General features: G+C 67.4%; 46 protein-coding genes and 1 pseudogene (1 of these 47 running past the window's edge). 27 read left to right on the top strand and 20 right to left on the bottom strand.

Translation table 11 applies throughout. The features are described 5' to 3' along the window. From HLH29_RS11570 to HLH29_RS11550, 5 genes are all read right to left on the bottom strand, one after another. On the bottom strand, positions 1-597 hold the beginning of the coding sequence (locus tag HLH29_RS11570; RefSeq protein WP_182966928.1) for a xanthine dehydrogenase family protein molybdopterin-binding subunit. It extends 1,731 nt beyond the left edge of the window; 597 of the gene's 2,328 nt are visible here — the first part of the coding sequence; the start codon lies at positions 595-597; its stop codon lies beyond the left edge, outside the window. Then, complete coding sequence (locus HLH29_RS11565) at positions 590-1,063, bottom strand: (2Fe-2S)-binding protein (protein WP_182966926.1); 474 nt, start codon at positions 1,061-1,063, stop codon at positions 590-592. The genes HLH29_RS11570 and HLH29_RS11565 overlap by 8 nt, the downstream gene beginning before the upstream one ends. A gap of 28 nt (positions 1,064-1,091) precedes the next feature. Continuing rightward, the gene (locus tag HLH29_RS11560; RefSeq protein WP_182966924.1) at positions 1,092-2,438 is read right to left on the bottom strand and encodes a c-type cytochrome; all 1,347 of its coding nucleotides are present in this window, start codon (positions 2,436-2,438) and stop codon (positions 1,092-1,094) included. Between the two features lie 259 nt (positions 2,439-2,697). Next, entirely contained in the window at positions 2,698-5,085 is a 2,388-nt protein-coding gene (locus HLH29_RS11555; RefSeq protein WP_182966922.1) for a glucose/quinate/shikimate family membrane-bound PQQ-dependent dehydrogenase, read from the bottom strand. Between the two features lie 140 nt (positions 5,086-5,225). Beyond that, complete coding sequence (locus tag HLH29_RS11550; protein WP_182966920.1) at positions 5,226-6,716, bottom strand: mannitol dehydrogenase family protein; 1,491 nt, start codon at positions 6,714-6,716, stop codon at positions 5,226-5,228. Between the two features lie 236 nt (positions 6,717-6,952). On the opposite strand from HLH29_RS11550, the gene rpmI reads away from it, so the two are divergent. The 5 genes from rpmI to lpxB all read left to right on the top strand — a co-directional run bounded on the left by rpmI (position 6,953) and on the right by lpxB (position 12,570). Beyond that, entirely contained in the window at positions 6,953-7,156 is a 204-nt protein-coding gene (gene rpmI / locus HLH29_RS11545) for a 50S ribosomal protein L35 (RefSeq protein ID WP_114729229.1), read from the top strand. Between the two features lie 14 nt (positions 7,157-7,170). After that, complete coding sequence (gene rplT / locus HLH29_RS11540) at positions 7,171-7,530, top strand: 50S ribosomal protein L20 (RefSeq protein ID WP_182966918.1); 360 nt, start codon at positions 7,171-7,173, stop codon at positions 7,528-7,530. Between the two features lie 319 nt (positions 7,531-7,849). Next, positions 7,850-8,920: a phenylalanine--tRNA ligase subunit alpha gene (pheS, locus tag HLH29_RS11535; protein ID WP_182966916.1), complete on the top strand. Its 1,071-nt coding sequence runs from the start codon at positions 7,850-7,852 to the stop codon at positions 8,918-8,920. Between the two features lie 3 nt (positions 8,921-8,923). Beyond that, positions 8,924-11,392, top strand: coding sequence for a phenylalanine--tRNA ligase subunit beta (pheT, locus tag HLH29_RS11530; RefSeq protein WP_182966914.1), 2,469 nt, complete (start codon positions 8,924-8,926; stop codon positions 11,390-11,392). A gap of 5 nt (positions 11,393-11,397) precedes the next feature. Next, on the top strand, positions 11,398-12,570 hold the full coding sequence (gene lpxB / locus HLH29_RS11525) for a lipid-A-disaccharide synthase (RefSeq protein WP_182966912.1): 1,173 nt from the start codon (positions 11,398-11,400) through the stop codon (positions 12,568-12,570). Positions 12,571-12,594: 24 nt separating this feature from the next. Here lpxB and HLH29_RS11520 read toward each other — a convergent pair whose 3' ends face one another. From HLH29_RS11520 to ygfZ, 4 genes are all read right to left on the bottom strand, one after another. Then, positions 12,595-12,912: a helix-turn-helix transcriptional regulator gene (locus HLH29_RS11520; protein WP_246374164.1), complete on the bottom strand. Its 318-nt coding sequence runs from the start codon at positions 12,910-12,912 to the stop codon at positions 12,595-12,597. 174 nt (positions 12,913-13,086) lie between these two features. Continuing rightward, a complete protein-coding gene (locus HLH29_RS11515; protein ID WP_182966911.1) occupies positions 13,087-13,263 on the bottom strand; it encodes a hypothetical protein in 177 nt (58 codons plus the stop codon). Between the two features lie 36 nt (positions 13,264-13,299). Then, positions 13,300-13,716, bottom strand: a complete 417-nt coding sequence (gene hisI, locus HLH29_RS11510) for a phosphoribosyl-AMP cyclohydrolase (protein WP_408871968.1) — start codon at positions 13,714-13,716, stop codon at positions 13,300-13,302. A 67-nt stretch (positions 13,717-13,783) separates the two neighbouring features. After that, entirely contained in the window at positions 13,784-14,626 is an 843-nt protein-coding gene (gene ygfZ, locus HLH29_RS11505; protein WP_182966907.1) for a CAF17-like 4Fe-4S cluster assembly/insertion protein YgfZ, read from the bottom strand. A gap of 297 nt (positions 14,627-14,923) precedes the next feature. Between ygfZ and HLH29_RS11500 the strand changes: the two genes are divergently transcribed. Both HLH29_RS11500 and HLH29_RS11495 read left to right on the top strand, forming a co-directional pair. Next, entirely contained in the window at positions 14,924-15,847 is a 924-nt protein-coding gene (locus HLH29_RS11500) for a glycosyltransferase family 9 protein (RefSeq protein ID WP_182966905.1), read from the top strand. After that, entirely contained in the window at positions 15,844-16,938 is a 1,095-nt protein-coding gene (locus HLH29_RS11495; RefSeq protein WP_182966903.1) for a glycosyltransferase, read from the top strand. Before HLH29_RS11500 ends, HLH29_RS11495 begins: the two co-directional genes overlap by 4 nt. A gap of 64 nt (positions 16,939-17,002) precedes the next feature. Here HLH29_RS11495 and HLH29_RS11490 read toward each other — a convergent pair whose 3' ends face one another. Then, positions 17,003-17,932: an MBL fold metallo-hydrolase gene (locus HLH29_RS11490; protein ID WP_246374162.1), complete on the bottom strand. Its 930-nt coding sequence runs from the start codon at positions 17,930-17,932 to the stop codon at positions 17,003-17,005. A gap of 467 nt (positions 17,933-18,399) precedes the next feature. On the opposite strand from HLH29_RS11490, the gene HLH29_RS11485 reads away from it, so the two are divergent. From HLH29_RS11485 to HLH29_RS11470, 4 genes are all read left to right on the top strand, one after another. Then, positions 18,400-19,782, top strand: a complete 1,383-nt coding sequence (locus HLH29_RS11485; protein WP_338030229.1) for an FAD-binding oxidoreductase — start codon at positions 18,400-18,402, stop codon at positions 19,780-19,782. 500 nt (positions 19,783-20,282) lie between these two features. After that, on the top strand, positions 20,283-22,580 hold the full coding sequence (locus HLH29_RS11480; protein ID WP_246374159.1) for a TonB-dependent receptor: 2,298 nt from the start codon (positions 20,283-20,285) through the stop codon (positions 22,578-22,580). A 10-nt stretch (positions 22,581-22,590) separates the two neighbouring features. Continuing rightward, positions 22,591-23,880 carry an MFS transporter gene (locus HLH29_RS11475; RefSeq protein WP_182966895.1) on the top strand — a complete coding sequence of 430 codons (1,290 nt, stop codon included), beginning with the start codon at positions 22,591-22,593 and terminating at the stop codon, positions 23,878-23,880. After that, on the top strand, positions 23,877-25,649 hold the full coding sequence (locus HLH29_RS11470) for a gamma-glutamyltransferase family protein (RefSeq protein ID WP_182966893.1): 1,773 nt from the start codon (positions 23,877-23,879) through the stop codon (positions 25,647-25,649). The genes HLH29_RS11475 and HLH29_RS11470 overlap by 4 nt, the downstream gene beginning before the upstream one ends. Here the strand turns inward: HLH29_RS11470 and HLH29_RS11465 are convergent. Further along, entirely contained in the window at positions 25,631-26,524 is an 894-nt protein-coding gene (locus tag HLH29_RS11465) for a LysR family transcriptional regulator (protein WP_182966891.1), read from the bottom strand. The two genes, HLH29_RS11470 and HLH29_RS11465, sit on opposite strands and share 19 nt — an antisense overlap. A 205-nt stretch (positions 26,525-26,729) precedes the next feature. Between HLH29_RS11465 and HLH29_RS11460 the strand changes: the two genes are divergently transcribed. The 5 genes from HLH29_RS11460 to der all read left to right on the top strand — a co-directional run bounded on the left by HLH29_RS11460 (position 26,730) and on the right by der (position 32,346). Further along, positions 26,730-28,049 (top strand): dihydroorotase, encoded by a 1,320-nt coding sequence (locus HLH29_RS11460; RefSeq protein WP_182966889.1) that lies wholly within the window; start codon positions 26,730-26,732, stop codon positions 28,047-28,049. A gap of 92 nt (positions 28,050-28,141) precedes the next feature. Continuing rightward, positions 28,142-28,522: a hypothetical protein gene (locus HLH29_RS11455; RefSeq protein WP_182967010.1), complete on the top strand. Its 381-nt coding sequence runs from the start codon at positions 28,142-28,144 to the stop codon at positions 28,520-28,522. Between the two features lie 140 nt (positions 28,523-28,662). After that, on the top strand, positions 28,663-29,352 hold the full coding sequence (locus HLH29_RS11450; RefSeq protein WP_182966887.1) for a tetratricopeptide repeat protein: 690 nt from the start codon (positions 28,663-28,665) through the stop codon (positions 29,350-29,352). 87 nt (positions 29,353-29,439) lie between these two features. Then, the gene (locus tag HLH29_RS11445; protein ID WP_182966885.1) at positions 29,440-30,810 is read left to right on the top strand and encodes an outer membrane protein assembly factor BamB family protein; all 1,371 of its coding nucleotides are present in this window, start codon (positions 29,440-29,442) and stop codon (positions 30,808-30,810) included. Positions 30,811-30,927: 117 nt separating this feature from the next. Next, positions 30,928-32,346: a ribosome biogenesis GTPase Der gene (gene der / locus HLH29_RS11440; RefSeq protein WP_182966883.1), complete on the top strand. Its 1,419-nt coding sequence runs from the start codon at positions 30,928-30,930 to the stop codon at positions 32,344-32,346. A 75-nt stretch (positions 32,347-32,421) separates the two neighbouring features. Here the strand turns inward: der and HLH29_RS11435 are convergent, their stop codons facing one another. The 4 genes from HLH29_RS11435 to HLH29_RS11420 form a co-directional block, all read right to left on the bottom strand. After that, positions 32,422-33,408, bottom strand: coding sequence for an aromatic ring-hydroxylating dioxygenase subunit alpha (locus HLH29_RS11435; RefSeq protein ID WP_182966881.1), 987 nt, complete (start codon positions 33,406-33,408; stop codon positions 32,422-32,424). Further along, positions 33,405-33,998, bottom strand: a complete 594-nt coding sequence (locus HLH29_RS11430; RefSeq protein ID WP_182966879.1) for a DUF3159 domain-containing protein — start codon at positions 33,996-33,998, stop codon at positions 33,405-33,407. The genes HLH29_RS11435 and HLH29_RS11430 overlap by 4 nt, the downstream gene beginning before the upstream one ends. Before the next feature lie 14 nt (positions 33,999-34,012). Further along, positions 34,013-34,771, bottom strand: a complete 759-nt coding sequence (locus tag HLH29_RS11425) for a MerR family transcriptional regulator (protein WP_182966877.1) — start codon at positions 34,769-34,771, stop codon at positions 34,013-34,015. A gap of 100 nt (positions 34,772-34,871) precedes the next feature. Then, entirely contained in the window at positions 34,872-36,215 is a 1,344-nt protein-coding gene (locus HLH29_RS11420) for a GntT/GntP/DsdX family permease (RefSeq protein WP_182966875.1), read from the bottom strand. Positions 36,216-36,524: 309 nt separating this feature from the next. On the opposite strand from HLH29_RS11420, the gene HLH29_RS11415 reads away from it, so the two are divergent. From HLH29_RS11415 to HLH29_RS19895, 4 genes are all read left to right on the top strand, one after another. Next, positions 36,525-37,952 (top strand): sugar porter family MFS transporter, encoded by a 1,428-nt coding sequence (locus HLH29_RS11415; protein ID WP_182966873.1) that lies wholly within the window; start codon positions 36,525-36,527, stop codon positions 37,950-37,952. Between the two features lie 9 nt (positions 37,953-37,961). Further along, positions 37,962-38,708 (top strand): dienelactone hydrolase family protein, encoded by a 747-nt coding sequence (locus HLH29_RS11410; RefSeq protein WP_182966871.1) that lies wholly within the window; start codon positions 37,962-37,964, stop codon positions 38,706-38,708. A 15-nt stretch (positions 38,709-38,723) separates the two neighbouring features. Beyond that, positions 38,724-40,088: an MFS transporter gene (locus tag HLH29_RS11405; protein ID WP_182967008.1), complete on the top strand. Its 1,365-nt coding sequence runs from the start codon at positions 38,724-38,726 to the stop codon at positions 40,086-40,088. A gap of 306 nt (positions 40,089-40,394) precedes the next feature. Continuing rightward, on the top strand, positions 40,395-44,402 hold the full coding sequence (locus HLH29_RS19895) for a GAF domain-containing protein (protein ID WP_275944173.1): 4,008 nt from the start codon (positions 40,395-40,397) through the stop codon (positions 44,400-44,402). Between the two features lie 218 nt (positions 44,403-44,620). Here HLH29_RS19895 and HLH29_RS11395 read toward each other — a convergent pair whose 3' ends face one another. Next, on the bottom strand, positions 44,621-45,271 hold the full coding sequence (locus HLH29_RS11395; protein WP_182966868.1) for a class I SAM-dependent methyltransferase: 651 nt from the start codon (positions 45,269-45,271) through the stop codon (positions 44,621-44,623). Continuing rightward, positions 45,268-46,182, bottom strand: a complete 915-nt coding sequence (gene ubiA, locus HLH29_RS11390; protein ID WP_182966866.1) for a 4-hydroxybenzoate octaprenyltransferase — start codon at positions 46,180-46,182, stop codon at positions 45,268-45,270. Before ubiA ends, HLH29_RS11395 begins: the two co-directional genes overlap by 4 nt. Positions 46,183-46,490: 308 nt before the next feature. Between ubiA and HLH29_RS11385 the strand changes: the two genes are divergently transcribed. The 3 genes from HLH29_RS11385 (at position 46,491) to mbfA (ending at position 50,050) form a co-directional block, all read left to right on the top strand. Beyond that, on the top strand, positions 46,491-47,243 hold the full coding sequence (locus HLH29_RS11385) for a 16S rRNA (uracil(1498)-N(3))-methyltransferase (protein WP_182966864.1): 753 nt from the start codon (positions 46,491-46,493) through the stop codon (positions 47,241-47,243). A 75-nt stretch (positions 47,244-47,318) separates the two neighbouring features. Further along, positions 47,319-48,731, top strand: coding sequence for a glutamate--cysteine ligase (locus tag HLH29_RS11380; RefSeq protein ID WP_182966862.1), 1,413 nt, complete (start codon positions 47,319-47,321; stop codon positions 48,729-48,731). Positions 48,732-49,090: 359 nt separating this feature from the next. After that, positions 49,091-50,050 carry an iron exporter MbfA gene (gene mbfA / locus HLH29_RS11375; RefSeq protein WP_182966861.1) on the top strand — a complete coding sequence of 320 codons (960 nt, stop codon included), beginning with the start codon at positions 49,091-49,093 and terminating at the stop codon, positions 50,048-50,050. A 126-nt stretch (positions 50,051-50,176) separates the two neighbouring features. On the opposite strand, the gene pdxR is transcribed toward mbfA, so the two are convergent. After that, the gene (gene pdxR / locus HLH29_RS11370; protein ID WP_220791492.1) at positions 50,177-51,592 is read right to left on the bottom strand and encodes a MocR-like pyridoxine biosynthesis transcription factor PdxR; all 1,416 of its coding nucleotides are present in this window, start codon (positions 51,590-51,592) and stop codon (positions 50,177-50,179) included. Positions 51,593-51,701: 109 nt separating this feature from the next. Between pdxR and HLH29_RS11365 the strand changes: the two genes are divergently transcribed. Beyond that, positions 51,702-52,364 carry a pyridoxamine 5'-phosphate oxidase family protein gene (locus HLH29_RS11365; RefSeq protein WP_220791491.1) on the top strand — a complete coding sequence of 221 codons (663 nt, stop codon included), beginning with the start codon at positions 51,702-51,704 and terminating at the stop codon, positions 52,362-52,364. A gap of 120 nt (positions 52,365-52,484) precedes the next feature. Then, on the top strand, positions 52,485-53,147 hold the full coding sequence (locus HLH29_RS11360; RefSeq protein WP_182966857.1) for a LolA family protein: 663 nt from the start codon (positions 52,485-52,487) through the stop codon (positions 53,145-53,147). Between the two features lie 40 nt (positions 53,148-53,187). Here HLH29_RS11360 and rsmI read toward each other — a convergent pair whose 3' ends face one another. Then, on the bottom strand, positions 53,188-54,234 hold the full coding sequence (rsmI, locus tag HLH29_RS11355; protein ID WP_338030228.1) for a 16S rRNA (cytidine(1402)-2'-O)-methyltransferase: 1,047 nt from the start codon (positions 54,232-54,234) through the stop codon (positions 53,188-53,190). Between rsmI and HLH29_RS11350 the strand changes: the two genes are divergently transcribed. Next, positions 54,222-55,637, top strand: a complete 1,416-nt coding sequence (locus tag HLH29_RS11350) for a penicillin-binding protein activator (protein ID WP_246374155.1) — start codon at positions 54,222-54,224, stop codon at positions 55,635-55,637. The genes rsmI and HLH29_RS11350 overlap by 13 nt on opposite strands. Before the next feature lie 45 nt (positions 55,638-55,682). On the opposite strand, the gene HLH29_RS11345 is transcribed toward HLH29_RS11350, so the two are convergent. Beyond that, positions 55,683-56,042 (bottom strand): hypothetical protein, encoded by a 360-nt coding sequence (locus HLH29_RS11345; RefSeq protein ID WP_246374153.1) that lies wholly within the window; start codon positions 56,040-56,042, stop codon positions 55,683-55,685. A gap of 509 nt (positions 56,043-56,551) precedes the next feature. Between HLH29_RS11345 and HLH29_RS11340 the strand changes: the two are divergent. Next, positions 56,552-57,546 (top strand): annotated as a pseudogene (locus tag HLH29_RS11340) (IS3 family transposase); the annotation flags it as partial. Positions 57,547-57,671: the final 125 nt, after the last annotated feature.

Genomic DNA, 57,671 nt, shown 5'->3' with positions numbered 1-57,671 from the left:
CAGCGGCAGCTTGGCCAGCTCGTCGGGCGTGAAGCTGCGTGTGGGGTGGGCGCGGGCCACGATGTCGCCGTAGCTGATGCTTTTCGCGCCGGCGATCACCATGCCGTCGCGGGTGGTGCACTGGGCGGCGGGGACGCCGAGCAGCCCGGCACCGGCATCGGTCAGGGCGAGGCGGGCGGCGGCGCCGGCCTGGCGGAAGACGTCCCACGTCATCCACACCGACCAGCTTCCGCCGGTGACCATCAGGCCCCATTTCGGGTCGCTGTCCACGTAATTGATCTTCACGCGGTCCCAGTCCGCGTTCATCTCGTCGGCGATGATGCGGGCCAGGGCGGTGCCGACATGCTGGCCCATCTCGGCGCGGATGATGTTGACGGTGATGGTGCCGTCGGGCGCGATGGCGCACCAGATGGTGGGTTCGAACGCGCCGTCGCCGGGCAGGCCGGGTGCCACGAATTGCTGGGCGGCGCGGGCGGCGGGGAAGCCGAACATGACGCCCGCGCCCACGGCCGCCATCAGGAAGCCGCGCCTCGAGAGGCCGTTCGCGGCCTCGTTGCCGGCCCGCTGGCCGAGTCCCATCCGACCGAGCTTACCCATTGGACGGTTCTCCCCGCGTGGCCGCAGCGGCCTTCTTGATGGCGTCGCGAATGCGGATATAGGTCATGCAGCGGCACAGCGAGCCGCCCATGACGGCATCGATGTCCTCGTCGGTCGGCTGCGGGTAGTCGTGCAGCAGGCTGGCGGCCTGCATGATCTGGCCGGACTGGCAGTAGCCGCATTGCGGGACCTGGAGATCCTTCCAGGCTTCCTGCACCGGGTGGTTGCCCGCCGGGTCCAGACCCTCGATGGTCGTGATCTCCGCGCCCTGGACCGCCGAGACCGGGGTGATGCAGGAGCGGGTGGCGCGGCCGCCCACATGCACGGTGCAGGCGCCGCACATGCCGATGCCGCAGCCGAACTTGGTGCCGGTGAGGCCGATTTCGTCACGGATCACCCACAGGAGCGGGGTGTCGTCGGGAACGTCGACCGATATGTCATGGCCATTGAGCCGAAAACTCGTCATGTCGGGACTCCGTTTCTCAATGGGGTTCTCAATGGGACGCGGCGACCGGTGGGGCGGGAAGCGTCGCGCGGACGGCGGCGGCTTTCTTCTCCAGGTCGGTCCAGGGCGGCAAGGTGGTGCGGGTGCGGCGCAGATAGGCGGCCAGGCGTGCCAGGTCGGCATCGGTCAGCGCATGGTAGAAGCTGGGCATGGTGATGCCCGGCTGTCCTTCCTCGGTGCCGATGCCGCGCAGGATGACCTGATAGAGGTTGGTCGGCTCGGACAGCCACAGCGCGTTGTTCAGGGCCAGTTCGGGGCGGCCCAGCACCGGCCTGACGCCGGTATTGGCGTGACAGGCCGAGCAGGCGGCCTGATAGAGCCGTGCGTCGGGATCGGCCGTCTGCGGCGTCGTCAGGTCGCGGGTGGAGGTGGCCATCGCCGCCGTCAGGTGCCGGGCGTCGCCGGGTTGGCGGGCGTCGGCGTGGTCGATATTGGCCAGGTAGTGGGCGATGGCGTGCACGTCGGCTTCCGGCATCTCGCTCAGCCCGCCATGCACCACGGGGGACATCGGGCCGGCGGCGCTGCCATGCAGCGGGGCGACGCCGTAGCGCAGATACTGGAAGAACTCGTCTTCCGTCCAGGTGACGGGGGTGGGGTTGGTGGCGTTGAGCGGCGGGGCTATCCAGTTATCGACCGGGGCGCCGTCATAAGGGGCGCTCGCCTTTTCCGCACCCATCGCGTTGCGCGGGGTGTGGCAGGCGCTGCAATGGCTCAGCCCCTCTGCGAGGTAGGCGCCGCGATTCCACTGCGCGTCATGCGCCGGGTCGTTCTGGTAGGCGCCCGGATGGAGGAACATCAGCTTCCAGCCGGCCTGGAGGATGCGCATGCTGAACGGGAAGGGGAGCGTGTTCTCGCGCTTGACCGAATGCACGGGCTTCTGCGCCATCAGATACGCATAGACGTCGGCGATGTCGCCGTCGGTCATGTGCGTGAAATGATCGAACGGGAAGGCGGGGAACAGGTTGGCGCCGTCACGCGACACGCCGTAGCGCATGGCGCGGGTGAAGGCTTCCAGCGACCAGCGCCCGATGCCGGTCTGGGCGTCGGGGGTGATGTTGCTGGAATAGATGGTGCCGAACGGCGTGGCCATGGCGTAGTCGCCGGCCAGGGGGATGCCCGGCTGCCCGTCGCGCCTTGTGTGGCATTCCGCGCAATAGCCGCCGGCGGCGAGCACGCGCCCGCGCTCGACGCTCTCGGCGGGAAAGCTCGTGGCGGCCGGTGGCGCGATCGGGGCGATGGCGGGATGCAGCGCATAGGCCAGGAAGCCCGCGCCGGCGACGGCGCCGAGGCCGACCGCGCCGGCGGCGAGGCGCAGGATGGCGGTGCGGCCGATCATGAAGGATCTCTGGTGGACGGAAGCCGCATGGTATCACCCCTCTGTCATGCGCGGTGGCAGGTCGCCGTGTGTGCGGACCTCCGGGCATGAAAAGCGGGTTTCCATCCCTGTCCGTCTTGTGCCGGGCGGCCCCTCATTATGGAGCCGCCCGGCAGCCTGCAACCTGTCGGAAGCATTGTGACAAAACTTTAATCAATAAACCGTGAATTTTAACAATCACAAATTATTGATAATTTCGTCACGGGCAGAGGGTTGACGGTCAGTGGGCCTCCGGCAGGGCGTAGGCCACCACGTAATCGCCCAGTTTGGTGCCGAACGAGCCGTGGCCGCCATCGGCCGTGACGATGAACTGGCGCCCGTTGACCGCATAGCTCATCGGGGTCGACTGGCCGCCTGCGGGCAGGCGGTCCTGCCAGAGCTGGCGGCCGGTGGTGACGTCATAGGCGCGGATATAATAATCGGCCGTCGAGGTCAGGAAGGCGACGCCGCCCGCCGTGGTCAGCGGACCGCCCAGGCTGGGGATACCCACCTTGAAGGGCAGGGGGACCGGGGCGCTGTCGCGGATCGTGCCGTTGCGGTGCATCCACACGATCTTGTTCGTGGCGAGGTCGATGCCCGCCAGATAGCCCCAGCCCGGCTGCTTGCAGGGCAGGCCCAGCGGAGAGAGGAACGGGTTGAGCGTCACGCCGTAGGGCACGCCGAACTGCGGCTGGACGCCGGTTTCCGAGCCCGAGGGCTTGGAATTGTCCGGCGAGGCCGGGTTGTTGGGGCCGCGCGGGATCAGGCGCGAGACGAAGGGGATGGCGATCGGGTTGGCGATGGCGATCTGCCGCTGCGGATCGACCGCCAGGCCGCCCCATTCGAACATGCCCAGATTGCCCGGGAACACCAGCGTGCCCTGCAGCGACGGCGGGGTGAACGGCCCCTCATAGCGCAATTGGTGGAACATGATGCGGCACATGAGCTGGTCGAACATGGTGCCGCCCCACATGTCGGCATCCGTCAGGTCGTTCTTGGGACGGAAGGTCAGCTCCGAGAAGGGCTGGGTGGGGGAGAGATGGTCGCCCGGGGCCGGGCCCTGCGGCACCTTGGTTTCCGGCGCGGGGACGATCAGCGTGCCGGTGCGGCGGTCGAGCACGAAGATGTTGCCGGTCTTGGCCGGGGCGTACAGCGCCGGCACGATGTCACCCGACGCGGTGCGGATATCGACCAGGCTGGGCTGGGCGGGGATGTCCATGTCCCACAGATCGTGATGGACGGTCTGGTAGGACCAGGCCAGCTTGCCGGTATCGGCGTTCAGCGCCACGATCGCGCTGGCATAGCGTTCGGAGTCCGCGTTGCGGTTGCCGCCCCAGATGTCGGGGGTCTGCACGCCCATGGGGATGTAGATCAGGTTCAGTTTCGGGTCGTAGGACGACACGATCCAGGAATTGGGCGAGTTGGGGACGAAATGATGCGTCTCGGACGGCATTTCGTTCGGGTCGGGGTTGCCGGGGTCGAAGGCCCAGATCAGCTGGCCGGTATAGACGTCGAAGCCGCGGGTGACGCCCGAGGGTTCATGCGTCGAGTAATTGTCCATCACCGCGCCCGAGACGATGACGGCCTTGTCGGTCACGACCGGGGGTGACGTGGCCTCGTAGAAGCCCGGCGTCTGGACCGTCATGTGCTCCTGGAGGTCGATCACGCCGTTATCGCCGAAACGGGCGCAGCGTTCGCCGGTCTCGGCGTCCAGAGCGTAGAGATGGCCGTCATTGGTCGGCAGGAAGATGCGGCGGGGGCAGTCGTTCGGTGCCTGCGCGCCGTCGATCGTCTCGGCGCCCGGCTGGGTCTCATGGTACGAGACGCCACGGCAGGTCATGTGCTGGAAGGTGGCGTTGTAGGTGATCTTGGGATCGAACTTCCACTTCAGCTTGCCGGTCGCGGCGTCCAGCGCGAACAGGATCTGGTGCGGCGAGCACAGATAGACCGTGTCGCGGATCTTGATCGGCGTGACCTCGTCGGTGATCTCGCCCGGGTCGTCCGGCCGCTTCATGTCGCCGGTGCGGAAGGTCCAGGCGACTTTGAGGTCATGCGCGTTGGCCGGGGTGATCTGCTTCAGCGGGCTGAAACGGTCGCCGAACTGGGTGCGGCCATAGGCCCGCCAGTCTTCATCGGGCATCGCGGTGGCGTCGCCCGGCGTGGGCGCGTTGCTGGCGAGCTGGGGCAGGGCGCCTGCCTTGTCCTGCGGGTCCTGGATCAGGGCGCCGGCGACGACCGCGATCGCGGCCACCACGGAGGCGCGCAGTGGCAGGACGGTCGCCACGCCGGCAGGGGTGAGATGGCGCGTGACCGGCGGCAGCAGCAGCCAGATGCCCAGCGGCACCAGCACGTCGCCGCGTGGCGCGAGGGCCCAGAAATCGAAGCCGACTTCCTTCACCGCCCAGACCATCGTGCCGATCAGCAGCAGCGCGTAGACCCACAGGGCCTCGCGCCGTCCACGGAACAGCAGCCCTGCCGTGACCAGCATCGCCAGGCCGGCGATGACGTAATAAGGCGACCCGCCGAGCGTGGCGAGCCAGGCGCCCCCGGCCAGCAGATAGAGGCCGATCAGGATGAATATCCCGGCGGTAATGGTCAGTACGGGAGGCGTCCCGTTTCGATTTTTCATGAGCTATCCGACTAACTGTTGAAAACGGATTGTGATTGCGCGGCGCGTTGTCGAAGCGTCGCGATCGCGGCGGCCATGCGGTCCGTAACAACGTTTCGACCCTAGGTGAAACGATATCAAGTTTTCGTGTCATTGTGTGATCAGGAGGAAGGGGCGGATTCCGGGGGGCTGACGAGCTGGCGGAGGCAGGCGCGGGTGCCCCCGGTACGGAGTGCGGTACGGGTCTGCGCGAACAATTCCACGAAGGCCGGATGGTCGCGCAGACCCCAGCCGGCGAAGACCGACATGTCCAGCGCCTTCGCCGGGTCCGCGTCCGCCGCCAGGGCCAGGTCGTCGGGGCCCAGATGAGGTTCGTGGATCTCGTACGTGGCGCCGTTATCGTCGTGGCCGCGCAGATATTCGGCGAAGCAGGACAGCAGGAAGGCGATGCGCGACGCATCCGCGCCGCGTGCCAGCGTGCCCTCGGCCGTGGGGCGGACGAAGACCGGCAGTTTGGAGGCGCTGTCGGAGGCGATGCGGGGAAGCTGGTCGCTGATGGCCACGTTGCTGAAGCGGCGCAGGAGCTGTGCCGCGTATTCGTGCAGTTCCATGCCCGGCGGGGCCTGGAGCAGTGGCTCGGCATCCTGGTCGAGATACTGTTCCAGCAGCGCCACCATTTCGGGATTGTGCATGATGTCGCTGACGATGCGGTAGCCCATCAGCATGCCCGGCAGGCCCAGCATGGAATGCGAGGCGTTGAGCATGCGCAGCTTGACCTGCTCGTAGGGTGTGACGTCGCCGGTGAACAGCACGCCGACCTCTTCCAGTGGCGGGCGGCCGGCGCAGAAATTATCCTCGATCACCCACTGGATGAAATCCTCGCAGAAGACGGGCACGCGGTCCTCGACCCCGCTGCCGGCATCGAGCCGTGTGATGTCCAGCGGGCCCACCGCCGGCGTGATGCGGTCGACCATGGTGTTGGGGAAGGTGATTTGGGCTTCGATCCAGTCGGCCAGTTCGGCGTCGCGGGCGCGGGCCCAGGCCAGGAAGGCGGTGCGGGCGACGCGGCCGTTATGCGGCAGGTTGTCGCAGGACAGGACGGTGAACGGGCCGGTGCCGGCATCGCGGCGCAGGCGCAGGGCCTCGGTCACCAGGCCGAAGACGGTGTGCGGCACCTTGCGGGCCAGGTCCTCGGCGATGCTGGGGTGGTCGAGCTGGAAATGGCCGGCGGCGTCCACATAATAGCCGCCTTCGGTGACGGTGAGGCTGACGATGCGGATCGCCGGGTCGGCCAGGCGGCGGATGGCGGCCGCCCGGTCGTCGGGCGCGTGCAGATACTCCACGATCGAGCCCACGAAGCGCACACTGTCGGGTGCGTCGGCCGGGCATTCGGTCAGGGTATAGAGGCCGTTCTGCGCCAGCAGGGCCTCGGCCTTGGCGCGTTCGTGCGTGTCGTCCATCACGCCGATGCCCAGGATGCCCCAGTGTGCGTTGCCCGGCCGCGCCAGCACGCGGTCGAGATAGACCGCCTGGTGCGCGCGGTGGAAATTGCCCACGCTGAGATGCGCGATGCCGGGGCGGACCGCCGCCCGGTCGTAGGGCGGGATCAGCACGGAAGGGGGCACCGGGCCGAAGGGGGGAAGGATGGGCATGGGATGATCCCTGGTTGAGGGCGGGCCGGCAGGCTGGATGCGTGTCGGCCGGCGGCTTCGAGGGGAATCCCGTCATTGCGGGTCGAAAGAGGGAAGGCAAGGCTTGATTGCGGGGGCGGGTTTGTCTATAGCCAGCGGCCTGTTCGCGCGTCCGGGCCTGAAATGGGCATGCCCGGCCGTGATCGCTGCCTGATCGCTTGATGTGGTCACAGTCCGCAGAATTGAAGGAGATGAAAATGCCCAAGATGAAGACCAAGTCGTCGGTCAAGAAGCGGTTCAAGATCACCGCGACCGGCAAGGTGCTGGCTGGGCCGGGCAACAAGCGCCACGGCCTGATCAACCGCTCGCAGAAGATGAAGCGCACCAACCGCGGCTCGCAGACCCTGACCGAAATGGACGGGAAGACTGTGAAGCAGTGGGCGCCCTACGGGCTGGCATAAGGAGCACCTGAAACATGGCACGTGTTAAGCGGGGCGTCACGACGCACGCCCGTCACAAGAAGGTCCTTGCGCAGTCCAAGGGCTTCCGCGGCCGGTCTTCGACCAACTACCGCATCGCGCTCGAGCGCCTCGAGAAGTCGCTGCAGTATGCGTATCGCGACCGCCGGAACAAGAAGCGCGATTTCCGCGCCCTGTGGATCCAGCGCATCAATGCCGCCGTGCGCGAGCATGGCCTGACCTACAGCAAGTTCATCTTCGCGCTGGACAAGGCCGGGATCGAGATCGACCGCAAGGTGCTGGCCGCCATCGCGTATGACGATGCCGCGTCCTTTGCCGAGATCGTGAAGAAGGCCCAGGCTGCTCTGGCCGCCTGATTGCTCCTTTACGGTTAGTGGTCTGGAACGGGCCGCCCCGCAAGGGGCGGCCCGTTCTGCATTTGGGGGGTTTATTCCCGTCGTCGGAGCCTGTATCCGCGCAGGTCTCGGGTTCTTCAGAGGCTGTTTCAAAACCCCGCTGGTGGCGGCCTGACGGCGATTCTCTGCGCTTCGCGGCGGGCGGCCGATAAGGCCGCTCCGCTCCGATGCTCGAAAATCACCGCCAGCCGCGCGGCTGACGCCGCGCTTCCCCTCACCATCGGGGCTTTGAAACAGCCTCTGTCCCCTATTATTGCGTGTCTGTTTCCAGCGAGGTGCCATGAGCGACGATCTCGAAATCCTGCGGCGGGAGACGCTGGCCGCGCTGGCTGGGGCCGGCGACCGGCGGGAATGGGATGCCGTGCGTGTGGGCACGCTGGGCAAGTCGGGCCGGCTGACCGGCCTGCTGAAGGAACTGGGGCGGATGTCGCCCGAGGAGCGCAAGCTGCGCGGCGGGGCCCTGAACCGGCTGCGCGACGATCTGTCGCGCGCCATCGAGGCGCGCGGGGCGGAGATCGAGGCGGCGATCCTGAATGCGCGCCTGGCCTCGGAACGGGTGGACGTGACGCTGCCCGTACGGCCCGAATCGCAGGGCATGATCCATCCGATCAGCCGGACGATGGAAGAGATGGCCGCCATTTTCGGCGCGATGGGCTTCAAGGTGGCCGAGGGGCCGGATATCGAGACCGACTGGCATAATTTCTCGGCGCTCAACACGCCCGACCATCATCCGGCGCGCACCGACCAGGATACGTTCTACCTGCCGGCCGAGCAGGGCAGCCAGCGCGAGCGCGTGCTGCGCACCCAGACGTCGGGCGTGCAGATCCGCACCATGCTGGGCGAGGCGCCGCCGATCCGCATCATCGCGCCGGGGCGGACATACCGCGCCGACCATGATGCCACCCATTCGCCGATGTTCCATCAGTGCGAGGGGCTGGTGATCGACCGGGGGATCACACTGGCGCACCTGAAGGGCTGCCTGACCGATTTCCTGCGCGCCTATTTCGGCCAGCCGAGCCTGCCGGTGCGGTTCCGGGCCTCGTATTTCCCGTTCACCGAGCCGTCGATGGAGGTCGATATCGGCTGGTCGCGCAAGACCGGCGAGATCGGCGGCGGCGGCGACTGGCTGGAGGTTCTGGGCTCGGGCATGGTGCATCCGCGCGTGCTGGCCAATTGCGGGCTGGACCCGCGCGAATGGCAGGGCTTCGCCTTCGGGATGGGGATCGAGCGCCTGACCATGCTGCGCCACGGAATCCCGGACCTGCGTTCGTTCTATGAGAGCGACGTGCGCTGGCTGCGCCATTACGGCACCAGCCCGCTGTCGCCGGCCCTGCTGCATGAAGGTCTGTGATCGATGAAGTTCACCCTGTCCTGGCTGCGCGACCATCTGGACACGACGGCCTCGGTCGATGAGATCTGCGCCAAGCTGAACACGATCGGGCTGGAGGTCGAGGGCGTCGAAGACCCCGGCGCCCGGCTGGCCGCCTTCCGCACCGCCCGCATCGTCGAGGCCGTGCAGCACCCGAATGCCGACCGGCTGCGCGTGTGCCGCGTCGATGCCGGGCCGGGCTTCGAGGAAGTGCAGGTGGTCTGCGGCGCGCCGAATGCGCGCACCGGCCTGTCGGTGATCTTCGCGCCGCCGGGTACCTGGGTTCCGGGCCTGGACATCACCATCAAGGCCGGGTCGATCCGTGGCGAGGCCAGTGGCGGCATGCTGTGCTCGCTGCGCGAGCTGGGGCTGGGCGAGGACCATGACGGCATCGCCGAACTGCCCGAGGGCACGGTGACCGGCCTCTCCTATGCCGATTTCGCCGGGCTGAACGATCCGGTGATCGAGATTGCGGTGACGCCGAACCGGGGCGATGCGCTGGCGGTGCGCGGCATTGCCCGCGACCTGGCGGCGGCGGGGCTGGGGCATCTGCGCCCCTGGCTGGCCGAGACCGTCGAGGGGACCTTCGACTCGCCGATTGGCTGGGCCAACGACTTCCCCGAAGCCTGTCCGTGGGTGCTGGGGCGGACCGTGCGCGGCGTGCGCAATGGGCCGAGCCCGGATTGGCTGCAGAAGCGGCTGCGGGCGATCGGGCTGCGCCCGATCTCGGCACTGGTGGATATCACCAATTTCTTTGCCTTCGATCTGGGCCGGCCGCTGCATGTGTTCGATGCCGACCGGGTGACCGGCGGGCGGCTGACGATCTGCCGGGGTGCGGGCGAGAGCTTCCGCGCGCTGGATGGGCGCGATGTGGTGGTGTCGCCCGAGGATTGCGTGATTGCCGATACGGCCGGGGTGCAGTCCCTGGCCGGGATCATGGGCGGCGAGGCGACCGGGGCGACGGACGAGACCACGAGCGTGTTCGTGGAATGCGCGCTGTTCGACCCGGTGCGGATTGCGCTGAGTGGCCGGCGGCTGGGGCTGCATTCCGATGCGCGGCACCGGTTCGAGCGTGGCGTGGACCAGGCGTTGCCGGTGGCGGCGCTGGAAGCGGCGACGCGGATGATCATCGACCTGTGCGGCGGCGAGGCCAGTGAGGTGGTCTCGGCCGGCGAAGCGCCGGCGTGGCAGCGGGAGGCGCATCTGCGCTTCGCGCGGATCGCGGGGCTGGGCGGGCTGGACGTGCCGGCGGACGAGGCCGTGGCCTCGCTGGAGGCGCTGGGCTTTGAGGTGCGCGAGCGCGACGAGGCGCGCGTGGTGGTGGATGTGCCGTCCTGGCGCAACGACATCGCCATGAAGATGGTGCTGGACCAGGCGCCCGATCTTTCGGCGGAGCGGGCCTTTGCCGCTGCCGAGGGGGCTGTGGCGGTCGATTCCGAGTGCGATCTGATCGAGGAGATCCTGCGTCTGCGCGGGCTGGATTCGATCCCGCCGGTCTCATTGCCCGCGCTTTCGGCCGTGCCGTTGCCGGCCCTGACGCCGCGCCAGACGCGGACCGCCACGGCGCGGCGCGTGCTGGCGGCGCGGGGGCTGATGGAGACGGTGGCGTATTCCTTCGCGGCGCAGGAAGCGTGTGCGCGCTTTGGCGCGGTGCCGGAGAGCCTGCGTCTGCTGAACCCGATTGCTGCCGATCTGGACCAGATGCGGCCGACGCCGCTGGTGAACCTGCTGGGGGCCATCGAGCGTAATACCGCGCGGGGTTATCCGGATCTGGGCCTGTTCGAGGTCGGGCCGGGCTTCTCGGAAGCCGGGCAGAGCCAGATTGCGGCGGCGCTGCGCAGTGGCCATGCGCCGCGCTTCCCCGGCCGGGCGGCCGAGCCGGTCGAGCTGTGGGATGCCAAGGCGGACGCGCTGGCGGTGCTGGCGGCGCTGGGTGCGCCCATCGAGGGGATCAGCGTCACGGCGGATGCGCCGGGTCATTATCATCCCGGTCGTTCGGGCGTGCTGCGTCAGGGGCCGAAGATCGTGCTGGGCGTGTTCGGCCAGTTGCATCCGGCGCTGCTGGCCGGGCGTGGGCTGGATCGGCCGGTGGTGGGGTTCGAGCTGTTCCTCGATGCGATCCCCGACCCCAAGCGGCGGCGTCGGGCGGCGCCCGAGCTTTCGGCGTTCCAGCCGGTGCATCGCGATTTCGCGTTTGTCGTCGGGCGGGATGTGGCGGCCGAAACGGTGCTGCGCGCGGCGCGGGGGGCCGAGCGGACGCTGATTTCCGGCGTGCGGCTGTTCGATGTCTATGAGGGCGACAAGGTGCCCGAAGGCAGCAAGTCGCTGGGTGTCGAGGTGACGTTGCAGCCGGTCAAGGCCAGCCTGACCGATGCCGAGATCGAAACCGTGTGCGGCGCGGTCGTGGCGGCGGTGCAGAAGGCCTGCGGAGCGACGCTGCGCGGGGAAGGCTGACCCGTATGGCGGAGGCCGCGCCCGGCCGGACGGTCTGGATTCTGGCCGGCGAGGCCAGCGGCGATGTGCTGGGGGCGCGCCTGATGGCGGCGTTGCGCCGGCGCGACCCGACGCTGCGTTTCGCCGGGGTCGGCGGCACGCGGATGGAGGAGGCGGGGTTGCGCAGCCTGTTTCCGCTGCGCGACCTGGCGGTGATGGGGCTGGTGGAAGTGCTGCCCCGGCTGCGGCACCTGTCGCGCCGGCTGGACCAGGCGGTGGCGGATATCGCGGCGACGCGGCCCGATCTGGTGGTGACGATCGACAGTCCCGGCTTTGCCCTGCGGCTGCTGCGCCGCATCGCGGAGCTGGGGATTCCGCGCGTGCATTATGTCGCGCCGCAGGTCTGGGCGTGGCGGGAGCATCGGGTGCGGGAGTTTCCCGGCCTGTGGGACCGGCTGCTGTGCCTGCTGCCGTTCGAGCCGGATTTTTTCGGTCGGCATGGGCTCGATGCGCGGTTCGTCGGGCATCCGGTGCTGCAATCGGGGGTCGATCGGGGGGATGGGGCGGCGTTTCGGGCGCGGCATGGCATTGCGCCGACGACGCCGGTCCTGATCCTGATGCCGGGCAGCCGCCGGTCGGAGGCGCCGCGCCTGCTGCCGGTGCTGGGGCGGACCCTGCGCATCCTGATGGCGACCTGTCCCGGCATCGTGCCGGTGGTGCCGGTTTCGCCCGTGGTGGCGGATGTGGTGCGGCGTGGGGTGGCCGACTGGCCGGTGCGGCCGATCGTGGTGACCGATCTGGTGGAAAAGCATGATGCCTTTGCCGCGGCGGGGGCGGCGTTGACCAAATCGGGGACCTCGACGCTGGAACTGGCGCTGGCCGGGGTGCCGATGGCGGTGACCTATCGGGTCAATCCGATCACGGCGGCGCTGGCGCGGCGGCTGATCCGGGTGCCGTATGTCGCGATGGTCAATCTGCTGGCCGGGCATCGGCTGGTGCCCGAACTGTTGCAGGAACGCTGCCGGCCGGGCCTGCTGGCGGAGACGGTGCATCGGCTGCTGACCGACGGGCACAGCGCCGTGCTGCAACGCGCGGGCTTCCGCGCCGTCATGGCGAAGCTGGCCGCGCCGGAGGGCGATCCGGACGATGCGGCGGCGGCGGAGCTGATGGCGGTGCTGGACGGACATTCCGCCGCGTAGAAGAGGGCTCTTCCGTCATAGCCTCTACTTGGGCCTCTGCCTGGCATGCAGCATGGTGGCGATGTTTTCGAACGGTTCGAGAGAGAAGATGATTTCGATCGGGACGTCGAAGACCCGGGCGATCTTCATCGCCAGCTCAAGGCTGGGCGTGTGGTCGCCCCGTTCCAGAAAACCGATCGTCTGGGGATTGACGTCCACCCGTTCCGCGAGGGCCTTGCGCGTCCATCCCCGTTCGGCCCTGAACATGCCGATGCGGTTGAACATGCCCATGCATGGGGTGGGCGTTGGGCGTGGGCGATGACGGCGCGCGGCGGGGGCGGGCGACGAAATCGGTCGGTTCATGATCTGCTGTCCCTGTTCTGCTTTTCTGCGCAGACAAGTCTAAACCATGCGGACCTGGTGTTACATTGTTGTAAAATAATGGTTTTTATGGGGTGTCGGTTTTGCCTGTCCGGTTGCGGACGGACTGTCCGGAACCGGACGGCCGGGCGGGCGCGTCAAGCCGAGGCGCGGGCGTTACTGTTTTGCCGAATCGGCCGGTGCGGGGGGCGGGGTGGCGGTGCCGCCCTGGACCGTGCTGTTCAGGGCCGTGAAGGCCGAGTGGATCGTGTAGACGCCGAGTCCGATGGTCGTGGCGAGCAGGATGGCAAGGAAGGCGAGCTTGCCGGCGGGCGAGGGGTCGGGCTTGGTCATCGGGTAAACCTGCGTGAGAGGGGCGGGCGGAGGCGATCAGCCGCGCCCGTACAGCGTGTCGGCCGCGATCAGCGGCGTGCTGGTTTCGACCAGCCCTTCGGGGCGCATGGCGTTGAAGAAGCAGCTTCGCCGGCCGGTGTGGCAGGCCACGCCGGTCTGGTCGACCAGCAGCAGCACCGCGTCGCGGTCGCAATCCAGGCGGGCATCGACCAGATGCTGCACCTGGCCCGAGGTCTCGCCCTTGCGCCACAGGCCGCCACGGCTGCGCGAATAGTAGCAGACGCGGCCGGTGCGGAGCGTTTCGTCCAGTGCCTCGCGGTTCATCCACGCCAGCATCAGGATTTCGCCGGTGTCGTGCTGCTGGGCGATGGCGGCGATCAGGCCCGCGCCGTCGAAGCGCACGGTGTCGAGCATGGAGGCGCGGGCGGCTTCGTCGGGGGCGGTGTAGGGGATGGTGTCGGTCATGGCGGCACAACACTCCATGGCGCGGCACCTGTCCAGCAGGTGCTGCGCGATAGGCTCAGTCCTTCGGCGCGTCGGCTTCCGGCAGGGTCAGCCAGTCGGGGATGTGGACCTGCACCGAATGGCCGGCTTCGGTCGTCAGTTCGCCGCTGCGATGGGCGAGGCGGACCATTGCCAGCCCGTGGCCGTCGCGGGAGGAGGCCATGTGCCCGGCCTCCTTTCCCGCCTGGAGAAGGGGCGTGCCGGGGGGCGGCAGGGCCGCGCCGGAGACCGGCAGCAGCTTGCGCTTGACCAGGCCGCGATAGCGGGTGCGGGCGGTGAGTTCCTGGCCCATATAGCAGCCCTTGGTCCAGGAGATGCCGTTCAGGGATTCGAAATTGGCTTCCAGCAGCAGGGTCTTGCCGTCCTCGCAGTCGCGCGAGCCGTCGGGCAGGCCCAGTGCCAGGCGGTGGGCGTCGTAGGCGGCGTGGTCGGCCGCGTCTTCCGCCGGACGCGGCAGCAGCAGCCGCCAGCCGGCCTCGGCCAGGCGCGGGTCGGGGGCGCCGATGGCGGAATCGATCATCGGCGGCACCGCGCCCCAGGCGGCGTGGACGGCAAAGCCGGTCTGGTCGATCGAGACGTCGGAGCGCAGGCGGTAGCGCAGCAGGCGCTGGCGCAGCATGTCGGCCTGTGCGGCCTCGCAATCCAGCAGCAGGCGCGCGCCGTCCGGATCGGCGAAGAGGAAGAAATCGGCCACCCAGCGGCCCTGTGCCGTCAGCAGCGCGGCCCAGACCGCGTGGCCGGGGGCGACTTCGGTGACGTCGTTGGAGACCAGCCCCTGGAGGAAACTGTGCCGGTCGAGGCCGGAGAGGGCCAGCACGGACCGGTCCGGAAGATGGGCGAGATGCGTCGGGTCAACCATGGTGCCGATCCTACAAGCTGAGAGGCTGCTTCAAAAGCCCCGCTGGCGGCGGCCTGACGGCGGTTTTCTGCGCGTCGGTGCTCTCGGCCATCAAGGCCGCTCCGCTCCGATGCTCGAAAATCACCGCCAGACGCGCGGCTGACGCCGCGCTTCCGCTCACCATCGAGGCTTTTGAGGCAGCCTTTGAGACCTTCGAAGGAGATATCGCGTTCGATCGGGCTGATGTGGGGTCTGTCATGCGGTTGCGGGAGAGGCGGCGATTTCGCCGGGGCGTGCGATGGGGTAGGCTCGGCCCGTATGCGTATCCTGTTCATTACCTCCACCCGCCTGGGCGATGCGGTGCTGTCCACCGGATTGCTGGATGTCCTGCTCGCCCGCTATCCGCAGGCGCGCTTTACCATTGCCTGCGGGCCGGTGGCGGCGGGGCTGTTCGAAGCGATGCCCCGGCGCGAGCGCACCATCGTGGTGACGAAGCGGAAATACGATCTGCACTGGCTGGCATTGTGGCGCGCGTGCGTCGGGATTCGGTGGGATCTGTGCGTGGACCTGCGGGGCTCGGCGGTGACGCTGTTTCTGGCCGCGCGGCGGCGGGCGATCATGCGGGGCGGGCGGCGGCCGGGGGCACGCATCGCGCATCTGGGCAAGGTGCTGGGCCTGTCGCCGCCGCCTTTGCCGGTGATGTGGACGGCGGCGGCCGATCGGGCGCGGGCGGCGGCGATGCTGCCGGACGGGCCGTTCTGGCTGGCGCTGGCGCCGACGGCGAACTGGGCGGGCAAGGTCTGGCCGGCCGAGCGTTTCGTCGCGCTGGCCCGCGCCTTGAAGGCGCACCGGCCGGGGATGCGCCCTGTCATCCTGTACGGACCCGGCGAGGGGGAGCGCCTGATGGCCGCGCCGGTGCTGGAAGCGCTGCCCGATGCCGTCGATGCGGGTGGCGGCTTAGCCCTGCCGCAGGTGGCGGCGCTGCTGGCGCGGTGCGGGGGATTTGTCGGCAATGATTCGGGGCTGATGCATCTGTCGGCGGCGGTCGGCACGCCGACTCTGGGGCTGTTCGGGCCCAGCCGCATGTCGGAATACGGGCCGGTGGGGCGCTGTGCGCTTGGCATCGCGGCGCCGGGGCCGGAAGGCAGTGCCCCGATCGCGGGGCTGGAGGTGGCGCCGGTGGTGGAGGCGGCGGTCGCTCTGCTGGAACGGGGGGCTGCCGTGCGCGGGGTGCCCGCGTGAAGACCGTACTGGTCTATCGCGACCGGCTGCTGCCGGCTTCGGAACAGGCCTTCATGCGGCGGCAATATATCGGGTTCCAGACCCTGCGCCCCTGCTGGGTGGGGTGCCGGCGGGATGGGCCGGTGCCGGATCTGCCGGGCGATCTGCGGTTTCTGGGCGGAAACGGGCCGTTGCGGCCGTTGCGTCAGGCGGCGTTCAAGCAGTTCGGCTGGGGGGCGGCGCGGGATGTCGCGGACTTGGCGCCGGTGCTGGTGCATGCGCAGTTCGGGCGGGGCGGGGCGCTGGCGCTGCCGATGGCGCGCGCGCTGGGCGTACCGCTGGTGGTGACGTTTCATGGCGGCGATGCCTTCAAGGACCGGCATTATCGCTGGGGTGTGCCGCCTGCCATCTTTCGCCGGCGGTGGCGGGCGTTGCAGGACTATGCGTCGCTGTTCGTCTGTGTCTCGGAAGGTGTGCGGGACAGGCTGCTGGAGCGGGGGGTGGCGCCCGGCCTGCTGGAGGTGATCCCGATCGGGGTGGAGTCGGCGGCCCCTGCCGCCGGGCCGGCGGAGCAGTTCGTGTTCGCCGGGCGGTTTGTTGAGAAGAAGGGGGTGGCGACCCTGATCGATGCGCTGCGGGTGCTGGCGGGGCGGGGGCTGGTGCCGCCGGTGGTGCTGGCGGGGGACGGGCCGCTGCTGCCCGCCATGCGGGATTATGCGGCGGGGCTGGACAATCTGCGCTTCACCGGGTGGCTGGCGGCGTCGGAGCTGGCGGCGCGGATGGATCGGGCGATCGCGCTGCTGGTGCCCAGCGTGGTGTCGGCGGGCGGCGACCGGGAAGGCCTGCCCAGCGTGGCGGTGGAGGCGCTGGCGCGCGGGGTGCCGGTGATCGGCTCCGACCAGTCGGGGCTGGACGGGGTGCTGGGGCGCTCGGGGGCGGGAATGGTGGTGCCGGCCGCCGACCCGGTGGCGCTGGCGGATGCCATGCAGGCGATGCTGGCCCCCGGCGCGCGGAACGGGATGGCCGATGCCGCGCTGAAGGTCGTGCGGGAGTCGCTCCGCGCGCCCGCACAGTCTGCCCGGCTGGAGGCGCGGCTGCTGTCGCTGTTGTAGGGGCCGCTGAACATCAGCCGCGTTTGGGGCTGTGATGATCCGGCGCGTGTTTCCAGGGAGGTTCTCAGTCCAGGTTCAGGCGCAGTCCTTGTTCGGCGATGACGAAGCGGACGTCCTGCAGTCCGTCGCGCGCTGCGTCCCGGACCAGGTCCCGCCGGATGGCCTCCTGCGGCGCGGGGCCCTCGGCCAGGCTGGCTTTGACGTGGCTGATCAGGACTGTCAGCCCGCGCAGGGGGCTTGGACCGCCAGCCCGGCGCGCCAGGTCCCGCAGCGTGTCCGCCACCCAGGCCGGGGTCATGTGACCGAACAGCAACCGGTCCGGCCGGGTGTCGTCGTACGAGGCTTCGATGACGACGGCCTTCAATCGGTGCGCCCTGACTAGCGGCCCGACCGCACGCCACAGATCGTCCAGGCGGTGCCCACCCTCGACGGTATCGGGCCCGGTATCCCCCAGATACAGGACCGAGGCCCCGTTCGCCGCAATCAGGAAGGCGGTCGACTCGATGCCGCCATGGCTCAGCGGCCAGGCTGTGACGGTCATCGCGGTGCCGGGCAGCGGCTCCGTCCGGCCCGGCACCAGGGCGCGATAATGGTATTTCCCCAGCATGGGGGCCTGCCCCGCGTCGCCGAAATTCGGCCAGATCCGCCAGTTGAACAGATGCTCCGACATATCATGCAGAGTGGCCGGCAGCGCGTAGATCGGCTTGGCGCTGTCATCGGGTGAGGCGACGACCAGGCCCGCGACATGGTCAAGATGCGCGTGGCTGATCAGATAGGCGCGGATGGTGTGCGTCAGCACATAGCCGGGGCGGGTCAGGCCGGTGCCGGGGGGGAGCGCAATGTCATCCAGCGCCCCGGCCCGATCGGCCGCCACGAGCCCGGCTGTCGCGGTTCCGGCGTCGCACAGGACCGCGCGGTCGTCGCCTGCCGGCCGGACCATGTAGGCACTGAGGTTGCCGTCCAGCATGCCCCCACGCGCACCCAGTACCGTCATGACGAATCCGGAGCGTGCCGTGGCTGCCGGCACAGGGGAGGGGCACGAAAGAAGCAGGACAGAGAGCAGAAGGAAGAAGAATATCCCTGACTTCATCGGTGAGGCTTTCAACGGGTAACGCATGCGGCCCATTCGTGATGTGCTTTCAGCCAGAGAGTCCGGACGCGCGACGTGTCATCGGAGAGAATATGTCGACGCGACGAAGAATGACCGCTCAAGGTGCCCGGTATGGCGGCGGGCATGTGTCGTCCCTGCAGCAGGGAAGACAATTATACGCGATGCACCGTCCGAATCTGAAACCAGGGGCTCGTCTGCCGGGCTGAAGGCGGGCGTACGGTTTTTTGAATTGTCCCTCCGAGGGCGATTGCGTCAGGGGTAGTGACAGATAAGTGTTGAATACGCCGTTATATTCGGGCGATCGGCCAGGGCCCCGACCTGACGGATGGATGCGAAGGGAAGCGGAACGCATGAATATCGACCTGATTGCGGCCCTGCGCGCGCGGCTGGGGGATGGGCAGGTTTCGACCGCCGATGCTGTGCGCGAGCAGCACAGCCATGGCGAAGGCCATCACGCGCCCAGCATGCCCGGTGCCGTGGTGTTCGCGCGGAGCACGGACGACGTGGCGCAGAGCGTGGCGCTGTGCAATGCGCATCGGGTGCCGCTGGCCGCCTTCGGCGCCGGGACGTCGCTGGAAGGGCATGTCAATCCGCCGGAGGGTGGGATCAGCCTCGATCTGTCGCGGATGACGGATGTGCTGTCGGTCAATCCGAAGGACATGGATTGCCGGGTGCAGGCCGGCATTACCCGGCAGCTTCTGAATCACACGCTGCGCGATACCGGGCTGTTCTTCCCCGTCGATCCGGGAGGGGAGGCCACGATCGGCGGCATGTGCGCCACGCGGGCCTCGGGCACGGCGGCGGTGCGCTACGGCACGATCCGCGAGAATGTGCTGGGGCTGACGGCCGTGCTGGCCGACGGGCGGGTGATGCGCACCGGCGGGCGAGTGCGCAAATCCGCGACCGGGTATGACCTGACGCATCTGCTGGTCGGGTCGGAAGGCACGCTGGGGGTGATTACGGAAGTCCAGTTGCGGCTGCACCCTATTCCCGAAAGCATCGCGGCGGCCGTCGTGCAGTTCGAGACGCTGTCGGAGGCGGTGGCGACGGCCATCGACATCCTGCAGTTCGGGGTGCCGATCGGGCGGCTGGAACTGCTCGACGACGTGCAGATGGATGCCAGCATCCGATATTCCCTGCTGAGCGGATTGCGTGCGCTGCCCACGCTGTTTCTGGAATTCGTGGGTGGGCCGGAATCGGTGCGCGAACAGATCGGGGTGGTGGAGGCCATCGTGGAGGATCGCGGCGGGCTGGGCTTCGACTGGCAGACCGATCCGAACCAGCGTGCGGCGCTCTGGCGGGCGCGGCATCATGCCTATTGGGCGTGTCTGGCCTATCGGCCGGGTTACAGCGCCATGACGACGGATGCGATCGTGCCGATCTCGGCCCTGGGAGAGCTGATCGTGGGGGTGAAGGCGGATATTGCGGAATCCGGCCTGACGGCGCCCATCGTCGGGCATGTGGGGGACGGCAATTTCCATACGATCATCCTCGTGCCGCCCACGCCGGACGGGCTGGAGCGGGCCTGGGCGCTGGACCGGAAGATCGTCCGGCGCGCGCTGGCGCTGGGCGGGTCGTGCAGCGGCGAGCATGGGGTCGGGCTGGGGAAGCGCGAATTCCTGACCGACGAGCATGATCCGGTGGCGCTGGATGTGATGCGTGTGCTCAAGCGCACGCTGGACCCGAACGGGATTCTCAATCCGGGGAAGATGCTCCCGGGGGAGAGCCGATAGGCGCGGCGACCCCGGCCGGGGCTTCCGTCCTCGCTTGTCTTGACCTTTCACCGTTCGTCATGTGCGCCTGCCGATGCTTCGGGGCGCCAACATGATCGCGAAATGGCGGGCGTGAGCACGCCGCGCGCGAGATCGCGCCGCAGGCAGGTTGCGCCGCCTTCGACAGGGCCGATGCCGGAATACTGATCCGGAGCTGGCGCCCGGCATTCCCATACCGTCTGTCCACACCGATCCGCGCTTGCGCTTCGCATCGCGCCTGGATGGCGTTCACGCGTCGCCGGGCAGCAGGGATCGTCTTCCTGGGTGGGTATAAAAGCAATAAAAATCAATTATTTGATGATTCCTATCGATTTCCCAGGCCAAAAAAAATTCATTGCACGACCGGATTTTATCGACTATCGAAATATCCATGTCATATCGATATTGAATAATCGAATAGGATGGGATGCATGGCCGGTCATAGAACTGCTCGCACAGCGCAAACGCGCAGGCTGCACCTGATGCTGTCTGCCCTTGGCATCACGCTGACCGTTGGAGCACCCTTGTCCGGAGCCCGCGCGGAGGGCATTGCGCCTCATCCCAGGAACAGCAGCCACGGCCATGCTCCGCGTGCCAGGCAGGGTGCGGCCCGTGCCCCGGCCGATCAGGCCGGTAGCGATGAGGCGGAAGCCATCACCGTGAACTCGGCGCGCCGTGCCTTCAGTTTTTCGAAGGCGCAGCACGAAGCGAATTCCGTTACCCATATTTCCGCCGACACGCTGCTCAACAGGGGCGTGTTCGACGTCAAAGGTCTCCAGCGCGTTGCGCCGAACGTCACCATCCAGAGCATGAACGGAACCGGCACCACCAACTTCTTCATCCGTGGCATCGGCTTCAACGATTTCACGCAGAACAACATGTCTTCGGTGATGACCTACGTCGATGACGTCGCCTTTCCGCTCAGCACCATGATGGGCGGCCAGATGTTCGACCTCTCCAACGTCGATGTCACACCCGGTCCGGTCGGATTTACCCACGGCATGGCGGACACGGGCGGCGAGGTTTCGATCCATACCAACGACCCCACGCCCGACTGGCATGGTGGCGTCACGGAGGATATCGCCAGTTATGCCCGATCGAGGACGGATCTGTTCATTTCCGGCCCCATTGCCCGCAATCTGTCGTTCCGTATCGCCGGCCAGACCGTTCATGGTGGCGGGTGGCAATATGACCCGCAGAACGGCAGCCATCTGGGGAACGCCAATGACGGCGCGCTGCGCGCCAAGCTGAAATGGACCCCGGACGAGCACACCACCATCAAGCTGACCGGCCACTGGATGCAGGATGACGACCAGGTGGTGACCGGGCGCCCCGCGCTCGGCCTCGTCGCGTCCCAGCCCATTCCGCAGCTCGGTTACCAGCAGGCCGAGTGGAGTCTCCGCCCCCAGTTCGCGCAGATGATCGGGCGTTCTGCCAGCCTGATGCCCAGCGAACACAACACGCTCTGGGGCGCCGACCTCAACATGAGCCATGATTTCGGGAAGGTGACGCTCTCGACCATCAGCGCCTATGAGACGGAACGTGTCGCAGAATACACGGATCAGGATGCGACGGCGCTTTCGACCGGCGACACCTATCGCAATATCGTCGCCAATGTCTTCTCGCAGGAAGTGCGGCTTCGCAATTCAAGCCCCGGCGACCGCCTGCAATGGGATGTCGGTGCGTTCTATAACCGTACGCGCATGCTGCAGAACTATTATTTCGATTTTACGGACTATCTGCCGCAGCGCGGTTACCTCAGCGAGACGGCCTTCCGGTCCACCCAGCAAAGCATTTCCGAATACGGCCATGTCAGTTACAGGCTGCCGTATCACATTACGCTGTTCGGAGGGCTCAATCATACATTGGACCAGCGCGCCCTGCTTGGCCTCAGCACCCGGCATTTCGGCATCAACGACAAGCAGTTCAACAACGAATCGACTCTCTCGGCGCAGGTTTCGGGCGTTCTGGGGGTGCAGTGGCAGGCGACGAAGGGAACATTGCTCTACTTCAAGACCAGCAAGGGGTTCAAACCGGGCGGTTTCACGGCCAACAATACCGTATCGCAGGCACAGCTCGCCCCGTTCGAACCTGAAACCGTCCTGGCGTTCGAAGCGGGTTTCAAGAGCGACCTCATTCCCAACCGTCTGCGCCTGAATGCTGCCGCGTTCTATGATGATTATCATGGGCAGCAGGTCGTCGGCACCTTCCTGGTGCCGAGTTACGGACCGCTGTCGCAGATCGTGAATGCGCCGAAATCGGATATCTGGGGCTTCGAGACCTCCATCGAGGCGCACCCCCTTCCGCATGTCTTCCTGACGCAGAATCTCGGCTGGGAGCGTGGCACCTACCAGGTCTTCAACAATATCGACCGTGGGCAGACCAATGCCTATTTCGCGAAGACCGGGATCTGGCAGGGTTTCTACGACAGCTTTGCCGGTGTCGATTCCGGTATCCCCAAGCTGACGCTGAACGGCGAGGCCGATTATCGCAGCGACGTCTTCACGCGCTACAATATGGAAGGTGGCGTGGACTGGATGTATCGCGACAGCCAGGCCATCACCCCCGGCGGCGTCGGCGTCTATCGCCTGCCGACCTATTTCCTGCTCGGAGCCCATGTCACGTTCCGGCCGAAAAACGGTCCATGGTCGGTCACGGCCTATGCAAGCAACATCCTCAACCGGCAATATGCGGAAACCGCCGGAAATGCCTCCACCACCTATTTCTACATTCCCGGACCACCCCGTTTCATCGGCGGCCGCGTGTCGCTGACATATTGAGGCCGGCTGCATGAATCCGACATCCGCATCGTCCCGCAGGAACATCGTTGGCGCCGCCGTCGGAAACGCCTTTGAACTGTTCGACTTCACGGCCTATGCCACGTTCGCGACCGTCATTTCGCACATCTTCTTCCCCGCGGGACATAACGATACGGCGCTGCTGCTCACGCTGGCTACCTTCGGCATCGGTTTCCTGGTCCGTCCTCTCGGTGCCTTTCTCATCGGTGCCTATGCGGACCGGTATGGCCGCCGTGCCGCCATGACCCTGACTGTCTGGGTCATGGCCGCCGGCAGTGCGATCATCGCCTTTCTGCCCGGATACGCATCGATCGGCGTCCTCGCCCCGCTCGCCCTTGTTGTCGCCCGGTTGTTGCAGGGGTTTGCCGCGGGTGGGGAACTGGGTGCCGCCACGTCGATCCTGGTGGAGAGCGCCCGCGAAGAGCGGATGGGCCTTGCCGGAAGCTGGCAAACCACCGGGCAGCATCTCGGCGCGCTGATCTCCGGCCTTCTGGGGCTGATCCTCTTCCTTGGTTTCGACGAGCATACGATCCGCGACTGGGCGTGGAGACTCCCCTTCGTCTTCGGGATGCTGATCGCCCCGGTCGGGATCTATCTTCGGAAAACGCTGGAAGAAACCGTGCCATCGGAAGAGGAGCGCCTGTCGTTTGCCGATTTCCTGCGGCAGTTCCACAACCATGCGTTCAGGCGCCTGCCCATCGGAATCGTCTATGAGGCTGGAAGCACGATCCAGCAATATTTCTTCCAGTTCGTCGTCACCTATGCCGTCCATACGCTGCATATGCCGATCCGCAAGGCGCTGCTCATCAATATCAGCAATGGGCTTGTCGGGTTCGCGGGTTCGGTCGCTGGCGGGCTGCTTGCCGACAGATACGGTGCGCGCCGGGTGATCGTCATCTCCCGACTGGTCAATGCCGCACTCTATTTTCCCGTTTTCTGGCTCATGCTCCAGGCGCCCTCCCTGGAGAGCCTTACCCTTGCCTGCGCCGTCCTCATGATCGGAAACGCCATCTCGGGTGGTGCCGGGATGGCGTTCCTTGCCTCGCTGTTCCCCAGGGACCAGCGGGCCTTCGGCATCGGCCTGTCCTATTCCATCGGCGTCACGCTGTTCGGGTCCACCGCGCAACTGGTCTTTGCGTGGATCATCGGCGTGACGGGCGGCAGATTGTCCTGGATCGGATACGTTATCGCCGTCTGCGTACTCTCCGCCGTGATCCTCATGACCGCGCAGCGCGTCACGAATATGCACATTACAAGCAAGAAGAAAGCAAGAGCAGTATGACTCCCTTCCTGACACGCCCGGAACTCTGCGGCTCCTTCGGTGCCGTCGCCTCGACGCACTGGCTGGCCAGCGGCGTCGGGCAAGCCGTACTGGAACGGGGCGGGAATGCGTTCGACGCTGCCGTCGCCGCCGGGTTCACCCTCTGGGTTGCGGAACCGCATTTGAACGGGCCGGCGGGAGATGCCCCCATCATCGTCAGTCATGCCAGGACCGGAAAGCAGCATGTGATCTGCGGGCAGGGCGTTTCGCCCGCCGGCGCGAGCATCGACGCCTATCATGCCCTGGACCTGGAGGAGATTCCGGGAACCGGGCATCTGGCCGCCGTCGTGCCCGGCGCCTTCGATGCCTGGTGCCTGATGCTGCGCGACTTCGGGACATGGGATTTCGCCGATATCATCGAATATGCGATCTTCTATGCCGTGCAGGGTGTGCCCGTCATGCCCCAGATGGTTGCGACCATCGCCAGCGTGGAGAGCCTCTTCCGCGACCATTGGCCCGAGAACGCGAAGACCTTCATGCCCGACGGCGTGGTTCCGGCCGCGGGCACGCTCCTGCGGCGGCCGGTTCTGGCGGAGACCCTGAAACGCCTGAAGGACGCCGCCGCCGGCGCGACACGCGAGGACCGCATCGATGCCGTGCGGCATGCGTGGTATGACGGCTTCGTCGCGGAAGCCATCGACCGCTTCTGCCGGGTTCCGATGATGGACAGTAGCGGAACGCCCCATGCCGGGTTGCTGAGATCGGCCGACCTTGCCGCATGGCGGGCGACCCTGGAAGATCCCGTCTCGCTGCAGGATGGCCGGTATACCGTCCTGAAATGCGGCCCGTGGAGCCAGGGGCCGGTGTTTCTCCAGCAGCTTGCCCTGATGCAGGGATTCGATGTCGCCGGCATGGACCCGTGTGGCGCCGATTTTCTCCACACCGTCACCGAATGCGCCAAGCTGGCCTATGCCGACCGTGAGGCCTTCTACGGCGATACGCCGGACGTTCCGCTCGCGACGCTTCTGTCTGCGTCCTACAACGATGCCAGGCGGACCCTGGTCGGAGAGCGGGCTTCGCTGGAGCTTCGTCCCGGCCGGCCGGACGGCAGGGTGCCGGAGCCCGGATTCCTGCCCACTGCCCACGGGGGCGGTCGCATTGCGAGCGGCGTCGGCGAACCGACCGTCTCGAACATGGGCGTCACGAAAGGCGATACCTGCCACGTCGATGTCGTCGATGCCGAGGGCAACATGGTCAGTGCCACGCCGTCGGGCGGGTGGCTGCAGTCGGCGCCCGTCATACCGGAGCTTGGTTTCGGCCTGGGCTCGCGCGCCCAGATGTTCTCGCTGCGGGCGGGGCATCCGAATATGCTGGCGCCGCGTAAACGCCCCAGGACCACCCTGACGCCCAGCTTCGTGCTCAAGGACGGAAAGCCCTGGATGGCCTTTGGCACCCCCGGCGGCGACCAGCAGGACCAATGGTCGTTCACCTTCTACATGCGCATGACCCGCTTCGGCATGAACATCCAGCAGGCCATCGAGGCCCCGAGCTTTCATAGCGAACACTGGCCAGGCAGTTTCTGGCCCCATGACGCACATCCCGCACGTCTCGTCGTCGAGGGCCGTTTCGGCGCGGATGTCGTGGAGGATCTCCGTAACCGTGGCCATGATGTCGTGGTCGGCGGCGACTGGAGCGAAGGGCGGCTCTCTGCCATCCGCCGCGAGGCGGACGGCAGGCTTTACGCGGGTGCCAATCCGCGCGGCATGCAGGGCTATGCCGTCGCCCGCTGAGGAGCGGCAAGCGTCGCCGGGATCTCGCCCCCGTGCGGCGCAACCCGCGAAACATTTTCCACCAGCGTGCGCATCAGGGCCTTGACCGCCCGCGTCGAGCGCCCGGGCACCAGAAGGAACTCCATGTCCGGAAGCGGTGGCAGCTCTGCCGCTTCCACCGGAACGATGCTGTCGTCGATCAGCAGCGCGGACTGCATGAAGACCCCGTAGCCGGCCCTGACGCCGGCTATCAGCGCACTGAGATGGTCACTGACGAAGGAGAGCTGCCAGGCCAGGCCCGCCTGGTTCAGCGCCTCGATCGTCCGGCGGCGGTTCAGGCTTTCCTTCTCGTACGCCACCAGCGGCACGGGCTTTCCCGCCTGCAGGCTGAACCCTCTGGCGCCCAGCCACCGCAGCCGTTCGCGCCACAGCACGCATTCTCCCTCGAACACCTCGCTCGACGGCAGGAAGCGCTTTGTGCAGGCGACATCCAGCTCCCCGGATTGCAGGCGGCTGTTCAGTTCCGAACTCAGCCCGACGACCATGGAGACATGGACGCTTGGATACATGGTGCGGAATTCCCGCAGGACTTCGGGCAGGTGGGACAGGACCAGGTCGTCCGATACCCCGAAGCGGATATGGCCCGAGAGGAAGTCCGGCTCGAACTCGTCAAATGCGGCCTCGCATGCGGCGAGGATCTGCTTGGCATGGGGAACGAGTATCTGCCCGTCCTCGGTCAACCTCGTGTCCTTGGTGCTCCGCTCCAGAAGGGAGCGGCCGAGGATCTTTTCCAGCCTGTTGATGTGCTGGCTGATCGTGGACTGGCTGACCCCACGCATATGAGCCGCCGTCGTGAAGTGGAGCGTGTCCGCTACAGCCAGGAAAGACCGAAGCAACTGAGGATCCAGGTCGTGGTCGCGGGACATACGCAGTCGTCTTTCAGCCTATTCGGTGTATTCGTGTTCGCAGGACGGTTTCCGTAGCACACTCGTTCCCGGACTTCATATCGGCAGGCGATCCGGGCCGGGGACCATCGTGCGGTCTTGCCGCGTGTGGGCTGAAAGGATTACGTCGCGGGGAACGACAGGCTGCGAGGGACTGATGCATTACGACCTGATCATCCGGAACGGGATTTGCGTTCTGCCGTGGGGCGAGGCGCGGGCCGATATCGGCGTGCGGGCGGGGCGGATTGCCAGCCTGTCGGTGGGTGTGGCGGGCGAGGCGGACGAGGTGATCGATGCCGCGGGGCTGCATGTGCTGCCGGGGCTGATCGACCCGCATGTGCATCTGCGCGATCCGGGCGATGCCGCTGTGGAGAGCATTCCGACCGGTACGCGGGCGGCGGCGCTGGGTGGGGTGACGACCGTGTTCGACATGCCCAACACCACGCCCTCGATCGTCGATGGCGACATGCTGCGCTGGAAGCAGGAATATGCCTCACGCGAGAGCTGGGTCGATTTTGCGATGTATGTCGGCGCCACGCGGGGCAATACGCCGCGGCTGGGCGAATATGAGCAGTTTGACGGTGTGTGCGCGATCAAGGTCTTTGCCGGGTCTTCGACCGGCGACCTGATGATCGAGGATGATGAGGGCATCCGCCAGGTGTTGGAGCATGGGCACCGGCGCGTGGCCTTCCATTCCGAGGACGAATATCGGCTGCAGGACCGCAGGAAGCTGCTGACCGAGGGGATGTCCTACGACAGGCACCCGTTCTGGCGCGACGAGGAATGCGCGTTCCTGGGCACGCGGCGGATCGTGGGGCTGGCACGGCGGGCGCGGCGGCCGGTGCATATCCTGCATACCTCGACCGCCGAGGAACTGGACTGGCTGGCGGCGCATCGGGATGTCGCCACCGTCGAGGTACTGGTGAACCATCTGACCCAGGTGGCGCCGGACTGCTACGAGACGCTGGGGGCGCTGGCGGTGATGAACCCGCCGATCCGCGACCGGCGGCATTACGAGGCCTCGTGGGAGGCGGTGCGCAACGGCATGGTGGACACGATCGGCTCGGACCACGCGCCGCATTCGCTGGCGGCCAAGGCCAAGCCCTGGCCCGCCACCCCCGCCGGGCTGACGGGCGTGCAGACGCTGGTGCCGGTGATGCTGGACCATGTGAATGCCGGGCGCCTGTCGCTGGGCCGGATGGTGGACCTGATGGCCGCCGGGCCCGCACGGGTCTATGGCCTGCAGGCCAAGGGGCGGATCGCCATGGGCTATGACGCCGATTTCACGCTGGTCGACATGGCGGCGAAGCGGCGGATCACTAATGACTGGATCGCCACCCCGGCCGGCTGGACGCCGTTTGACGGCATGGCGGTGACGGGCTGGCCGATGGCGACCATCGTGCGTGGGCGGGCGGTGATGCGCGAGGATACGATCCTGGGTGAACCGGCCGGCCGGCTGGCTTGCTTTGCGCCCTGATTTCGACATTTTGTCGGCATAGGCGGCATCGTCCGCGATCTCCGTCATCGTGACGGCGGGACCGTAGCAAGGAAGGATGTCTCTTGGGTGCCATGATCTCGGGCCGGTTTCTGGCCTGTGCCGCCGCCCTGTCCCTGACCGGGGGGGTAACGGTTGCCCGCGCGGCGGAAGTGACGTGGTCCGCGCCCGCCTGTGGAAAGGAGCCGGCCGCGCCCACGGTCGATTCCAGCAGCGTCGCGCGCTACAATGCCAGCGTCGATGCCGCGACGGCGTATGAAAAGGCCGCGCGGGCCTATAATGCCTGCGTCGCCGGTGCCGCCGCGCGCGATGAGAATACGATCAGTGCCCAGGCCAAGGCCCGCATCGATCAGGTCCATCAGGCCGGCGTGGCCGTGCAGCAGCGGATTGCCGGCCATTTCGCGCGGCTGACCGCCGACCTCAAGGCCGGGGCCGCGCGTTTCTCGCGCCACTGAACGCGCGCCGGGGTGCTCCCCCGGTCGCTCTGGGACGGCACATGCGGGTTTGTTGCCCGCGTGCGCCGGGACGGCTATGGTCCGCCCTTGGAATGACGGGCCCGGGCCCGTCGCGGCTGGATGCGGAGAGCGGTTGAGACGTGGCTGACGACATCTTCAGGGAAGTCGACGACGACATGCGCATGGAGCGTCTGCGGCTGATGGCCCGGCGCTATGTCGGCGCGGCGGTGGCGGTGGCGGCGGTGGCTGCTGTCGGCGTGGGGGGCTGGCAATATCATGCCTGGCGCGGGCGACAGGCCGCGCAGGCCTGGGGCACGACCTATTTCACGGCGCTGCGCGCGGCCGATACCAGCCATATCGCCCCCGGCGAGACCAGTGCGCTGACCCCCCAGCAGAAGGACGCGCTGGCGCGTCTGGCGACGCTGGACGGTGTGCCCTCCGGATTGCGGACGCTCTCGCGGCTGGAGCGCGCGGCGCTGCTGGCCTCGAGCGGCGATAGCAAGGGTGCGCTGGCGCTGTGGAGCCAGGTGGCGGACGATCAGGGCGCCGATGCGCTGCTGCGCGGGCTGGCCAGCCTGCTGTGGGTGCAGCACCAGATCGACGATGGCGATCCGGCGGTGCTGCGCTCGCGCCTGGCCACGCTGGATGGCGCGGGCAAGCCGTGGCGCGGGCTGGCGGAGGAATGCGAGGCGATGCTGGACCTGCGCCAGGGGCATCTGGCCGATGCGCGCCGGCGGCTGGGGCAGCTGACGACGCAGATCGACGTGCCGGAGGCGCTGCGCAGCCGGGCCGGCGGCATGCTCCAGACCCTGAATGCCACGCCGTCCTAGGCCGTGCCGGGCGGACAGTGTTTTCGTGCCGTCGGGCGTACAGAAACCGAAATGGCCCCGTTTTTCCTTTCGTAGCGCAGGATTTCCATGAACAAAGTTCTGACCCGCCGGCATGCGCTCCTGGGTGGTGCGATGGTGCCGGTCCTGGCCGGATGCAGCCTGTTCGATGATGACGAAAAGCCGTTGCTGGCGGGCAAGCGTGTCGACGTGCTGTCGACGGGTGCCGGCCTGATGGTCGATCCTGACGACAAGGCGCCGATCGCGCTGCCCGCCGAGACCGCGATCGGCGAGTGGCTGCAGCCGGGGCGCGTGCCGACCCATGGCGGGGTCAACATGGCCTGGGGCGGCCAGATGCGGCGCGAATGGTCGCACGGGATCGGTGCCGGCGTGTCGGAGCCCGAGCTGCTGTCCTACGCCGCGCTGGGCGATAGCGGGCGCGGCGTGTTGCAGGCGACGCCGATCGTGGCAGGTGGCCGGATCTTCGTCGGTGACGCGCAGGGGGTGATCCGGGCCTATGAATGGCCGCGCATGCGCGAACTGTGGCACTTCACGCCCAAGCCGAAGAAGATGCGCTCCAGCAATCTCGGCGGCGGGTTCAGCATCGCCGGCGACACGCTGTATATCGTCGACGGCGTGGGGCAGGCCCTGGCGGTGGAAGCCGCGACCGGCAAGGTGAAGTGGCGGGTCGACACCCAGACGCCGGGCCGCTCGGCACCGACGGTGGTGGATGGCAGGATGTTCTTCGGCACCATCGACGAGCGGCTGCTGGCGCTGGACGCGGCGACGGGGCGCGTGCTGTGGACCTATACCGCCACCGAGGCCGTGACCGTGATCTTCGGCCAGCCCGCGCCCGCCGTGGCGGGGGATGTGGTGGTGGCCGGGTTCGGGTCGGGCGATCTGGTCGCGCTGCGGGCGGCCAGTGGCGAGGTGGTGTGGAGCGACACGCTGGGCAGCACCAACGGCCAGGATTCGACGGTCGATTTCTCCTGCGTGCGCGGGATGCCGGTGATCGTGGACCAGGCCGTCTATGCCATCAGTGCCGGCTCGGTCCTGGTTGCGATCGACCTGCGGTCGGGCCGCCGGCTGTGGGAGCGGACCGTTGCCGGGCAGGACACGCTGCTGGTGATCGATAACTGGCTGTATGTGCTGTCGCTGGACCAGCAGCTTGCCTGCGTCGACCGCGTGAATGGCCATGTGCGCTGGATCACCCAGTTGCGGCGCTATCGCCGGGTCGACGCGCAGAAGAACGGCGTGACCTGGACCGGGCCGATCATGGCCGGGAGCAAGCTGGTCTGCGTCAGTACCATGCCCGAGACCGGCTATGTCACGATCGACCCCGCGACCGGGGCATTGCTGACGGTCGGCAAGCTGCCGGGGGTTGTCACGGTGCCGCCGATCGTGGTGGATGGCCGGCTGCTGATCGTGACCGACGACGGCAGGCTGAATGCCTACAGCTAGGACCTGATCGCTTCGGGTCGCAGCGACCCGAAGCGTGAATCAGTCTCCCAAACGATATAAGAGAGCAGGGTGCGCCCGCATGGGCGAGCGCATCGTGCTCGAGGGATAATCTCTACCTTGGCCAAGCTTCCTTCCGTTCCGACCGGGGATGACCTGCCGATCGTCGTGATCGCCGGGCGTCCGAATGTCGGCAAGTCGACGCTGTTCAACCGCCTTGTGGGGCGGCGGCAGGCGCTTGTGGCCGACACGCCGGGCGTGACCCGCGACCGCAAGGAAGCCGAGGCCGTTGTGCGCGGGCGGCGGGTGCGGCTGATCGACACCGCGGGGCTGGAAGAGGCCGCGCCGGATACGCTGTACGGGCGGATGCGGGCCTCGTCGGAATCGGCGGTGGCGCAGGCGGATCTGGTCGTGTTCTGCATCGACGCGCGGGCGGGTATTACCCCGGCCGACGAGCATTTCGCCGCCTGGATCCGCCGCCAGGGGCGGCCGGTGCTGCTGGTGGCCAACAAGGCCGAGGGCCGCCAGGGTGCGGCGGCCGCGATGGAGGCGTTCGCGCTCGGGCTCGGGACGCCGCTGGCGATTTCGGCCGAGCATGGCGAGGGCCTGTCGGAGCTGATGGGCGAGATTGCGGACCGCATGCCGCCCGAGGCGCCGCCGGAGCCGGTGGAGCCCGTCGAATATGGCGAGGACGGGGAAGAGCTGGACGTACGGCCGCCCGGGCCGCTGCGCCTGGCGATCGTCGGCCGGCCCAATGCCGGCAAATCGACCCTGCTGAACCGCCTGCTGGGCGAGGAGCGGATGATTACCGGCCCGGAGCCGGGCCTGACCCGCGATTCCGTCACCGTGCTGCTGCATGACGAGCAGGGGCCGATCCAGCTTGTGGACACGGCCGGCCTGCGCCGCCGGGCGCGGGTCGAGGACGGGCTGGAGAAGATGTCGACCTCGGCCACCATCGAGGCGCTGAAGATGGCCGAAGTGGTGGTGCTGGCGCTGGATGCCACGCTGGGCGTGCATGAGCAGGATCTGCAGATCGCGCGCCTGATCGAGCGCGAGGGGCGGTGCTGCGTGCTGGCGCTGAACAAGTGGGATGCTGTCGAGGACCGGATTGCCACGCGGCAGGCGATTTCGGACCGGATCGAGACTTCGCTGGCGCAGATGCGTGGGATTCCGGTCGTGTCGTTCTCGGCGCTGACCGGTGCGAACGTGCATAAGCTGCTGCCGGTGGTAAGGCGTGCGCATGAGGTGTGGAACAAGCGCATTCCGACCGGTGCGCTGAACCGCTGGTTCGAGATGATGCTGGAGCGGCACAGCCCGCCGCTGGTGAGCGGACGCCGGCTGAAGCTGCGCTACATGACCCAGGCCAAGGCCCGGCCGCCGACCTTTATCTTGTTCGGCACCCGTGCCGAGCTGCTGCCCGAGGATTACCAGCGTTATCTGGTCAACGGCCTGCGCGAGGAATTCGACCTGCCGGGCACGCCGATCCGGCTGCTGCTGCGCGGCACGCGCAACCCGTATGCCGAGGGGGCCTCGTCGTAGGGCCGGGCGGGGGTGAACGCTTCGGGGCTCGGGACTGTCTCGCTGTTGCCGTGAGGCGCGGCGGGGTTGCTTTGCTCAACTCAGCACGCATATGCTCCTGTTGCCTGAAAATGCCTCTTCCGTTCGCCCTTGCGATGCAAGGCGGATGGAGCGCCGGGCGGCAAGCGTCGTCGCGTCCGCTTCCACGCTTTGCTCGAAAGCGTCTCCTTCATTCGCGTAGGCACGCTGCGCCGATTCGAGCACGTGGCGGTCTTGTGCCAGTATCTCGGGTTCCCTGTCGGACCAGATCGGCGCTGCCTGTTCATGTGTCGGCTCCCGTTGCAGCAACCAATGCTGGATGCATCGGCCGGGCGTGGTGGGAACATGGTGAAGGACGAGCCTGAAGGTTTCGCTGCCTCCGACCGTCACCCGGTCGGGCAGGTCGAAGCGCAGCAGCGTGCCGGGCGCGCTCACAGTCAATCCTCCCGGATCGGTCGCCAGTTCGTACCGGGTTGGCTGGAAGCCGGCTGCCTGTGCGCGGAACCATTGCGGATGCATGTGCGGATGGGTGAACGCCGCGTGGCAGATATCGAGATTGTTCTCGATCGGCATGATCGCTTCACAGGCCAGCGCCGTTGCGCCTTGCAGCCAGGCATAACGATCGAACCCGTGGATCGGCAGCGGTTGTCCTTTCGGTTCGCCCTTGCCTGTCCACACCCAGACATAGCCGTCGCGCTCGGCCGCCGGATAGGCGCGCACCGGCACTGTCCTGACCGGCTGTTCGGGGCGTAGGGAGGGGATGTGTCGGCAGCGCCCCGTGCCGTCGAACCGCCAGCCATGATAGGCACAGGCGATCTGACCCTCCGAGACCGTACCGAGCGACAGGGCGACGCCGCGATGCGGGCAACGGTCGTGCATGGCGTGTGCGCGTCCCTCGCTGTCGCGGAACAGGACGATGGTCTGCCCGTGGATCACGATCGCGACCGGTGCCTCCGTGAGGCGCGAACTGGCGGCGCCGACATACCACGCCTCCTGGGGCAGCGGCACACGGTCGGCGGCGGCGTTGGTCGGCAGCTCTGTCATGATGAGGAATCCTGCGCGGGGTGGAAGAAGCCGAACCGCTGGCACAGAGCGAACACGTGCCGTCCGTTGATGCTGACCAGCAGCATCGCGCCGAGGCTCGTCCAGGCGATCATCGTTCGGATTGCCGCCGCCTGAACCAGGGGAAATGCCGTCATGATCCATAGGAAGGCCGCTGCTCGTGCGACGAAGTAGAGCGCCCAGGCATAGGTAAAGGCGCGAAAGAAGCATATGATCTCCGGACGTTCGACGGGGATCTCCGGACGCCTTCGGCGGGCGAATGTCATCACGATCGGTTCACGGCCCGATGCCCCGACCGCGAAGGCCGCAGCGGTGAGGAGGTTGATGATCGCCCCCTCATAGCGGATCATGAAAGGCGTGCGTGCCCACAGGTCGATGCATCCGAAAACAAGGGCAGCGCCGTTGGCGAGCAGCCAGAGCGGCGGGAATGCGCGATGCGTCAGCAGCCGCCACACTCCTTCGAGCAGCATGAACAGCAAGGTCGCGGCGATGGCCGGCCTGACCCCGAACGCGAGCAGGACAGCCCAGTAGAGCACCAGCCCGCCGAAGGTGTGGAACAGGCCGCGGAGCATGGTCAGACCCCGGTTCATCGGGCTTTCTCCGCGCGTGCGTGCGCCGCCATGGCCTGGCCAAGGAATTGCCAGCCTTTCTCGTCCATCGGCAATGAGCGTGCGATTTCGGGGGCGGAAAAACCGTCTTGCCAGAACTGCGTCAGCGCGGTGCGCATGGCGGGGTCGCCACCAGTCAGACGGCTGATCAGTTCGGCCGCTTTCGCACCCAGCAGGCGCGCGCGGGGCGTGTCGGGTGGCCGGTCGATGATTGACGCCAGTTCCTGATGGATGGCTTCCCATTCCGTTTCGATCGACGGGGCGACTCCCGCCAGCAGGCGCTGCTGGTCGGGCGTGAAGCACCGCGCCGCAAGCGCCTGAAGTGCTGGCGTCCAACGCAGCCGCGCCGGTTCGGCCCGGGCGAAGGCTGCCAACGTTTCACGGTCGATGCTGCCATGCTCGCTCAGATGCCGACGGGCGCGGCCGATCAGCGACAAGGCTTCAGTGATGTGCGCCTGCTGTTCCGTCAAGGCTTCGGCCTGGAGGTCCAGTATGGCTGCGAGATCCGGCTGCCCCGCGGCAAACATTTCGGCAATGCGGGCAATCGTGAGGCCGAAGCGCCGCAGCAGCAGGACGAGGTGAAGCCGCTCACATTCGGCCTGACCGTAGGTCCGCCAGCCATGACCGTTCCGTAGCGGCCGGATCAGCCCCGCTTCCTCGTAGACACGGAGGGTTTTGACCGTCACCCCAAAGCGGCGGGCGATGGCGGCCGCTCCGTCTGGAAATGGTGAAGCCATCGATCGATTTTTTGCCATGTGATCGGTGGTAAGGTCATCCCCTGGGGATGACGCAAGCTGTTTCTTGCGATTGTCGGTTCCAGGGTTGCGGGCGGGCGTCTTAGTGGATGAAGAGTGAGGCTAAGAGGCAGAAAGCCAGGCCCAGGACGGCGATCAGGGTTTCGATGACCGACCAGGTCTTGATCGCCTGTCCGACGGTGAGGCCCAGATATTCCTTGATCTGCCAGAAGCCGGCATCGTTCATCGGGCCCAGCGCCACCGAGCCGGCCCCGGTGGCCAGCACCATCAGTTCGGGCGACGTGCCGTGGCTGTGCAGCAGGATCGGGCCCACGATGCCCGAGGCGGTGCTCATGGCCACGGTGGCCGAGCCGGCGGCGACGCGGACCACGACCGCCAGCAGCCAGGCCAGCACCAGCAGCGGCACATGCGCCCCCACCGCGACGTCGGTGATGGTCTTGGACACGCCGCTGTCGATCAGCTCGCGCCCGAAGCCGCCGCCGGCGCCGACCAGCAGCATGATCAGCGCTGTCGGGCCCAGGCATTCGGTGGTGAAGCGCAGGATCGTCTCACGCGAGAAGCCGCGCGCCAGGCCGAGGACGTAGAAGGACAGCACGGTCGCCAGCAGCAGGGCGATGTCGGTATTGCCCATGAAATGCAGGACGGTGTTCGGCAGGCCGCCGGGGCGGGTGACCAGGTCGGCGGCCGAGCCCACCAGCATCAGCAGCACGGGTGCGAGGATGGTCAGCACGGTGGTGAGGAAGGGCGGCATGTCGGTCGGCGTGTCCTTGCCGGCGAACTGTTCGGCCAGCGCGGCCTCTCCTTCCGTGTGGATATGCGGCGTGATGAAGCGGGCATAGACCGGGCCGGCGAGGGCGGCGATGGGGGTGCCGATGATCACGCCCCAGAAGATGGTGCGGCCCGTATCGGCATGGTACGCCGACAGGGCCAGCAGGGTGGCCGGGTGCGGGGGAATCATCGCATGGGTGACGGAGAGTGCCGCCCCCATCGGCAGCGCCAGCAGCAGCAGGGGCGTGGAGGTGCGCCGCGCGAGCGTGAAGGCCAGCGGGATCAGCAGCACGAACCCGACCTCGAAGAACACCGGCAGGCCGATCAGCAGGCCGATGACCATCATGGCCCAGCTGATGCGTTTCTTCCCCGCGATGCGGGTGATCGTGAGGGCGATCTGGTCCGCGCCGCCCGATTCGGCCAGCATCTTGCCCAGCATCGTGCCCAGCGCGATCACGGTCGCGATATGGCCCAGCACATGGCCCGCGCCCTCCTCGAACGAGGCGACGGCCTTTTCGGGCGGCATGCCGGCGCAGATGGCCAGCAGAAGGGAGACGCAGACCAGGACAATGAAGGGATTGAGCTTGTAGCGCCCGATGAGGAGCACGACGGCGCCAATCGCCGCGGTTGCCAGGGAAATCGCCAGGATTGGGGACATTGAACCGCGTCTGCAGTGAATGGGAGCGTGTATCAGCGCGGAACGGGCGCGCGAATGTCAATGGCTCGGGGCCTCATATCCGGGAGAGGCGGGTTGGTTCGCTATCGGGTCGTTTTTTTTCTTCGCGTGCCCGATCGCCAAGGTCTCTGGCCAGAAAGGGGGATTTGGTCCCATAACGAACCGGTTTCCGCGGTTCGCGGTGTCGGGAACGGACTTGCATGGAACGCAACAGGATAGGACAGGGGCGCGAGACAAGCTGCCCGGGCGCCCCACCGCAGGGTGCCGAATCCGGGATAGGGAATCCATGACATGACAGCTGACCAGACCAAGACGAGCCAGGCGGCGACCGGACCCACCGGACCCCATGGCGGGTCGCACGCGGCCGCGCGGGCGGTCGTGGTCGGTATTCTGGCCGCGATGGCCGGGCTGATGTTCGGGCTGGATACCGGCGTCATCGCCGGGGCGTTGGGCTTTATCGGCGATGAATTCCATGCCGCCGCCCGGACGCAGGAATGGATCGTCTCGTCGATGATGGCCGCTGCCGCCCTGGGCTCGCTGGTGGCCGGGCGCATCTCGTTCCGGCTGGGGCGGCGCCGCGCGCTGCTGGCGGCGTCGCTGCTGTTCGTCGCCGGGGCGGGGCTGTGCGCGATGGCGCCGTCGGTGGCCGTGCTGATCGTCGGGCGGGTTCTGCTGGGCCTCGCGGTCGGGATCGCGGCGTTCGCGGCCCCGCTCTACATCTCGGAAGTGTCGCAGGAATCGGTGCGTGGGGCGATGGTGTCGTTCTACCAGCTGATGGTCACGCTCGGCATCTTCCTGGCCTATGTCACCGACAGCCTGCTCTCCTATGGCGGGCACTGGCGCTGGATGCTGGGGCTGATGGCGGGGCCGGCGGCGCTGTTCTGCGCCGCGTGCCTGTTCCTGCCCGACAGTCCGCGCTGGTTGATGATGCGCGGCGAGCGGAGCCGGGCCAGCCAGGTGATGCGCCTGCTGCGCGTCAGCCCGGCCGAGGCCGATGCCGAGATCCGCGACATTGCGCAGGAGCTGAAGCGCGAGGGGGGCAGCGGGCTGGCGTTCTTCCGCAGCAGCCCGAATTTCCGCCGGTCGGTGCTGCTGGGGGTAGCCTTGCAGGTGATGCAGCAGGTCACCGGCATCAACGTGCTGATGTATTACGCGCCGAAGATCTTCCAGGCCGCCCATTTCGGCGTGTCGGCCGCGACCTGGGCCACGGCGCTGATCGGGCTGGTCAACATGGCCGCCACCGGTTTTGCCATCGCCTTCATCGACCGCTGGGGGCGGCGGCCGCTGCTGATCCTGAGCTGCGCGATCATGACGGGTGCGATGGTGATGGCGGGCGGGCTGGCGGCGGTCGGTGGCGATTCGACGCCGATCCTGGGCGGCATGGTCGCGGCGCTGCTGCTGTTCGTTGCCGGCTTCGCCATCGGCGCGGGGCCGATGGTGTGGACGCTGTGTTCGGAAATCCAGCCGCTGCGGGGCCGTGATTTCGGCATTGCGTGCTCGACCTTCACCAACTGGGCGGCAAACTGGCTGGTCAGCAACGTGTTCCTGACCGTCATGGCCGCGCTGGGCCAGAGCTGGACCTTCTGGCTATTTGCCATCATGAACGGATTGTTCATCGTGATCACCCTTGCCTACGTGCCCGAAACCAAGGGCGTGTCGCTGGAGGAGATCGAAGCGCGGCTGATGGCGGGCCGGAAGCTGCGGGAACTGGGACGGTAAGGCGGGACGATGATACTGCGCGGCGATGAAACCCAGGATATCGCGACGGCCACCGGCCCGATGCGGCTGCATGTGCTGCGCCCGGCGGCGGATGGGCACTTTCCCGGCGTGGTGCTGTTCTCGGAGATCTATCAGGTGACGGCGCCGATCCGCCGGCTGGCCGCGATGGTCGCGGGGATGGGCCATGTGGTGGCGGTGCCGGAGGTCTATCACGAATACGAGCCCGCCGGCTGCGTGCTGGCCTATGACGTGCCGGGCACCGACCGGGGCAACGAACTGAAATATGCCAAGCCCGTGGCGGCCTATGACGAGGATGCACGCGCGGCGGTGGCGTGGCTGGCGGCGCATCCGGCCTGCACCGGGCAGATCGGCACCCTGGGCGTGTGCCTGGGCGGGCATCTGGCGTTGCGGGCGGCGATGAACCCTGCCGTGCAGGCGGCGGCGTGCTTCTATGCTACCGACATCCATTCCGCGTCGCTGGGCGCGGGGCGGGCGGACGATACGCTGCGCCGGCTGGACGAGATTTCCGGCGAGGCGATGATGGTCTGGGGGCGGCAGGACCCGCATGTGCCCTTTGCCGGGCGCCAGATGATCCGCGAGGCGCTGGAGGGGGCAGGGGTGCGCCATGAATGGTATGAGGTCAACGGCCAGCATGCCTTCCTCCGCGACGAGGGGCATCGGTTCGACCCGGCGCTGTTCCTGCAGGCCATGGGGTGGGTCCAGGCGCTGTTTGCCCGTGCCCTGCGCGCGGGCTGACCGGCCGTGACGGGGATGGTCCTGCGCGAGGGCGACGGGCTTTACGGGTTGCCCAGGGCGCTGGCGATGTTTGCCGTGGCGCTGTCGGTCCTGTTGTCGGTGCTGGATTATGCCATCGCCAATGTCGCGCTGCCGACCATTGCGCAGGACATCCATGCCAGTCCGTCCTCGTCGATCTGGGTGATCAACGCCTATCAGATGGCGGGTCTGGCGACGCTGCTGCCGCTGGCCTCGCTGGGATCGCTTCTGGGATTTGCCCGCCTGTGCCGGATCGGGCTGGCGACCTTCGTCGTGGCCTCGGTGCTGTGCGCGATGTCGCATACGCTGCTGGAACTGGCGCTGGCCCGCGCGCTGCAGGGCATTGGCGGCGCATGCATCATGAGCGTGAACATCGCGCTGGTGCGATTCATCTATCCCCATGGTGAAATCGGCAAGGGCATCGCGCTGAACGGCGTGGTGGTGGCGACGGGCGTGGCGCTGGGGCCGACCATCGCCTCGGCCGTGCTGTCGGTGGCGGACTGGCCGTGGATCTTCCTGATCAACCTGCCGCTGGGCGGGGCGGCGATGGTGGCGGCGCTGGTCTATCTGCCCGCCACGCCGCGCAGCGCGTCCTCGTTCGACCTGGCCAGCGCGGCCCTGAACGTGGTGGCCATCGGCTGCCTGGTGGTCGGGCTGGACAGTCTGGCGCATCGCAGCGGGCCCGTGGTGGCGGTGTGGCTGCTGCTGATCGGCGGGGCGGCGTTCTTTCAGCTCGCGCGGCGGCAGACCGGGCGGTCGGACCCGATGCTGCCGATCGACCTGCTGGCGGTGCCGGATTTCCTGATCGCGTTCAGCGTGGGGTTCATGGCGTTCGTGGCGTCGAATTTCTTCATCATCTCCATGCCCTTCACGCTGGAGACGGTGCTGCATCGCTCGGCGGTGGCGACCGGGCTGCTGATCACGCCGTGGCCGGTGGGCATCGTCGCGATCTCGCCGCTGGTGGGGCGGCTGGCGGACCGGGTGCCGGCGGGCATCCTGTCCTCGGTCGGGCTGTGCGTGACGGGGACGGGATTCGTGCTGCTGTGCCTGCTGCCGCCCGATGCGGGGAACCTGGACATTGCCTGGCGCATCGCCATCGCGGGGATGGGGTTCGGGATTTTCCAGCCGCCGAACAATCGCGCAATGATGGTGGCGGCGCCGCACGGGCGCTCGGGCAGCGCCAGCGGCATGGTCTCGGTCGCGCGGCTGTGGGGCCAGACGATGGGGGCGATGTTCGTCGCCCTGACCTTCGGCTTCGTCCGCCATGACCCGACCCTGCGCTGCCTGGAACTGGCGGCCGCCTGTGCCTATGCGGCGGCGCTGATCAGTTCCAGCAGGCTGCTGCGCGTGCGGCATAAGTAATGATTTTGTGTCTTTCTGGATCAAAAGAATTCTATTTAGTTTATGTCTGACGGAATGGGAATAATTTCTTTTGAAAATAATTTATATTCCTATTATTTTTATAGAAAATTGAGGAGTATTTATGTTTATGAGAAATAATTCTTTTACTCGATAAAATTACAAATATAATCCTAGTGCAGGGCTTATTTTTTAGCCAATGCTATAGTAGACGTTTCTCTCTAATCCGGTGGCTGGGGTTATCTGATGCGTTTGCCGCGCTCTCTGTTGCCTGCCTCCCGACGCCTCACCTCGCTGGCGGAGGCCGCGATGGACGGGGGGAGGAGCGAAGGCGGGCAGCGCCAGCTTGTGCGCAAGCGGTTCCGGCGGTTGCACCGGCTGAATCGATTCAACGTGTTTCTGGCACGTGTCGGCATGGCGCTCGATCCCGCCCTGGGCGAAAGCGCGCTGCTGGACGCGGTGTGCGAGGCCGCGACCCGAAACGCGCGCCTGCGCGCCGCCTTCGTCGCCCGGCCGGACGAGGCAGGGGATTTCCAGTTGCTGGCGTGCAGCGGGCCGGTTGCGCAACTGCACGATCCCGCCTTTTCGGCCGCGCCGGACAGGCCGGCGCGGCACGGCCCTGCCGGGCGCGTCTGGCAGGACGGGCAGGCGGTCTTTTGTGCCGATATCGCGCGTGAGGACGATCTGCTGCCCTGGCAGGCGGGCATGCATGCGCTGGGCGTGCGCTCCTGCGCAGTGATGCCGCTGTGGCGCGCCGGCAGGGTCTGGGCTGTGTTCGGCGTGTATGACAGGCGGGAGGACGCGTTCGACCCCGCGATCAGGACCATCCTGCTGGACGCGGCGGCCAGCGTTTCGCGCGGGTTGAGGATGTATGACGACCGGCGGTCGAAGGTGGCGCTGCTCGACCGGTCGCAGGTGGGGATCGTGCTGGTGCGCGACATGCGTATCCAGCGCGCGAACGCCTTTGCTGCCACCCTTGCGGGCTGCGCGCCGAGCGATCTGCACAATGTCCCGGCGGATACGCTCCTGGCCGGCAGGGACCATGGTGTGCAACTGGCGCAGGCGCAGGCGCAACTGCGCGCCAGCGGCCGGGCCAAGCTGTCCGGTGTGCATCTGGCCCGGCCGGACGGGCATGATGTGATCGCTGATCTGTCCGCCGTGATGCTGGACGATCCGCCGGGTAAGGATTCGGTGTGGACCATCGAGGACGTGACCGAGCGTGAGGAGGCGCAGCGCCTGTATCGCGCGCTGATCAATGGCGTGTCCGCCATGCTCGCCGCCGAGGACGAGGCGGAAAAATGCCGTGCGGTGTGCGAGGCGCTGGTCGACAATACAGTGTTCAGCGCCGTCTGGCTGATGCAGCCCGATCCGTCGGGCCGGATGTGTGTGCGGGCCCAGGCGGGCAAGGGCGCGGACCAGGTCGCCGGGTTGAACTGGCGGGTCGACACCAATGCCACCGCCGTGCCGATGACGGTGCGGGCCTGGCGGAGCGGGGAGCTGGTCTTTACGAACGATCCGGCGACCGACCTTGCCGGAATCCCGGGCTATCGGCAGTTGATGGAGCGCGGGTGGCGCGGCGTGCTGTCGGTGCCGGTGATGCGGGGCGGGCAGATCTGGGCCGTGCTGGCCTTCACGACGCAGCGGGCCGACGGTTTCGACGAGAAGAGTATTACGCTGTGCCGGCGGGTGGCGGATTTGCTGGGGCAGAATCTGGACCGGCTGGATGCCAGCAGCACTATGGAAAAATTGCGGCAGGAGGAGGCACGGCGTGCCCGGCGCGACGCGCTGACCGCGCTGCCCAACCGGCTGGCGCTGGATGAGTATCTGCCCAAGGCGCAGGAACGGGCCCGCGAGCGCGGCACGTCCATGGCGGTCGGGCTGATGGATCTGGACGGGTTCAAATCCGTCAACGACACATACGGTCATGCTGCCGGCGACAAGGTGCTGACCGAACTGAGCCGGCGGTTGTGGGAGGCGCTGCGCGAGAATGGCTATGTTGCCCGGCTGGGGGGCGACGAGTTCGTGGTCGTTCTGGAAAACCTCGATACGGACATGGCGAACGAGCAGGTCGAGGCGGCGCTGGACAGCCTGTCCTCGGTCGTGGCGGAGCCGTTCGTCCTGGATGACGGGAACACCGCCAGGGTGGGCCTTGCCATGGGGGTCGCGCTTTTTCCGCAGGATGGCGACAAGCCGGAGGCATTGCTGCGTCAGGCCGACAATGCGATGTACCAGGCCAAGCAGGGCAAGGGTAAGCGCGAGGGCAACTGGCATTTCGCAGCCGCCGTCGAGGAAGCGCAGGATCTGGACGATGACGGCGCGGATCTGTTCCCCATTTCCCCTTATGGGGTGGCGGCCGCGGAGTTCATGGCGCCCGCGGTCGGGGCCACCGCGCGGATCGGGGAGAGGGTTCGCAAGGGTGCGATCCCGGCGATCTGGCAGAAAAGCGGCGGTGCGGCCGTGCTGGCCCGTCTGACGTCGGAACAGCGTGACCGCCTGAATGAGCGCGAGGCGAGGCATCTGGAGTTTCTGGCCGCCCCTGCGACCACCCGGAAGGACGTGCTTGTGACCGCGCGCACGTTGGGCGTCATGTATGCGCTGTTCGGTGTCGAGCAGGCCATCTTCGTCGCGGAGCAGAGTGGCTATCTGCGCCTGCTGCTGGCGGACATGGCGGCCCACGGCATCGGCAGCGACGACCGCTATCGGGTGCAGCAGATCATCGAGGCCCGCTATCGGGACGATCGCAGGATGCGGCGTCTGATCGGGCAGGGCGTGCACAAGGCCTATGCCGCTTCCGTATCCGACGGCATGCCCAGCGGCGCGTGGGGCCCGGTCAGTGCCGAGGCGCTGGCCGGCCTGGGGAAATTGCCCGGTATCCAGGCCGCTTTTCTGGTCCGCCCCAACGGGCAAGGGGAGCTGGTCGCGCAATCGGTGGCGGGGCCGTGCGCCGCGGCGCTGGACGAGGCGCTGCTGCGCGGCGAGGTGCGGCCCGTGATTGCCGCCGGATCGCCCCATGGCGGCTTTGTCGGTGCCCAGGCCTGGCGCACGGGCAAACGGCAGACCTGCCCCTCCATCGAACTGGATGGGGGCATGGCGCCCTGGCATACGCTGATGGTGGATTTGCGAATCCATTCGTCCCTGAGCGTGCCGATCCGGCGTCGGGACGGGACCACGGCGCTGGTGCTGACCCTGTTCGGGGCCTGCCCCAACCAGTTCGAATCCACCAGCATGCGGGAATTTGCCGGCGGATTGCAGACGACATGGGAAACGCTGTGGCAGAACGGGCAGGGCATGTCCGACGAGCGTTCGTCCCGCCTGCGCGAGCGCCTGTTCTCCGGGGGGTTGCGCATGTTCATGCAGCCCATCGTCGATTTGTACACGGGCCAGGTGCTGAAGGTCGAGGCGCTGGCCAGGCTGAAGGATGCCGACGGCGCGATCCTTTCGCCCGCGACCTTCCTGACGCTGCTGGGGCATGACGAACTCGACCGGCTGTTCCAGATGGGGCTTGAGCAGAGCCTGGAATGGCTGCAATCGTGGGACGGGAAGGGTCTTTCCACCGGGATGTCGATCAATCTGCCGCCGTCCTGCCTGTCGAACGCCAATATCCTGCGCGTGGTCGACGACATGCTGAAATGCCACGACATTGCCGCCGGCCGGTTGACGCTGGAAGTCCTGGAAACGCAGGACCTCGATCCGGGCGGGCAGGGGGCGGTCCTGCAGAATTTCCGTTCGATGGGTGTGCTGGTGGCCATCGACGATCTCGGGTCGGGGCATAGCAACCTGATGCGGCTGTCTGCGACGCCGTTCGACTGCATCAAGGTCGACCGGGGCCTGTTACATTATATTCGCGACGTGCCCTTGCAGATTTTCAGCGTTATTCGCTCGCTGCAGGAAATGGGCAACGACATGCACAGCCAGGTGGTGGTGGAGGGGCTGGAAGACGCCGACATGATCGAGGCCATGCGTCATCTGGGCTGCCGCTACGGGCAGGGATTCGGCATTGCCCGGCCGATGCCCCCCGATGACTTCCTGGACTGGTATCGCACCTGTTCGGGCCAGGCGCGGGAGCAGGAAAGCGGCATCCATAGCGATCTGGGCGCGCTGGCCTGTCTGTGGACGGCCACGCGCGGCGATCCGCCGCAGGGCGGGTTTCATTTCGAGGATGGGCCGCTGATGCGATGGCTGGAAGAGCGCGGCCGGAATGACGGTGATGCCGCGGGATGGTACCGCATCCTGGCGGCGGGTCCCGTGTCGGAGGAGGTGGCCCGGGATCTGCGGGACTGGCTGGTGGAGCGCGTGGTCAATGCCGGGCGCGGCTGACGCCATTCAGGCGGGGAATGCGCGTCGGAGCGTCATCGGCGCGTATTCCTGATCGGAGCCTGTCTGGAAATGTGGGCTGGTGAGCGAGAGCGGACCGGAACGGGCGGCGATCCGACGCGTGTTTTTGAGCATCGGAGCAGAGCGGCCTTGAAGGCCGTGAGCACCGACGCGCAGGAAACGCGCGTCGGATCGCCGCCAGCGCGCATTCCCAGGCAGGCTCAGAGGGTGATGCGGTAGAGGGTGGTGCGTCTGGTATCCCGATCTTCGAGTTCGCGGGTGGTGGGGACGTCGCGGGTGATAATGGGATGCAGGCCGGCGCGGGGCAGGTAGGCGCGGCCGGGATCGGCGATCCAGACCTCGGCGGTGCGCGCGGCGTCGCGCAGCCAGGGCAGGATATGCTCGGTCATCGGGTTTTCGTAGCAGACATCGCCGCACAGGATCAGGTCCCAGCGTGGCGTGGTGCCGACCAGGTCCGCGCCGGTGGCGGTGACCGCCACGCCGTTGGCGCGGGCGTTGAGCGTGATGGCGGCGACGGCCAGTGGGTCGATTTCGGCGGCCTCCACCATGCTGGCGCCGGCCTGCGCGCAGGCGATGGCGGCGATGCCGCAGCCGGCCGCGAAATCCAGCACCCGGCGCCCGGCGACCAGGGCGGGATTGTCCAGGATATGGCGGGCCAGCAGTTGGCCGCCCGGCCAGGCGAAGGCCCAGAAGGGTGGTTCCATACCCTGCTGGGTCAGCCAGTCCTCGCTGGCCTGCCAGATCGGGGTGATCTCGGTAGCGAGGTGCAGCGTGATCTCGGGCACCAGCGGGGCATGGGCGGGGCTGGTGTTGGCGAGGATGAAGGATTCGGGGTCGGGGAGGGTGCTCATCGGCCGGTAAGCCCGGCCAGGATGGCCAGGGCGACCGCCAGCCCGGTCTCGCGGTTGAAGCGGAACAGCATCAGGCAGCGGCGCGGATCGGTGCTGTCGAGATGCGTGACCTGCCAGCCCAGCGCGATGGAAGGCAGCACCATCGCCACCCAGAAGCCGATGGTGCAGCCGGCCAGCCAGCCGGCCAGCAGCAGGGCCAGCACCGCCAGCGCGTAGCACGTGCCGACGAACAGCCGGGGCTGGCCCGCCCACAGGCGCGAGGTCGATTTGACGCCGATGCGCGCGTCGTCCTCCATATCCTGGAAGCCGTAGATCGTGTCGAAGCCGAGCTGCCACAGGATGGTGGCGGCGTAGAGTGCCGCCCAGGCGGCGTCGATGCGCCCGGCCGCCGCCGCGTAGCCCATCGGGGCGCCGAAGCCGAAGGTGAAGCCCATGACGAGCTGGGGCCACCAGGTGAAGCGCTTGGCCAGCGGATACAGCCCCACCAGCAGCAGCGACCCCACGCCCAGCACGCGGCACAGCGGATTGAGCTGGAGCAGGATGATCAGCCCGATCGCCAGCAGCAGGGCGAGGAACCAGGCGGCCTGGCGCATGCGCAGCGCGCCCGAGGCCAGCGGGCGGCCGGCCGTACGTGCCACCATGCGGTCGATATCGCGATCCCACATATCGTTGACCACGCAGCCGGCCGACCGCATCACCACGCTGCCGACGGCGAACAGCAATGCCAGCCGCAGGCGCTGCCCGGCCTCCACCCCGCCGGGCAGCAGGATGCCCCACAGGCCGGGCAGGAACAGCAGCCAGGTGCCGATGGGGCGGTCCAGCCGGGCCAGCAGCGCATAGGGGCGCAGGGCTGCCGGCAGGTGGCTGATCCAGCCTGTGGTCCGGATGTCGGTATGGGGGAGCGGGGTCACGCTGGGGTCTCCGTCTGGACACACGGGCACAATAAAGGCATCGGGTGCAGCTGAGAGGCTGTTTCAAAAGCCCCGCTGGCGGTGGCCTGACGGCGGTTTCCTGCGCTTCGGTGCTCACGGTCCACAAGGCCGCTCCGCTCCGATGCTCGAAAACCACCGCCAGACGCGTGGCTGACGCCGCGCTTCCGCTCACCAGCGGGGCTTTTGAAACAGCCTCTCGTGCCCGCGTGTGATGGGGCGCGGGATGGATGTGGTCAAGGGCCGGACGCGGGAGGGCGCGTTGCCGGCGGGTCGGAGGTGATGTCGTCATGAAGGATTGTCCCCGCCTGTTCGCCGATCCGGCCGGCCGGCCGCCGATGGAGGCGGATGCGGTGCGCGATCTGGAGCCGGGGCAGGCCCATTATCTCGGCACCGTGATGCGGATGGCGCCGGGGGCGGAAGTCGCGCTGTTCAATGCCCGGGACGGGGAGTGGCTGGCCAGCCTGGTGGCGGTGCGGCGCGACCGCGCGCAGGTGCGGCTGCTGCATCGCCGTCGCGCGCCGGAACCGGCCTGTGGGCCGGTGCTGCTGTTCGCGCCGCTGAAGCGCGATGCCACCGACATGGTGGTGCGCATGGGCACCGAGCTGGGGGTGACGCGCTTTCTGCCCGTGCTGACCGAGCGCACCAATACCCATCGGGTGAATGTCGCGCGGCTGGAAGCGATTGCCATCGAGGCGGCGGAACAATGCGAGCGGCTGGATGTGCCGGCGATCGGCGAACCGGCGCGCCTGCCCGAGCATCTGGCGGTGTGGCCGGCCGCGCGCACCCTGTTTGTGGCGGCCGAGCGCAGCGGGCCGGATGACGGGGTGGGGGAGATCGACATCGTTGCCGACGGGGACGGGCTGCTGGTGGGCCCCGAGGGCGGCTTTTCCGATGCCGAGCGGCGGATGTTGCGTGCGCGGCCGTTTATCAGGATGATCACGCTGGGAAAACTGATCCTGCGGGCGGATACGGCCGCCGCATGTGGCCTGTCCCTGATGGGGGCTGGCTTCCGGCGCGCGTCTGGTGCAGATTCCCGCTGACCGACCGGTCGGTCGCATGGCTGCGACGGACCCATCCGTCGATCCGTTCTGTGTTTGAAGGCTTGTTCAGAAACGATGTCGAACCCCGGCGAGCAAGATATTACCCCTATTGAATCGATCGGCCAACTGGCCGGGTTGCTGGCGGATGGGGGCAAGCCACGCGAACGGTGGCGCATCGGCACCGAGCATGAGAAATTCGGTTTTGTCCTGCCGGCTGCCGCCGGGCCCGAGCGTGCGCCCTGGATGCCGCCGCCCTATGCGCCCGACGGGATTGGCGAGATCCTGACCGACCTGAACCGCCAGGATGGCGGGGGCAGATGGGAAGCGATCGAGGACAAGGGCAGGCTGATCGGGCTGAAGGGAATCGGCTCCGAACGCGGCGGGTCGGTGTCGCTGGAGCCGGCCGGGCAGTTCGAACTGTCGGGCGCGCCGCTGGCCAGCCTGCATGATACGGGCCACGAGATGGCCCGGCATTTCGAGGCGATCCGCCCCATTACACGCTCGCTGGGCATCGGCTTTGCGCCGCTGGGCTTCCACCCGCTGGCGCGCCGCGCGGACATGCCGTGGATGCCCAAGAGCCGCTATGCGATCATGCGCAACTACATGCCCAAGGTCGGCACGCTGGGGCTGGACATGATGACGCGGACCTGCACCGTGCAGGTCAATCTGGATTTCGCCTCCGAGACCGACATGCTGCGCAAGCTGCGCGTGTCGCTGGCATTGCAGCCGGTGGCGACCGCGCTGTTCGCCAATTCGCCCTTCTATGAGGGGAAGCCGAACGGGCTGCTCTCCAACCGCGCCCATGTGTGGACCGATACCGACAATGTGCGGTCGGGCATGCCGCTGGCCTTCTTCGATCCGTCCTTCGGGTTCGAGGCCTATGTGGAATGGCTGCTGGACGTGCCGATGTATTTCATCGTCCGCGACGGGCAGATCCTGGATGTGGCCGGGCGGTCGTTTCGCGCCTGGATGAAGGGCGAACGGCAGGACGGGCTGGAGGGGCTGGTGCCGACCGTCGGCGATTTCGAAGACCATCTGACCACCGCCTTTACCGACGTGCGGCTGAAGCGCTTCCTGGAAATGCGCGGCGCGGATGCCGGGTCGCCGGAGATGATGCTGGCGCAGTCCGCCTTGTGGGTCGGGCTGCTGTATGACGATGCGGCGCTGACGGCCGCCGACGCGCTGGTGCGCGAGCAGGGCTGGGCGGACTATGTGGCGCTGCGTGCCGCCGTGCCGCGCCAGGGGCTGGATGCGCCGTGGGCCGGTGGGACGGCGCGCGATCTGGCCGCCCGCATGGTGGCGATTGCGACCGACGGGCTGCGGGCGCGCGCGGTGACGGATAATAACGGGCGGGATGAGAGCCATCTGCTGGCCCCGTTGCAGGCGATCGTGACCGGCGCGCCGACCCAGGCCGAGTATTGGCTGGAGCGGTATCATGGCGTGTGGCAGGGTGATGTGACCAGGATCTTCGCCGAAGCCGCCGTCTGAGAGCCTGACCGTAAATGCGCGCTGGCGGCGATCCGACGCGCGTTTCCTGTGCTTCGGTGCTCACGGCCCACAAGGCCGCTCCGCTCCGATGCTCGGAACCACACGACGGGCGCGGCCCCGCTGGGGCCGCTCTCGCTCACCAGCCCACATTTCCGGCCAGGCTCTTCGCGGCTGATTGGCGGTGCGCGCCCGGGGGCGCTGCTTTGCGGCGTTCTTGCTCACCAGCCCGCATGTCCGGCCAGGCTCTTCGTGGAGAGACGTGCTGATGGTGTTTGTTTCTTTGTAGTCGATAACGCGACTAATTCTCACGATATCGAAACATCTTGTGCGAGACCGGAGGGTTCCGGCATATAGTGGCCATGCGCAAATTCACGACGCTGAACGACCAGGAAATCCTTGCCCTCGCGATTTCGAACGAGGAGGAAGACGCGCGGATCTATGCTGATTTCGCCTATGCTATTCGTGAAAAATATCCTGATACGGCCATGATTTTTACGGACATGGTGCATGAGGAGAACGAGCATCGGCGCGACCTGATCGACCTGTATGTGGGGCGGTTCGGCCAGCATATTCCGCTGATTCGCAGGCAGGATATCGCGGGGGTCATGGTTCGCCGGCCGGCCTGGCAGGTGCAGGGGCTGGGGATCGAGGCCGTGCGCGACTATGCGCGGCAGATGGAGATGGATGCGGCGCGCTTCTATCGGCAGGCGGCGTTGCGCACGACCGATGCCGCCACGCGCAAGCTGCTGGGCGATCTGGCTGTGGCCGAGGACCGGCACGAGCAGACGGCGGGCGAGATCGCGCTGAACCGCCTGCCGGCCAGCAAGCGCGAGGATGAGGACGAGGACGCGCGGCGGCGCTTCGTGTTGCAGGTGATCCAGCCCGGTCTGGTGGGGCTGATGGATGGGTCGGTCTCCACGTTGGCGCCGGTGTTTGCGGCGGCTTTTGCTTCGCACCGGCCATGGGAGGCTTTTCTGGTCGGGATCGCGGCGTCGGTCGGGGCCGGGATTTCGATGGGGTTTGCCGAGGCGCTGTCGGATGACGGCAAATTGTCGGGGCGCGGGGCGCCGCTGCTGCGCGGGTTGATCTGCGGGCTGATGACCACGGCCGGGGGGATCGGCCATACCGTGCCGTTCCTGATCGATCGGTTTCCGCTGGCCATGAGTGTGGCCATGGTGGTGGTGGTGGTCGAGTTGCTGCTGATTTCCTGGGTGCGGTGGCGGTATCAGGATACGCCGTTCGGTTCGGCGGTGGTGCAGATTGTCTTTGGTGGGGCGTTGGTGTTTGCGGCCGGGATCTTGATCGGATCGGCGGGATAGGGGTTCTTCTTTTTCTGAAGAAAAAGAAGCAAAAAGACTTTTATTCGTTTGGGGCGTCGTGTGCCCCAGCAAAAAACTCCTGAACGAATCAAAAGTTTTTTGGTTCTTTTTTTCAAAAAAGAACATCTACAGACACGCGCGAATCACCCGCGCCGCGCGATCCATGGCCTCCGGCGTGGCGGAGGCGATGCCCAGCAGCAGGCCGGGCTGGGCGGGGCCCAGATGGTAGTCCGAGAGCGGGCGGACCCCGAGCCCTTGCGACCATAGGCGGCGGGCGATGGTGCGGTCGTTGCGCGTGGGGTCGGTGAAGCGGGCGGCCAGTTGCAGGCCGCCGGTGCCGGGGCCGGGGATCAGCACAGTGGCGCAATGGCGGTGCAGGGCGGCGACGGCGCCTGCCATGCGCTCGGCGTAGAGCGTGTTCATGCGCCGGATGTGGGCGCGCAGATGGCCGTCGGTGATGAAATCGGCGAGGGCGAGCTGGAGGTGGATCGGCACCGCGATGCCGCGTCCGGACAGGAAATCGGTGACGGGGGCGACCAGTCGGGGCGGCAGCACGGCGTAGGCGACGCGCAGGCCAGGGGCGAGGATTTTGGAGAACGTGCCCAGATAGGCGATCGATCCGGTGCGGTCGATGCCTTGCAGGGCGGCGACCGGGCGGGTGTCGTACTGGAATTCGCTGTCGTAATCGTCTTCCAGCACCACGGCGCCGCTGGCGTGGGCGTGGGCGAGTACGGCCAGGCGGCGGCGCAGGCTCATATCCGCGCCGGTCGGGTACTGGTGCGAGGGGGTGACGCAGATCAGGCGCGGGGGCGGGCCGGGCGCGTGGGTGACGTCCATGCCGTCATTGTCGCAGGGGAGGGGCACCAGCCGGGCGCCGGCGGTTTTCAGAATAGTGTGGATGGGAATGTAGCCCGGTTCCTCGACCCAGGCGACGGGGTCGGCGGCGGCGGAAAGGACGATGCGGGCGATGGCTTCGACGGCGGTGCGGATCGACGGGACGATGACGACCTGATCGGGCGTGGCGACGACGCCGCGTGTGGCCCGGACATGGGAGAGGATGGCGGTGCGCAGTTCCGGGGCGCCGGCGGCGCGGCCCCCGTAGCCCAGGTCGATCAGCCGGCCGGCGCGGGCGCGGACGCCGAGGCACCGGGCCCATGCGGCATGCGGGAAGGATGCGAGATCGGGCAGGCCGGGGCGCAGGGCGTCGGGCACGATATCCGGCGAGCCGGAGGCAGGGGATGGCGGCGGGGCGTTGTGCCCGTGGAGCGGCGGGGCGGGCAGGGATGCGACGCGGGTGGCGGACCCGGCGCGGGCGTCCAGGAAGCCCTCGGCGCGTAGCCGGTCATAGGCCAGCACGATGGTGGAGCGCGCCACGCCGAGCGCGCGGGCGAGGGCGCGGCTGGAGGGCAGGCGGTCGCCGGCGGCGAGCTGCCCGGCCAGGACCCGTTCGCGGATTGCGCGGTGGATCTGGCTTTCCAGCGGGCCGGATTCGGGGGTGAGGACCAGCCAGGCGGGCGGCGGAGGACGGGTTGCGTCGGTCACGGTGGGGCTCAACTGGGGGGCTCAACTGGTCTGATGGAAATGGAAGAACTGGATGTTAGCGCCAGACCGTTTTCCGTCCAGCGTCGGTGGGCGACAACAGGAGCCTGTGATGACCGAGTCCTACCCCGTGACCGAACGCAGCCGGGTGCGGCGCGCCCATGAGCGCGGCAGCCACGCGCGGGCGGATGTGTATGCCGTGCTGGATGCCTCGCCCTTGTGCCATGTGGGCTATGTGATCGATGGCGCGCCCTATGTGACGCCGACGCTGCAATGGCGGGTGGGAGACCGGGTCTATTGGCATGGCTCGGCGGCCAGCCGGTTTCTGCGCGCGGCGCGGGGGACGCCTGTGTGCCTGACATGCAGCCAGATGGACGGGTATGTGATGGCGCGCTCGGCCTTCAGCCATTCAGTCAATTATCGCTCGGCCATGGTGTTCGGCACCGCCAATCTGCTGGAGGGGGAGGAGGCGATTGCCGCCGCGCTGCGCGACATGATCGAGGATTTCTTTCCCGGCCGGTGGGAGACGCTGCGGCCGATGACCGATCAGGAACGCAAGGCGACCGCCGTGTTGTGGATGGATATCGAGGAGGCCAGCGTGAAGGTACGCGACGCGCCGCCGGGCGATGGGGCGGAGGGCGATTATCCGATCTGGGCCGGCGTGATTCCGATCCGCACCGTGCTGGATGCGCCGTGCCCGGCGCCGGAACTGCCGGCGGACATGCCCGTGCCGGAGGGGCTGGCGGCGCTGGTGGCGTCGGGGCGGCTGCGATAGGGCGGGTGCATCGGGGGCAGCGCCTTGATCTTGCCGGAATGATCGGGCAACGAAGTGGGACCGAACCGGCGCCCTGACGGGGCGTTCGGGCGGCCAATGTGCTGCCATCGACCGGATACCATGACGCGACCGAACCGCCTGCCCCCTTTATCGACCCGTATCGCGACCTGCCTGCTGGGCGGGCTGGTGGCCATGGGCTGCCTGCCCGTGGCGTCACCGCGTGCCCAGACGACGGTGGCGGCGACGCTTTCGCCCGCCGATCGGGGCTGGGTGCAGCGTATCCAGACCTATCTGGACGGCATCACGACGCTGGAGGCGCAGTTCCAGCAACTGGCGCCGGACGGCAAGCGCGCCACGGGCACCGCATGGCTGAACCGGCCGGGGCGGATGCGCTTTGAATATGACAAGCCCAGCCCGCTGCTGCTGGTGGCCAATCATGGGCAGGTGGTCTTCAACGACAGCCAGCTGGGCCAGACCACGACCCTGCCGCTGGACAAGACTCCTCTGGGGTTGCTGCTGCGCCCCGGCCTGCAACTGTCGGGCGATGTGACCGTTACGGCCTTTACGCATGCCAACGGGTTGGTGCAGGTCACGCTGGTGCGGACGGCCTCGCCGGGAGACGGGAGCCTGACACTGGTGTTCCATGACAATCCATTGTCGCTGCGCTCGTGGAGCGTGGTGGACGCGCAGGGGCAGGCGACGCAGGTCGATCTGTTCAATGTCCGCCTGGGGGGCGGCCCGATGCCGGACGGGCTGTTCGATACGAATATTGGTGACCAATAGGCGGGGCGTGCCGGGTGGCCCTTCCGCCGACGGGCAGGCGCTAGCGGTGCGGGTCGTCGGTCTGCCGGGCCAGTTCCAGCGCGCGGGCATAGACCGTGCGGCGGGGCAGGTTGATCGCGCCCGCGACCAGGGAAGCCGCATCCTTGACCGACAGGGTGGCCAGCGCCGCGCGCAGACGGTCGTCCAGATCGTCGGCGCCGCTGTCATCCTCGGCCGGCGGGCCCAGCAGGACGGTGATTTCGCCCCGCGCCCGATTGTCGGTGTACCAGGCGGCGAGCGTGCCCACCGGGCCGCGCCGCACTTCCTCGAACCGTTTTGTCAGTTCGCGCGCCACGGCGGCGGGGCGGTCGGTGCCGAAGATGTCGGCCAGGTCGGCCAGCATCTCGGCCAGCCGGTGCGGGGCCTCGTGCCAGATCAGGGTGGCGGACAGGCCGGCCTGCTCGGCCGCGCGCAGCCTGCCCAGGACCTCGCGCCGGGCCGCCGTGCGCGGCGGCAGGAAACCCGAGAACATGAACGGGTGCGGCGGCAGGCCCGACAGGGTCAGCGCCGTGATGGCGGCGTTGGGGCCGGGCACCGCCGTCAGCGTGATATCGGCCGCGATCGCGGCCCGCGCCAGACGGAAGCCGGGGTCGGAGAGAAGTGGTGTGCCGGCGTCGGAAATGATGGCGATGCGGCGGCCGCGTTCCAGTTGAGCGATCAGGGCGGGAATGCGGTGCTGTTCGTTATGGTCGTGCAGGGGCTCGGTGCGGGTGGTGATGCCGCGCGCGGTCAGCAGGCGCGCGCTGGTGCGGGTGTCCTCGCACAGGATCAGGTCGGCTTCCGCCAGGGTTGCGGCCGCGCGGTCGCTGAAATCGCCGAGATTGCCGATGGGCGTGGAGACGAGGGTCAGGACGCCCCCGCCGGGATGGCCGGCGGGGGCGAGAGCGTCCTCGTCTTCGGTGGGGTCTTCGGCCGGTGGGACGGTGTCGTCCGGGCCGGGGGCATGACGGGCGGGGTCGGCTCCGCTATGGGAAGATGGCGCAGGTCTGGAGGACACCGCTTCATGGGGTGCGTGGAAAGGCAGGGACGAGGAAGATGAATCGGTCATTCGCAACCCGGATGCAGAAACGGCCTGCAGATTCAGCCCGTCATGGCCTCTCTGGCAAGGCCGGACTGCTGCTGGCGGCGTCATTGGCCGGACTGGCCGCCTGTGCCGGCCCCGAGGGGGGCGGTCCGGCGGCGACGGTGACCCCGGCGGCACCGGCGGCGGTGGTGCCGGGACGCACGGTCGGCGTGCTGCTGCCGCTGAGTGGTGGCAATGCGCGGCTGGGCCAGGCGATGCTGTCGGCGACGCGGATGGCGCTGGGCAGCCCCACGGCCCCGCCGCTGGATATTCGGGACACGGCCGCCGCCGGTGGCGCGGGAGCCGCGGCGCAGGCGGCCCTGGCGGCCGGCGATGGCGTGATCCTGGGGCCGCTGACCGCCGCCGAGACCATGCAGGCGGCTTCTGTTTCCACGACGGGCCCGGTGCCGATGCTGGCCTTTACCAGCGATGTGTCGGTTGGCCGGCCCGGCGTGTGGGCGCTGGGGATCGCGCCGGAGCAGCAGGTCGCGCGGATGGTGGCGGCGGCGCAGGCCGAGGGGCGGCAGCATTTTGCCGCCTTCCTGCCCGGGACGGCGCTGGGCCGGGCGATGGGACGTGCGCTGGTACAGAATTGCGCGGCGCGGGGCCTGGCCGCGCCCCAGATCGTCTATCATACCGACAGCCCCGCCAGCATCACCCAGGGGTTGAAGACCCTGTCCAATTACGATGCGCGTATGAGCGCGGCACAGCCTGCCGCCCAGGCCTCGCTGCCGCCCGATGTGGCGGCGGCGGTCGATCCGGTGGGCGGGGCGGTGCAGCAGGCGCAGCCGGTGCCCGCGCCGTCGCGACCGGGGCCGCCGCCCTTCGATGCGCTGCTGCTGGCCGATACCGGGCTGCAACTGGCGGCGGTGATCGACGCGCTGCAATCGTTCCAGGTGATCGGCGTGCCGCCGGCACCGGGTGCGGCCGCGACCGCCGATGGCTCGGCCGCTCCGCCGGCGACGCCGGTGAAGGGCGGCCTGCCGCCTGTGCGGATTCTGGGGACGGCGCTGTGGGCGTCGTTTGCCGGCAAGCTGGGGCCGTTGCAGGGCGCATGGTATGCGGCGCCGGACCCGGCGGCGCGGCAGCGCTTCGTCCAGCTTTATATGGCGCGCTATCACACCATGCCGACGCCGCTGAGCGACCTGGCCTATGATGCCTCGGCGCTGGTCGGGGCGCTGGATCGGGCGCGGCCGGCGGATCGGCCGAACGGTTATACGGTCGAGGCCCTGACGCGTCCGGACGGGTTTTCAGGAGTGGATGGCGTGTTCGGGCTGACGTCGGATGGTCAGACACGCCGCGATCTGGCGATTTTCCAGATCCAGCCCACGGGCGGTGGGCGGATTGTCAGTCCCGCGGCTGGGCGCCTGGCGCGGGAACAGAGCTGACGGGTTGGCGGTTGGCGATAATATAGGCGGCAGGGGCGGCGGCGTTCAGGCCGCCGCGGTCGCGCCGCAGGCCAGGACGGGGCGGATTGCGTACAGCGCCGCTTCGAACGTCTTGAAGCTGCCCAGCCGATGGTCGCGCAGATTGTCGACCAGGACCCAGTTCATGCCTTCGGGACGCAACAGATAGGCGGGATCTGCGTTCTCGCGTACCCAGACCAGCACGTGCTCGATCGGGCCGTTGCCGGAGCGGGGGGAGATGTCGACGTCACACAGTCCCATGCAGGTTCCGGCGTCCAGCCAGCGCATCAGATATTCCCGATGGCGGGGTAGGAAATTCGCACGCAGCGGAACGACGTTGTCGGTGGAGGGAGTGGTCGCCTTCAGGGTCATCATCGTCGCGGGCATCTGTCATGTCCTCGGAGTATGGGGCGAGGGGAACGCTAGAGCGCGGTGCCGGGCATTGCCAAATTGAATCTGATCCGTTCCGCCACCCAAAAAGGCAGAAGTTTGGGTATGTGGCAAAAAAGCAATGATTTGTTGCAAAAAAGACCTAATTTTAGGCACGAAATGATGCATATGATCATAACGTAATCAGCGATTGATCGTGTGTGTCATTGCTTTGTCACATCGGCAGCGTGAATTGCCTATGATTGATGCGATTCTGAGACGAATTTGCCACCGATTGACCATGAACGGGGCGGTGCCGCATGGATGTGCGATGAAGCCTGTTAGGTCCTGTCTGCATTCAGGGATTCCTTTTGAATTGAAGTTCTGATTCAAGGTTGCCGATGGAGGGCGAGCCTTGAGCAGACGGATACTGACAGACGAGCAATGGAGCTGGATCGAAGGCGATCTGACCTTGCCCCCTGAAATGCCCTCGATTTGAAGTAAGGTCTGTCCACTGGAGACAGGCGATGAAGAAAGCACGTTTCACACAGGACCAGATCATCGGGATCCTGAAGGAGCATCAGGCGGGCGCAACGGCTGCGGATCTGTGCCGCAGGCACGGGATCAGCGATGGGACCTTCTACACCTGGCGGTCGAAATACGGCGGGATGGAGGTGTCGGAAGCGCGGCGGCTCAAGGCTCTGGAAGAAGAGAACGCGAAGCTGAAGCGGCTCCTGGCGGAGAGCGTGATGGACGTCTCGACGTTGAAGGAATTGCTGGCAAAAAACTCGTGACGCCTGGTTTGCGGCGGGATGCCGTGGCCTGGGCGATGACCGCACGAGATTACTCACAGCGGCGCGCCTGCCACCTGATCGGTATGGATCCGAAGACCTGGCGCTATGTGTCATGCCGCCCGGATGATGCCGCAGCGCGCGGGCGGCTGCGCGAACTGGCTGCGGAGCGACGGCGATTTGGCTATCGGCGGCTGCAGATCCTGCTCGACCGGGAGGGGCTGGCGATGAACCACAAGAAGCTGTTCCGGCTGTATCGCGAGGAAGGGCTGTCGGTCCGCAAGCGTGGTGGCCGGAAACGGGCGCTGGGCACGCGCTCGCCGATGATGCTGCCCGACGGGCCGAACCAGCGCTGGAGCCTGGATTTCGTCTCGGACGCGCTGAACAACGGACGGCGGTTCCGCGTGCTGACGGTAGTGGACGACTACACGCGCGAATGCCTGGCGCTGGTGGCAGATACGTCGTTGTCAGGCGAACGGCTCGGTCGCGAACTCGACCGGATCGTAGAAATCCGCGGTTTTCCCTTGATGATCGTCAGCAACAACGGCACCGAGATGACCTCGAACGCCATTCTGGCCTGGCAGAAAAAGCGGTCGGTGCTGTGGCACTATATCGCACCGGGCAAGCCGCAGCAGAACGGGTTCGTCGAGAGTTTCAACGGCCGGTTCCGCGACGAATGCCTCAACGAACATCTGTTCCGCAATATCGGCCACGCTCGGAGGGTCATCGACGCCTGACAGCATTGTAGAGCGCTACTCTGCAAGACCCATAATACCGACGAGCGGGAGGTTCTCTACCCCTGGCACCCTTGGTTTGGGCGTTGGGTGTGCGTCGAGGAGATGATTGAGCGGGGCGG

It is taken from the genome of Gluconacetobacter tumulicola, assembly GCF_014174215.1.
In the GTDB taxonomy this organism is placed as follows: Bacteria; Pseudomonadota; Alphaproteobacteria; order Acetobacterales; family Acetobacteraceae; genus Gluconacetobacter; species Gluconacetobacter tumulicola.
The sequence above is the reverse complement of the archived record's forward strand: the minus strand, read 5'-3'. Positions and strand labels throughout refer to the sequence as shown.

Excerpts from the sequence above, each read along its gene's own strand:
- HLH29_RS11565 (WP_182966926.1), bottom strand. The coding sequence starts at position 1,063 with ATGACGAGTTTTCGGCTCAATGGCCATGACATATCGGTCGACGTTCCC.
- HLH29_RS11560 (WP_182966924.1), bottom strand. The coding sequence starts at position 2,438 with ATGATCGGCCGCACCGCCATCCTGCGCCTCGCCGCCGGCGCGGTCGGC.
- HLH29_RS11555 (WP_182966922.1), bottom strand. The coding sequence starts at position 5,085 with ATGAAAAATCGAAACGGGACGCCTCCCGTACTGACCATTACCGCCGGG.
- HLH29_RS11550 (WP_182966920.1), bottom strand. The coding sequence starts at position 6,716 with ATGCCCATCCTTCCCCCCTTCGGCCCGGTGCCCCCTTCCGTGCTGATC.
- rpmI (WP_114729229.1), top strand. The coding sequence starts at position 6,953 with ATGCCCAAGATGAAGACCAAGTCGTCGGTCAAGAAGCGGTTCAAGATC.
- rplT (WP_182966918.1), top strand. The coding sequence starts at position 7,171 with ATGGCACGTGTTAAGCGGGGCGTCACGACGCACGCCCGTCACAAGAAG.
- pheS (WP_182966916.1), top strand. The coding sequence starts at position 7,850 with ATGAGCGACGATCTCGAAATCCTGCGGCGGGAGACGCTGGCCGCGCTG.
- pheT (WP_182966914.1), top strand. The coding sequence starts at position 8,924 with ATGAAGTTCACCCTGTCCTGGCTGCGCGACCATCTGGACACGACGGCC.
- lpxB (WP_182966912.1), top strand. The coding sequence starts at position 11,398 with ATGGCGGAGGCCGCGCCCGGCCGGACGGTCTGGATTCTGGCCGGCGAG.
- HLH29_RS11520 (WP_246374164.1), bottom strand. The coding sequence starts at position 12,912 with ATGAACCGACCGATTTCGTCGCCCGCCCCCGCCGCGCGCCGTCATCGC.
- HLH29_RS11515 (WP_182966911.1), bottom strand. The coding sequence starts at position 13,263 with ATGACCAAGCCCGACCCCTCGCCCGCCGGCAAGCTCGCCTTCCTTGCC.
- ygfZ (WP_182966907.1), bottom strand. The coding sequence starts at position 14,626 with ATGGTTGACCCGACGCATCTCGCCCATCTTCCGGACCGGTCCGTGCTG.
- HLH29_RS11500 (WP_182966905.1), top strand. The coding sequence starts at position 14,924 with ATGCGTATCCTGTTCATTACCTCCACCCGCCTGGGCGATGCGGTGCTG.
- HLH29_RS11490 (WP_246374162.1), bottom strand. The coding sequence starts at position 17,932 with ATGACGGTACTGGGTGCGCGTGGGGGCATGCTGGACGGCAACCTCAGT.
- HLH29_RS11485 (WP_338030229.1), top strand. The coding sequence starts at position 18,400 with ATGAATATCGACCTGATTGCGGCCCTGCGCGCGCGGCTGGGGGATGGG.
- HLH29_RS11480 (WP_246374159.1), top strand. The coding sequence starts at position 20,283 with ATGCTGTCTGCCCTTGGCATCACGCTGACCGTTGGAGCACCCTTGTCC.
- HLH29_RS11475 (WP_182966895.1), top strand. The coding sequence starts at position 22,591 with ATGAATCCGACATCCGCATCGTCCCGCAGGAACATCGTTGGCGCCGCC.
- HLH29_RS11470 (WP_182966893.1), top strand. The coding sequence starts at position 23,877 with ATGACTCCCTTCCTGACACGCCCGGAACTCTGCGGCTCCTTCGGTGCC.
- HLH29_RS11460 (WP_182966889.1), top strand. The coding sequence starts at position 26,730 with ATGCATTACGACCTGATCATCCGGAACGGGATTTGCGTTCTGCCGTGG.
- HLH29_RS11455 (WP_182967010.1), top strand. The coding sequence starts at position 28,142 with ATGATCTCGGGCCGGTTTCTGGCCTGTGCCGCCGCCCTGTCCCTGACC.
- HLH29_RS11445 (WP_182966885.1), top strand. The coding sequence starts at position 29,440 with ATGAACAAAGTTCTGACCCGCCGGCATGCGCTCCTGGGTGGTGCGATG.
- HLH29_RS11435 (WP_182966881.1), bottom strand. The coding sequence starts at position 33,408 with ATGACAGAGCTGCCGACCAACGCCGCCGCCGACCGTGTGCCGCTGCCC.
- HLH29_RS11430 (WP_182966879.1), bottom strand. The coding sequence starts at position 33,998 with ATGCTCCGCGGCCTGTTCCACACCTTCGGCGGGCTGGTGCTCTACTGG.
- HLH29_RS11425 (WP_182966877.1), bottom strand. The coding sequence starts at position 34,771 with ATGGCTTCACCATTTCCAGACGGAGCGGCCGCCATCGCCCGCCGCTTT.
- HLH29_RS11420 (WP_182966875.1), bottom strand. The coding sequence starts at position 36,215 with ATGTCCCCAATCCTGGCGATTTCCCTGGCAACCGCGGCGATTGGCGCC.
- HLH29_RS11415 (WP_182966873.1), top strand. The coding sequence starts at position 36,525 with ATGACAGCTGACCAGACCAAGACGAGCCAGGCGGCGACCGGACCCACC.
- HLH29_RS11410 (WP_182966871.1), top strand. The coding sequence starts at position 37,962 with ATGATACTGCGCGGCGATGAAACCCAGGATATCGCGACGGCCACCGGC.
- HLH29_RS11405 (WP_182967008.1), top strand. The coding sequence starts at position 38,724 with ATGGTCCTGCGCGAGGGCGACGGGCTTTACGGGTTGCCCAGGGCGCTG.
- HLH29_RS19895 (WP_275944173.1), top strand. The coding sequence starts at position 40,395 with ATGGACGGGGGGAGGAGCGAAGGCGGGCAGCGCCAGCTTGTGCGCAAG.
- HLH29_RS11395 (WP_182966868.1), bottom strand. The coding sequence starts at position 45,271 with ATGAGCACCCTCCCCGACCCCGAATCCTTCATCCTCGCCAACACCAGC.
- HLH29_RS11385 (WP_182966864.1), top strand. The coding sequence starts at position 46,491 with ATGAAGGATTGTCCCCGCCTGTTCGCCGATCCGGCCGGCCGGCCGCCG.
- HLH29_RS11380 (WP_182966862.1), top strand. The coding sequence starts at position 47,319 with ATGTCGAACCCCGGCGAGCAAGATATTACCCCTATTGAATCGATCGGC.
- mbfA (WP_182966861.1), top strand. The coding sequence starts at position 49,091 with ATGCGCAAATTCACGACGCTGAACGACCAGGAAATCCTTGCCCTCGCG.
- HLH29_RS11365 (WP_220791491.1), top strand. The coding sequence starts at position 51,702 with ATGACCGAGTCCTACCCCGTGACCGAACGCAGCCGGGTGCGGCGCGCC.
- HLH29_RS11360 (WP_182966857.1), top strand. The coding sequence starts at position 52,485 with ATGACGCGACCGAACCGCCTGCCCCCTTTATCGACCCGTATCGCGACC.
- HLH29_RS11350 (WP_246374155.1), top strand. The coding sequence starts at position 54,222 with ATGAATCGGTCATTCGCAACCCGGATGCAGAAACGGCCTGCAGATTCA.
- rsmI (WP_338030228.1), bottom strand. The coding sequence starts at position 54,234 with ATGACCGATTCATCTTCCTCGTCCCTGCCTTTCCACGCACCCCATGAA.
- HLH29_RS11345 (WP_246374153.1), bottom strand. The coding sequence starts at position 56,042 with ATGCCCGCGACGATGATGACCCTGAAGGCGACCACTCCCTCCACCGAC.